Source organism: Pirellulales bacterium (assembly GCA_036267355.1).
Classification (GTDB): Bacteria; Planctomycetota; Planctomycetia; order Pirellulales; family DATAWG01; genus DATAWG01.
Window position 1 is genome coordinate 1 of record DATAWG010000122.1, and the last position, 57388, is coordinate 57388.

Here is a 57388-nt window from a genome sequence, read left to right on the forward strand (position 1 = left end):
CGGACGGACACGATCTTATAAAAGCCCTCGACTTCCGCCCGGCGGTCCGTTAGACTTTGGGGCTTGTCGCATTTTCCTAATCCTAGCCCCTAACCCTAACCCCTCGCCATGTACGCGATCATTTCCGACGGCGGACGACAATATAAGGTCGAAGAAGGCCAAACGCTTCATCTCGATTATCGCAGCCTGTCGGCCGGCGCCGAGGTAAAGTTCGACAAGGTGCTGGCTTATAGCGACGGGTCGAAAACGACGCTAGGCAGCCCGCTCGTGGGCGGGGCAACCGTCACCGGCGAAGTCGTCGGGCTGGCCCAGGGGCCGAAACTGGTCGTGCAACGCTTCCGTCGCCGCAAGAATTCCCGCCGCCACAACGGCCATCGCCAATTGCATACGACCGTGAAAATCTCAAAGATTTCAGTCGGCTAATCCCTGCCTTCGACCGCGGCCTGAAAGGCCGCTTCTGTCAGCCCGAGCCTTCGGGCGTTCAACCGCGGCGGGCGTCGATGTTTAGCGAGCGCATTTGCCCGACGTACCATGCGCGCCACGCCTTTTGGTCGAATTGGAAATTCACGTGGGTGAGATTCATCAGTGCGCCGAGCACCTGCTGATTGTCGAGCGTTTCGACGGTTTCTTTCGTCTGGCCGCCCACCGACATGCCGCCGGAGCGGTTGTTGCCGGGGCCGCTGGCAAACGTGGTCGACACTTGGCCGGGCGTTCCCTGCTGCTCGATGTGGTGGTGGGTCGTTCGCAACACATCGATCAGCGGACTGATCGCCGATTTATCGCCCAGCGCCCCCAAGCAGAGCGCTGCCTGGTTGATGCGGGCATTGTCGGTGCTTCTGAGAGCGGCGATATAGAATGGCACGACTTCCGGATGATTCGCCGCCACGAGCCGATCGAGGGCCGTTAGGCGAACTTCTTCGTCCGGATCGTCCATCGTCCGCGATACGACCACGTTCATGGCCGAGCCGTTGCCGATGTGCAGCAATTCTTCGATCAACAAGATTTTCACATTTCGAGTGCGTTCGTTGACGACCATTTGCGTCAAACCGGGAACGGCGGCCGGGTCGTCGATCTTCATCAACTCGTCGTGGAGTTGGTCGTATCGCTCGGGATGCTTGTCGAGCGTGCGCCGCCAGCGGTTCAATTTTGCGGTGCAATCGCTTTCCGCCTGGACCTCCTTGCGGTTTGCCTCCAGTAGCTCGACTTCCTGCGGCAGTCGCCACGCGCCCTTATATTTCACGAAACCTTGCTGGCGTTTCAAATCATCGGGGTGAACCCAGCGGCCGTCGATCTGGGCGAAATCAAGCGCGGCGCGGGCCGGCTTGTGATTCGGATCGAGCGCAATGATCCTCTCGAGATGGGCCTGCCGCTGCTTCGGCAAGCTGTGGATGCGGCACCATTCGGCCAACCGCCATTGATCCTCGACCGTGTCGGCGTAGGTCGGCGCGATGCGCTCATATTCGGCTTCGGCCGGGGGTTGTGGAATGATCTGCTTGATCTGGCTTTTATCGAGCGTTATCTGGCCGCCGGAAATGGTGCGGATAACCGTCTGACTGGCCGGTGTGCCGGGCACCTTGATCTCTTCGCCCTGAACCTGCCCGTCGTTGGTGAGAACGAAGATTTCCGCGCGGACCGTGGTGGGGAAAAATGCAATCAAAGCAACGCCAATTGCCGCCGTAACGTAGCAGGCACACTCCGTGTGCCGTCTGCCAACCAAGTGACCTACTACCCTACGGCAGGCTCGAATCAAAGCCATAGCGAGCGACGGCACACGGAATGTGCCTGCTACCGGCGACGGCACACGGAGTGTGCCTGCCGCAGAGGCCGGCCGTCTCAGCCACGATAAGCAGTCAGTACGTAGCATCGCGTTTCTCCTGCCTACTCGAACAATCATCGGCATCGTATCCAGCGGAATCGATCGTGGTTGGGAGGCGCGGTCCCTCGTTTGCGATTCGGGCGAGTGTAGTTTGGCCCCCGGGATTGCCACCCGAGCGGCGGCAGCCTACGATCAAATCCGCTGGGCGGCGGCCTTTTACAGTATACCGAAGCCGCTTTGGGCCGGGCAATTGAAAACCGCCACCGGTTCGGCGCCGTGACGCCCGGATCCGTGCAGAAATCAATCATTCCGATTTTTCCGGAGAATTCGGCATGAGCCGATCGGTCGACGAGCATCGCGCCGAAGCGCCGCCGGTTGTGCGGTGTGCGGTGATCACGATCAGCGATACGCGAACGCTCGAAACCGATCGTGGCGGACAAACGATCGTCGATCGGCTCACGGCGGCGGGACACACGATTGCCGATCGGCAAATCACTTCCGACGACCCGGCACAAATCGGCCGCATCCTGACCGCCCTGAATGAGCGGACCGACATCGATGCCATACTGCTGACTGGGGGCACCGGCATCGGCAGCCGCGATCAGACATTCGAAACCGTCGGCAGTCTGCTTTCAAAGCCGCTACCGGGCTACGGCGAGCTATTCCGCATGTTGAGCTATGAACAGGTCGGAGCGGCGGCAATGCTCAGCCGGGCGATCGGCGCCCTGATGGGCCGCAAAGTGCTGCTGACGATGCCCGGCTCGGTCGCCGCTGTCGAATTGGCGATGGATAAGCTCATCCTGCCGGAATTAGGCCACTTGGTCCGCGAAGCTCGGCGATAAGCCATAGCCGCGGCGAAGCCGGGCGGAAAGTAGCAGGCACACTCCGCGTGCCGTCGGCCCCGCAAACGCGGCCCCGACCACCAGCCACGGAAAAGCGCTTTTATGCGCCGCCCGCGCCCGTTTGTGTGTGCCGCCCGCCGCGTGGCGCTGACGGCACACGGAGTGTGCCTGCTACAATTCGAGCCATTTTCTCGCACCGTGGGGCAATACCGATGTGCGAGCTCGCGAATTGACCTGGAGCGACGGGGCGGGGACGGCTATTCTAGGCCGCCCAAATTGCCGGAATGATTTGCTCGATCGGCTGGGTTGCCCGCGCTCAGAGGTTTGCTCGATTACGGGCGACGGCATGCTCGCAAGGAGGCGCTGCGGATGAAAAGGTTCGTCGTCGTTTTATGCTTGGCCGCGGCGGGCGGCAGTTGGCTTTTCTTTCAGAAATTCAGTCTCGACGGGCTCGAGAAAATTGCCGTCCGGCCTCGGGCCGTCGCGCCCGTTTCACCGCCCGGCGATCAAATGGCCGCGGCTGATGGCATGGTGCCGTTTGCTCGGCAGGGCAACACGATTCGCATTGCTTCGTATGATATTCAAGCGTTCGGGCCGGCAAAGTTCGGCCAGCCGCTGGCGATGAAGGTGATTGTCGAATTGTTGCGGCGGTTTGATGTGATCGCGCTCGAGGAGGTTCGCTCGCCGCGCGACGACCAAATGCCACGGCTCGTCGAATTGTTGAATGCCACGGGCAGGCACTACGACTTCGTGATCGGTCCGCGGCAGGGAGCCGAGGAAGCTCCGGAGCAATTTGCCATCGTGTTCGACGCGGCCAGCGTTGAAGTAGATCGAAGCACGGTCTACACGGTCGACGATCCCGGCCGGCGGATGGCGCACGATCCCTTGGTGGCCAGCTTTCAAGTTCGCGGACCGGCCAATGACGAAGCATTTACGTTTACGCTCGTCGATGTGCATGTTGCTCCGGAGCATCGTGAGGCGGAACTGACCGCCCTGGCGCAGGTATGCCGGGCCGTGCGGAGCGTCAGTATCCAGGGCCGACTGGAAGACGACATTATCCTGGCGGGAAATTTCAACGCCGACGACCAGCACCTCGGCGCCCTGGGCGAAATCCCGAACTCGACAACCGCGCTTGCGGCGATGCCGACCAACACGCGCGGCACCCGGATGTGCGACAATATCGTGTTCGACCGGCTGGCGACGACCGAGTTCACTGGCCGCGCGGGAGTCGTGGATCTGATGCACGAATTCAATCTCTCGATGAGCCAAGCCCTCGAAGTGTCCGACCATTTGCCGATCTGGGCCGAATTCAGCATCTACGAAGGGGGCCAAGTCGGGCATATGGCCGAGCGAGCGACAGGTGCGGTGCGGGAATAGTGGTTAGTGGTTAGTGGTTCGGAGCACGCCGATTTTTCCGAGTCACGAGTCACGAGTCACGGCGTGCCACCCCTCTTGTGCGGCTATTTCTCTCTTAGCCATTCCAACTCTGGCCGCGTTCGTTGCGCTCGATTATGCTGATTTAGCGCGCCAGAATGCTTTCTACCGGGGGCTCCGGACTGTTTTTTTAATCGGCCGCTCGTGAATCGATCCCTCTTGCCTGATTGGCCGACCATGCTCGGCTGGCTGTTCGCCTTTGCCGTTGCGCTCGCGGCGTTGCTGCCGGGCGCGGCCTGGGCTCAGGATCAGATTACGATTACGGCGCCCGAGCTGAGCGTGCCGGAATCGACTTCGACGCAAACCGGCTCGTTCGATGTCTCCATCGCCGCCAGCGGCTCTTCCTTGCCCGAGGTGAGCGATTTCAATGTGAATCTGCAATTGTCGGGCGGCGGCGTGCAATTCACCGGCGGAACGGCGACGACCGACATTCCGTACATCTTTGCGGGGCAAACATCTGGCCCGACAGTGCCTCCGCCAACCGGCGGCGGCACGATGATCGATGCCACCGACTATGCAAGCAGTCCGCCGACGCTTGTGAACGGCGACGGCTTGGTGAGCGTCGATTATTCGGTTCCGGCAAACACTAGCGGCACATTCGCGATTACCTTCATTACTTCGAACTCGAGTGGCTCGGCAACGGCGCTCGACAATCAATACGCGCAGGCAATTCCCTTCACGGTGCAAAACGGCACATTGACCGTTGTTCCCTCGACCGTGTATTGGTATGGCAACACGGATTCGAACTGGAACACGCTCTCAGGCTCCAACTACATCACCAATTGGAGCACCAGCTCGACCGGCTTCACCGATGCCCATGCGCTTCCGGGCGCGACAACCGACGTTTATTTCAACGGCCACGGATCGAATCTGAACACCACGCTCGGCGCGAATCTTTCAATCAAGGGGCTGACATTCACTTCGGCGGCGACAAGCCCGGTCTCGATCAGCGGAGACACGCTATCGATCGGCGCCGATGGCCTGAATTTGAACACCGGGGCGGCCGCCATCACGATCAATAGCGGCGTCATGCTTTCCGCGAGCCAGACCTGGGCGATCGCCAGTTCGAACCCGCTGACACTCGGCGGCACACTGTCGCTGGCCGGCCAGACGCTAACCAAAACGGGCAGCGGAACCGTGCGCATCACCGCCGCGCCCTCGCTCGCCAGTGGAAGCGTTTTGGCCGTCACTGCCGGCACCGTGCAACTCGATGTCAGCAGCGGCACGGCCAGCGTCGGCTCGAATGCAACGGCCACGGTGGCCGCTGCCGCCACGCTGCAATTGGCCGGCTCGGTGTCGGCCCTATCCGACGGTTCGGCGATCGACCCCGCCGACGGAAATTTGGTGAACATCACCAACGACGGCTCGACCGCCAGCGGAGGCGGGCTGCTTGTGACCGGCACGAACCAGTCGGTCGGCGTTGTCAGCGGCGCATCGACCACCACTGGCGGGGCAACCACCTATACCGGTGATACCGTGGTCGGCAACGGTTCGACCGGCGCGAGTCTGACCGTTTCGCAAGTATTGCAAAACTCGCTCTCGATCAATGCCGGCTCGACGGTGACGATTCGTCCCTCCGGATCGGCCGCGAATCAAGGCGCGGCCATTGCAAGCAGTTCAACCGCCGTTGCTGCGACGTCTGACGCGGCGATTGTCGCGGCCGTTTCGCCGACGGTCGCAGCCACCGTGCTATCCAACGCGGCATCGCCGGCAAGCGGCTCGACCAATGCGGGGAACGCTTCGGCCGTATCGCCCGCGCCAGCCAGCGCCGCTTCAGCGGCTATTTCCACGATGCCAAGCATCGCCGCTGCGCCGGCCACACCGGCTGGCGATCCATTCTTGAGCATCCAGAATGTGATCAGTTCAGGAGGAAATCCGCCGAACGTCCCGGCTCGCGTCGCCAACCTCGTGGCGACCGCAGCCTTGCCCTCCGACGCTGTGTCCCCGGACTCAGGGCCGCCCGTCGCAATGTTGGCCACTTCGACGCCAGTCGATGCGCTCGAGGCTCGACCATCAAGTTCGCTGGCCACTATTTCTGCTGGCGACCTGGTTTTGCCTTCCTCGCTCGTTGCCCTCGGCAACTCACTCACGGCGACTGCCGGTGGGAACGCGTGGAGTAGCGTCGCGTGGATGGAAGCGGGGGGCGCGGGATCGCAATTCCAGAACGAGGCGAATCTGACATTTTCCGCCACACCGCTCGGCGGAATCGCGACGTTTGCGCTCGGTTTGCCGGCAATCGGCGGCGGGAATCCGGTTCCCGAGCCGTCGACGCTGGTCCTCCTGCTGCCGTGGGTCGCGGCGTTGGTTGCCTTGGCTGCGCGTCGTCGGCGAAAGGCGTCGGCTCCTGCGATTGCTGGTGCGCCGGGCTCTTGACGCCTGAGAATCCAGGACCTATCGTGGCTCTGAGCGTCCTGGATGTTCGCGTATGAATCGGGGCGACCATCTTTGCGAGCGTGGCGGAATTGGCAGACGCACCAGCTTGAGGGGCTGGCGGTAGCAATACCGTGGAGGTTCAAATCCTCTCGCTCGCATTTCGGGGGCCACCGCCCAGTCGCTGCCCCGTTTCGGACCATGCCTCGGTAAAGCGCCCCTTCGGGGTCGCGCTTTCTTCTGCCGACCGATGTTTGCGAGGAGCCCACTCGATGCGATTCTGGATCGTTCCGGCCCTGGCGATTCTGGCGATCACCGGCCGCCTGTCGGCGGCTGAGCAGGCGCCGCATCGGCGTCCGAATATCGTATTCATCTTGACCGACGATCTCGGTTGGTGCGATCTCGGCTGCTACGGAAGCACTTTTTACGAAACGCCCCATCTCGATCGACTTGCCGCCGAGGGAATGCGGTTCACCGAGGCTTATGCGGCTTGCAATGTTTGCTCCCCCACCCGGGCAAGCATTTTGACCGGCAAATATCCGGCCCGGCTGCACCTGACGAACTTCATCGGCGGCGATCGGCGTGGAAAGCTGAACCCGGCAGCCTATCTCCACCATCTGCCGCTCGAAGAATTCACGCTTGCAAAAGCGCTGAAGGAAGGGGGCTACACGAACGGATTTTTCGGCAAATGGCACTTGGGCGGAAAACCGTTCTATCCCCAGCACCAAGGTTTTGATGTGAACGTCGGCGGTTGCGAATATGGCTCGCCGCCGACATATTTCAGCCCGTATCGGATCCCGACCTTGCCCGATGGCCCGAAGGGAGAATACCTGACCGATCGGCTCACCGACGAAGCGATCAACTTTGTCGAGAAGAATAAAGACAAGCCGTTCTTTTTGTATCTTTGCCATTATGCCGTTCACATCCCGCAGCAGGCGAAGGCCTCGATCGTGGCCAAGTATCGCGCCAAGGCGAAGCAATTGCCGCCGAGCGCGGGACATGAATTTTTGCCCGAAGGCGAAGTGCAAACGCGGCAAATTCAAAACAATCCGGTATATGCGGCAATGGTCGAAAGCGTCGACCAAAGCGTCGGCCGCATCCTGCAAACGCTCGATGATCTTCGCCTGCGCGACAACACGATCGTCGTCTTCAATTCCGACAACGGCGGCCTGTCGTCGTCGACCGAAGGGGCGCCGACCTCGAACGTGCCGCTCCGCGCCGGCAAGGGCTGGAACTACGAAGGCGGATTGCGCGAGCCGCTCATCGTCCGCTGGCCCGCCACGATCAAGCCCGGCAGCACATGCGCCACCGCCGTGATCAGCAACGACTACTACCCGACATTGATCGAGGCCGCCGGCTTGCCGCCCCGCCCGCGGCAAACCCTGGATGGGGTCAGTTTATTGTCGCTGTGGAAAGGCGGAGCGCTAGCCGAGCGGCCGTTGTTCTGGCACTATCCCCACTACTCGAATCAGGGCGGCGGGCCGAGCGGCGCTATCCGCGTCGGCGATTTCAAGCTCATCGAATGGTTCGAGACTATGCACATCGAACTCTACAACATCGAAGACGACCTCGGCGAACATCGCGATCTTTCCAAATCGATGCCCGCCAAGACGGCCGCGCTCCGCGATCAATTGCACGCCTGGCGGAAGTCGGTCGATGCGACGATGCCCACGCCGAATCCCGACTACACTCCGCTGAAAGCGCGGCGGCTCGGTATTCTCGACGGCGGCCATTTGCCGACCTCGTATGTCGTTACCCAAACCGCCGACGAAGCCGACGACTAAGATCTGGTGGAAGAAGGGGGACTGGCTCCGAGCCGGGTCGAAAAAGCCTGAATAGAAGAGTTGCCGCGAGGCGCCCGTCCCCATTCTTTCACATCCCATGACGCGATCGCCCACCATGAGCAGCCACGAGCCACGCCGGGATCGCGCGAAGCCGGCATCACTGAAAGCCGCGCGGCCCAAATTTACCGCGCTCGACGTGCGTCCGCCGCTCGCTCCGATGGAAGCGACCTTGGTCGACGAACCGCCGGTCGGCCCGCAGTGGCAATACGAGCCGAAGTGGGACGGTTTTCGCTGCGTGGCTTTTCGCGACGGCGACGAACTGTTTCTCGAATCGAAATCGGGAAAACCGCTGGCCCGCTATTTTCCCGATCTTGTCGAGTCGCTGCGAGCGATCGCCGCGAAACGCTTCGTGATCGACGGCGAAATCGTGATTCCGATCGAGGGCCGGCTGTCGTTCGACGATCTGTTGATGCGCGTGCACCCGGCGGCAAGCCGAGTGCGCAAGCTCGCGGCCGAGCATCCGGCGATGTTCATCGTGTTCGATTTGCTGCTCGACGAGCGCGGCAAATCGCTTTTGGATGCGAAGCTCCAAGAACGCCGCGAGCGGCTGGAAGCGTTTGCGGCAAGATTCTTCGCCGCCGCGAGCGATATCCGTCTGTCGCCGGCCACGAGCAAGGCGGCCGGGGCGCGGAAATGGTTCGAGGCCGTCGGCGGAAATCTCGATGGCATCGTTGCCAAACGTCTCGATTTGCCGTACCGAGCCGGCAAGCGCGACGGCATGCAAAAGATCAAGCATCAACGAACGGCCGACTGCGTCGTCGGCGGATTTCGATACGGCAGCGGCAAACGCGTCGTCGGCTCGCTCTTGCTCGGGCTCTACGACGACCATGGGCTTTTGCATCACGTCGGCTTCACTTCGAGCTTTTCCGCTGCCGAACGCAAGCGCGTCACCGAGATCGTCGAGCCGCTGCACGGAACGTCGGGCTTCACCGGCAGTGCGCCGGGCGGGCCGAGCCGATGGAGCACTCGTCGCAGCGACGAATGGGAGCCGCTCAAACTGAAGCTGGTGGTCGAGGTGCAATACGATCATTTCACCGGCGGCCGATTCCGCCACGGCACTCGATTGCTCCGTTGGCGCGCCGACAAGAAACCGGCCCAATGCACGCTCGATCAGGTCGACCGGCGCAACGCGTCGATCTTGAAGCTATTCGGTGCGGAAAAGCCCCGGCGGAACAATCGGCGAACGTAGGCGGCGCACATGCGCACGCGGCCCCATCGCGAAAAGCACGCCACCGTTGGCCCCCTCACGAACGTTTCGGCCTGGTAGTTTTGGGCCGGCACGCTAGCCCGAAGCGCTGGCGAGAAGGCCTCGCCTTCCCGCGTTGCTACTTGCAATCCGCCGCTAGGCGAGCCGGTCGAGCGTCCATGCGACCGTGTCGAGCCGGCGACTGAAGTGCAACAGCGGCGCGCGATCGGGCAGAGCGATGCCGAAAGGCGCCGTGAGCGTGTTGCGTTCGATGATCGCTTCGGCCGGCTCCAGCGGCCAAACCGGATGATCGATTTCGCTCCGAAATAGCCGCCCGCGCCGGTCGGCCGAGTAGAGGCAGAACCGCGCGGTGAGCCAGTTGGCGAGCGATTCCGGCGCGATCGATCGGCCAATGGGCAAACAGCAGATCGTGCCACGCCATGTGAACCCCCCAAGCCCGCCGAGGCACCGACCACGCGCGGCTTCGACTAGCCTTCGTGGCAAGAACTTGCTGCGGCATAGCAGTTGCTCGGAATGCTGGGTGCTTCCTTGGGACACTTAATGATTATCCGGTCCGGCGAATAAATCTTAACCGCCAAGTTGCCATGGCATTCGCATTCGAAGCCGATGAATCGGTGCAGCACGGCGTGCGGCGGATCGTCCGCGCGCAGTTGAAGAAGGCAAGCAAAGAATTGCAGGAAATAGAGAGCTCGTCCAAGTCCAGCGAAGCGGTTCATTCCGTTCGCAAGCGATTCAAACGGCTTCGCGCAATTTGCCGCTTGGTGCGCGACCGATTGGGCGAAAAAGCTTACCGGCATTTGAATTATCAGTTTCGCGATGCCGGCAAGCCGCTCACCGAAGCGCGCGATTCGGAAGTGCTTGTCGAGACTTTTGATAAGTTGATGCGGGAATCGGCCGACAAAATCAACTGCGAGGATGTGGCGCCGATTCGCCGCGGCCTCGAGCTCAATCAAACAAAGGTTCACCAGCGCGTGCTCGGGCAGAAGGATACGCTTTGCGACATTCACAAGATTGTCGAAGATGCACGCTCCGAGACCGATCCTCTACCGATCGGCTGCGGCGGATGGTCGGCAATTCGCAAGGGACTCAAGCGCGGCTACACAAGTTGCCAGCAGGCCTGCGCCGCGGCCGCTGCCGATGCCTCCAACGAAAACCTGCATGAATGGCGAAAACAAGCGAAATACTTCTGGCATGAGTTGCAGCTCATCGAATCGATCGATCCAGCGGCCATGAAACCCATGGCCAACGCGGTTCACGAGCTGACAAAGCGACTTGGCGACGACCACGATCTTGCGGTTTTGAAACAGACTGTCAACGAGCGGAGCGATAGGTACGGTGGCGAAGCGACGATCGAAAAGCTGTTGCCGCTGATCCCGCCGCGGCGGGTGCATTTGCAAAAAGAAGCGTTTGAAATGCAGCGTAAGCTCTTTGTCGAAGATGCCGACAACTTTCTCGATCGGTTGAAGGATTTTTGGAAATCGTGGCGAATGGCCGAGAAGTTCGTGCGCAGCGGCTAATCGCCATGTTGCTCCGCGGCGGCTTGAAAACGAGCATCGCGAACCCTGACGGCTCAGCCGGACGGCGCCTGGTGGTTAGGGAGGCGCGAGCGTCCGGCCGGTCGTCAAGAACCACTATTCACGAGCCACTATTCACGAGCCACGCGCCACGAATCACGAATCAAATCGCAACGCGTGTGGCACGGTAGTTGTAGCAGAGTTGGCAGACGACCGTTGTCGGTCGTCTTTATTCGAACCATCCCCTGCTTCCAAGAATCGGAGATAGATCATGAGCGCATCGTCTTGGTTTTCGAAAATGACAGGCACAGGCATGAAATTGGAGAATTTGGAAAATTTGCTCGTGCTCCAGTTGGAGGATCTCTACAGCGCCGAGGACCAGCTTATCGAAGCTCTACCGAAAATGGCCGACGCCGCTTCATCTCCCGAGTTGAAAAGCGCCTTCGAGACCCACTTGGAAGAAACCCGGCACCAAAAGCGGCGGATCGAAGAGGTTTTCCGGATGCTCGGCAAGGAGCCCAAAATGGAAACTTGCGAAGCGATGAAGGGCTTGATCGCCGAGGGAAGCGAAATCATCGATTTGGAAGGCGAGCCCGACGTGAAAGACGCGGCTCTGATCGCGGCAGCACAGCGCGTCGAGCACTATGAGATCGCCGGCTACGGCTGCGTCCGAGCGTTTGCCCGTCGGCTCGGTCGACAAAACGTCGCCCAACTGCTGCAACAGACTTTGGACGAAGAAGCCAACGCCGATAAGATTCTGTCGCACATTGCCGAAACGTCGGTAAACGTCGAAGCGTCCGCCCACCACTAGGGGCGGCCTCACCGCTAGAGCCCCAGGCCCAGGGGAAGGCCCCGTGGCGATCTTCCGTGTGAGATCGCGTGGCGGGCCTTCCCTGGGTAGCGGGGCTAATTTGCCAATCATCTTAACGGCCCAAACAATCCATTCCCGCAAGCCCTCGCCATGAAAACGAAAATCCCAAAAGCCGAACCTCGCGAGCAAACGGTTGCCGCCGCCGCTCCGAAGCCTCCCTTTCCGCCAAAGAAGCTCGACAAGCCGGGCGTTGAAGCCGATCTCGAGCCAAAGCCGAAATTCCGCGGCGAGAAATATCGCGCGGCCGGCAAGCTCGAAGGAAAAGTCGCGCTGATCACCGGTGGCGATTCGGGAATCGGCCGGGCCGTGGCGGTCTTCTTCGCACGCGAAAAGGCGGATGTTGTAATCAATCATCTGCCGGAAGAACAGGAAGACGCCGACGCGACCAAGCAGGAAATCGAGGCGCTCGGGCAGCGATGCGTGGCGATTGCAGGGGATCTCACCGATCCGAATACGTGCAGCCGGCTCATCGAGCAAACGATCGAAGAGTTTGGCCGGCTCGATATCTTGGTCAGCAATGCGGCCCACCAGAATCGCAAGCCATCGATCGACGAGATCAGCGAGGAGGAATGGGACCGGACCTTCAAGACGAATGTCTACGCTCCGTTTCACCTCATCAAGGCCGCGCTGCCACACTTGAAGGAAGGTGCGTCGATCATCATCACGTCGTCGGAAACCGGGCTCTTCGGAAACAAGCAATTGCTCGATTATTCGTCGACTAAAGGGGCTCTCAACGCCTTTGTGAAATCGTTGGCCCAGAACCTGGTCGAAAAAGGGATTCGCGTGAATGCGGTAGCGCCGGGGCCCGTATGGACGCCGCTTAATCCTGCCGACACGGGGCTGCCGGCGGAGAAGTTGAAGGAATTTGGCAAGAAAACGCCTATGGGCCGGCCTGGGCAGCCGGAAGAAATGGCGCCGGCCTATGTGTTCTTCGCCTCCGACGCCGATTCAAGCTATATCACCGGCCATGTGCTGCCGCTGCTCGGCGGCGAAGTGGCCGGCGCCTGAACGTTCGATCGCGCATCGCTAAGCCGCATTCCGCATTGTTCGTCCGTTTCTAGCCGGGGCGACAAACGGCAGCGACATGGTGCGACACAAGCAGTTCTCCAGAAAATTGGCTTCCCGCGCGACCACGTGATGAAATGTTTCGCCGTAATAGGGCGAAAAGTGGTCGCCGGCGACCGTGATGAGCGTGGCATTTTCCATGCGGCCGGCCGCCTTGCGTATCGATCGCGCCGAAATCAACTGGTCTTGCTCGGCAATCACCAGCAGCGTCGGCGCTTTCACGTGCGACGCCCGTGCAATCGGTCGGTGCAATATCGACGTGAGCAAGATTCGCGCGGGACAAGCATTCGGCCACTCCGCATCGAGCGGCACCAGCCGGCGGTAACCCTCGTCGCATCCAGGGTTGTTCATCACCGCGAAAACTTCTGGTCGTCCGACGATGGGCACCAAATGCGGCGTGCGGAAGGTGGCGGCGCGAAAAAGGTCTCGCAGGCCATGCCAAACCGCCTGCGAACAATAGCGCAAGCCGTGCTTCCCCAGCGAGGCGGGAACATCCAGCATCGGCACCTGCGCCACCACGGCCGCGACATCCGGATTGCGGCTGGCGCAATCGACCACATGTCCGCCGGAAAATGAAGTTCCCCACAACGCAATCCTGGTTGGATCGATTCCCGGCAATTGACGGGCGACATTCAACGCGGCCTGCCAATCCTCGCGCTGCCGCCGACAGCTCACAAGATTTCGCGGCGCACCACCGCTTGCGCCAAAATGCCGGTAATCGAAGAGCATCACGGCCAGTCCCCGGCGCACGAAGTGTTCGGCATAGGGAATCAGTCCGAAGCTCTTTTCAGCCGCGAAACCGTGGGCCATCAGCACCACCGGCATCGGTTGCCGGGCCGCCGGCGGCCGGATCAGCCATGCGTCGCATGCCACGCCGCCGCTCATGAACGCCAGTTGTTGCACGTCGGCCAGATTGCCAAAAGTGTCGCCACCCGGGGCAAAGCGGCCTTCCGAGCGCGAGTAGTCGTCGGGCGCGGAAAATGGCTGCGAGGAATCAACGGGCTGGCTCGTCGACTTTTGCGCCGCGGCCGGGCGGCGCTTGCGATGGCCGATGCAGTTCAACCGGTCGACCAATCCCGGCGCGATGCGCTTGAAATACCAAAGCAAATACGCCAGCGGCGTGACAAGCACCATCGCGCTATTTTTCTTGATGCCGCGAATCGCCTTGCGCGCGACTTGCTCGGGCGTGGCGCAAATCCAAGCCGGCGGCTCGGGCACGGGTTTATTCGGCCTCCCACTCACGGCCGCGCGATAAAGGTTCGTCCGCACGGCGCCGGGGCATAGCGCCGTCAGCCCGACCCCTTTTCGCACGAATTCTGAGCGCAAAGCCTCGGTGAAACCGACCAGTCCGAACTTGCTCACCTGGTAGGCCGCCGACCGTCCGCCCGCCACGAGCCCGGCAATGCTGCAAACATTCAGGATATGGGCTTCGGGACGAGCCATCAGCGGATGGATAAGTTCGCGCGTGAACTGGATCGGGGCGTGGAGATTGATTTGCAACAGCCAATCCCATTGCTCCGCGGTCATATTTTCAGTCGGGCCGTAGTAGGCGACTCCGACGTTGTTCACCAGGATATCGATCTCCGGCCAGCGCTCGAGCATTTCGCGGATGCTGGCGGTGATCTGAGCGGGCTGTGTCACATCGCAGCGCGCCGCGATGGCTTCGACGCCAAGGGCCTGGGCGGCCTGAGCCACTTCGCCCGCGCCCGCCTCATTGATGTCGAGCAGATAGACGTGCGTTTTTTCCGCGGCCAACGCCAAAACGATGGCCCGCCCGATGCCGGAGGCCGCGCCGGTGATGAGAGCTCTTTTTCCAACCAGATTTCGCATGGCAACCTCCTTGTTGCGCGAAGCACCGAATTCGCAGCCGGGGGTGGCCGGCTACGATCGCATTTCGGCGATGAGTTTTTTGAGCCTGCGGCGATAGGAAAAATGTTCGACTTCGATCCGATGCCGTGTCGAATCGACGTAGCGAATTCCGCCGCTAAGATCGGAAGATCCGCTCGACTTTTGGCGGCGAAAATAGTCCGCTCGCGGCGAGCCCGCATCCAACGCTTGAATGAACCGGGCCATCAGCTGGGCCTGGTAGTGCGACAATTCCCAAATGCCGCCGTCGGGCTGCAGCATTCCGGCGACAAACAGATGGTCGTACTGCGGATGAAACGCGTTCAGGTACAAACATGGCCGACCATCGCGCCAATTCAAATGCCCACGGTCGATGAACGGAAAGCTGATCTTGTAACCGGTGGCGAACACGACCACATCGATCGGCTCGCTCGATCCATCGATGAACCGAACGATATCGCCGTCGAACCGCGCGACGTCGGGCTTGGGGACAATATCGCCGTGGCCGACGTAATACATCATCTGGGAATTGACGATCGGATGGGATTCGAACAAGCGATGGTCGGGCGCTTTCAGTCCGTAATCTTGCGGCATGCCCATCGCGAGCTTTACCAGGCCCTTCGCGATGAGCCGGCGCAGCCAGAGGGGGACGCGCATTTTCAGCAGAAATTCGCCGCAGCGATCTGCCGGAAGGCCCAACAAAAACTTCGGGATATAGTTGTAGCCGCGCCGAGCGCTGTGCAGCGTGCGAGCGGCGCGCTGGGCCGATTCGACCGCAATGTCGCAACCCGAATTGCCGGCCCCCACGACCAACACACGCCTCCCTTCCAGCACGTCGGGCGTTTTATATTGCGAGGAATGGAGTATCCGGCCGGAAAACTGGCCTGGGTAATCGGGCCAATTGGGATCCCAATGATGGCCGTTGGCAATCACCACTCCACGGTAATGCCGAACGCGTCCGTCTTGCAAAGTGATTTCCCATCCTGGCCCGGCCAGTTCGATCCGGGCCACCGCGGTATTGAATTCAATCCGCGGGTAGAGATCGAAATGGCGGGCGTACGACTGAAAATATTGCTGCACTAACCGGTGGCCAGGATAGGCGGGCCAATCGCTGGGCATCGGAAAATCCGGATACTGGATCAACCGCTTCGACGAAATCAAGTGCGTGGATTGGTAGACACTGCTCGCCGGCTTGCCGTAATTCCAGTTGCCCCCCACATCGTCTTCGCGCTCCAAGCAATCGAAAGGAATCCGCTTTTCGGCAAAGTGTCTGGCCACCGCCAAGCCGGAAGCGCCTGCCCCGACAACGCAAAATTTTTCCGATCCGGATTCGCAATACATGAATTCGGAAATCTCCGGCGAAGGGTTTTTTGCGGGGCCAAAATAGCTTTTGGATCGAGGGCTCGCAAGTGCGAAACCGGGGTATCCGTCCGCGGTCCATTCGCTGCGGCAGCGGTGCGCCAAGGAGAACGGAACTAGTTCAAGGAACGTCGACCGTGCCGAATCCGCCGCGTCGGCAAGCTAGCAGAACCGTCGCCGTTTTGCTTCCCTGCTTTCCTGGGGGGATGCTTGACGTTGCTTTCAAAGGATGAACAATTGGAACAGTTCAACCCGGCTGGCAGCCGTCGCTGTTACCGTGGCCTGTGCGAATGGTGTCCAAGGGGAACGCCATTGAGTGAGCCGGCCCCCGCGAACAGAGTCCTTATCGCAGTGCGGCTTCCGTTGCGAAGCCTCGGGTCGATGAGGGGTCCATCTTTTGCGGGAGCGGCGATGCCGCACCTCGCAATCCAATCGAAACGGTCCGCGCGCCGGTATCGCGTTTGCGAGTTTGGTTGATTGCGTTTGCTGCCCTGCGCGGGATGGCAACCACTGATTCTTTGACGATGGTTTGATAATGAATCTAAATAATGCACCTGCCTCGGTCGAGGCGTTCAAATTACATAGCGAATATCAACGTCTGCGGGAGATGTTGCTGCAAGACCAGTTTGTCGATCGCCTCGGCCGTCCGCTTGCCTATTGGGCGCTGCCAAGCGATCGGCGTTTGCCGCTGGCCTTTCTCGGCCGGACGATTCGCGATCTCCTCGACACGTCGTTCGAGGATTTGTCGGCTACACCGGGGATCGGACAGAAAAAAATCGGCACCTTCGTCGCGCTGCTGGCCCGAGCCACGAAAAAGCATCCGCCGGCGGTTACGGCAAAGGCCAACTACGAAAAGCATTCCGGCCAGCGCACATCGCGCGACGAGAGCTGCTTCGATCCGTCCACCGTGTCCGAGGCTCTCTGGGAACTATGGCGCGAGACTGTCCGCCGGCACGACATGGATCAGGAAAAACTGGGCCGCTTGGCTTCATCGCTGCAATCGTTGCCCACCGTAATCTGGAACACGCCGCTCTCGGAATACGCGGGCTATACCGTCGCTGAAATTCGGCAAATGAAGACGCATGGCGAAAAACGAATCCGCACGATTTTACAAGTGTTTCACGCCGTGCATCAAGCGCTGGCCAATGCACCGGTCCAAGAACATCTCGCCGTGCTGTTGGCTCCGCGGCCGCTGGTCGAGGTCGACCGCTGCGTTTCCAAGTTTCTGGAGAGCAACAAGGTTCCGTCTCGCGCCGAGCTTCGCGACCGGGTCGTGGTGCCGCTGGTAAACCAGTTGCGATTGGACCTGGGCACGACGGTGGGCAAGCTCGTCGAAGGGCGGCTCGGCATTGCCGGCGACCCGCAGCCGGTACGACAACAGTCCCGCCGGATGGGCGTTACCCGGGCCCGCGTCTATCAGTTGCTCGAGAACTGCGCAATGGCGATGGACGTTCGCTGGCCGGAGGGAGGCCCTCGATTGCGCTTGCTCGAGCGTCACTTGGCGACACGGTCTGCAACGGCCGACAGAATCGAATTGCTTCGTGCTACGATCGAACTGGTTTATCCCGACCAGACCGCAACAGTACATGCCTCGAACGGCCACTCGACTGATTAGTTTCTTGCGGTTGGACTTCACCGCCAGATGCGGAGAAGTTTTGGAGTTCCGCGAGCGTGCCACTGGCTTTGCAAGTGTCTTCGCGGGCGAAGCAAGTCAACTTGCTAGCCCGGATTATTCATCGTGCCAGGAATTCGCGACACGCTGCGGAATAGTAAGCCCGAAGCGTTAGCGAGGATAAGCCTCGGTGGCTCTCTCGCGCACGCTTCGGATTAGTGCGGTGCGATGCGGATATCTCCCGGCCGAGCGACGCGCGTCGGCCGATGGGCAGCATCGACGCGAACATAAGCCGGCAGCGGCGTGCTATTGCACCGTTCGGAACGCATTTTCGCGAGCTCTTTCGCAGCCAGCAACTGTTCATGCCGAGCGCGGCAATCGCCGAGCGCGGCATACGCTGCGACGCGCCCCAGCACCTGCAAAAGTGCGGCGCCATTCGTCAGACTGCCGGCCAAATCTCGTGCAACCGAAAAGGGATGCTTGGCGATCGATGCCAGGTAGCCTGTCGATGGCAGGTTCCGCCAGAATAGCCGTTCCGACGCGAGGCCGAATCCGAAGCCGCGCGATTCCTTGCACGATCTCGCCGAGCCGAGGATTTTGCAACGCGATTCCAACACACTCTGGTAGCCCGCGTGCGTGAGGCTCAATCCCAACTCGACGGCGGCCAATTCGTTTCCCACCGTTGTCGGTAGTCCGCCGCCAAACAGGTTCAGCGCGGTTCGGCGATAGAAGGCTGCCCGGGCAAGCGGATATACGGCCGGCTCGCCCACGCCGATCGACGATTCGATCGGGAATGTTTGCGGCGGTAGTTCGGTGCGTATTTCGGCTCGGCCTCCGCCGCCGTACGAGATTCCCGCGGCGACGATTTCGTCGGAGTCGAATTGATTGCGAACGACGGGCGACACCGCCGCGACATTGGGATCCGTAAAACGCGCCAAGGCCGCTTCGGCCCAGCCGCTCGTGGCTTCCAGGCCGGCGGCAAGCAAATGCACGATTCCCGCCCGGCTGGCCTGAATTCCGAGATTCGCGCAACCGACGAATCCGGTGCGCCGCGGCGCCTCGATGAAGCGCAATTCGGTCTTTAGGTCGTAGGGATCGTCGTAGGGCGCGGAATGGACGACGACGATTTCACAGTCGTCGGGAAAATGCTCCAGGACCGAGACCAGCGTGGTCTCCAGACCATGAGCATGGCCAACCACAGGGATGATGCACGAGAGGCGGGGCACGGAAAACCTTCCTTGGTTTACCGCCGAACATTTCCACACTTGAAACGTCGCCTGCGACAGCAGTCGGGGTTCGTCAGCGGCCAACGCGCGCTGACTCGGACGAAGTCGGCTTGACGCCCGTAATCATTGATCGTAGCGGCGCGACGTGTTCGGCGATCCAGTCCGCCCGCGCCGGGAATTTCACGCCCTATGTCCAATTATTTCGACCGCTCCGCGGCAACAAGTTTACGCAAACTCTCCAGAAGGCAGGTTACGAACCCGTCGATTCGCTAAAACTTCTGCATTTCGTGCTAGCACAGTAGCCCGAAGCGTGAGCGCGGATGAACCGGGGAACGCCGCGGCTGTGTGGCACTGGCAAGCGAAGTCTTTACCGTCATCCCGCCGACCAGACTTGCACCAACTCGACAAGCACCTCCACGGCCTCGACCATCTCCTCCAAGCAGGCCCATTCCAACGGCGAATGCGGGTTGTGTTGCCCCGTGGAAAGATTCGGCGTCGGCAGGCCGAACTCGGTGAATCGCGAGCCGTCGGTCCCGCCGCGGATGATCGTCGTCCGTAGCGTTCGCCCAAGGCGCTGGTAGGCCCTTTCAACGTATTGCACGGCCCGCGGCTCTCGGGCCAACCCATCGGCCATGTTGCGATATTGCGGCTTGATTTGCACGTCGATTGCCGCGCCGGAAAACTCCGCCACCGTCTGCGCCGCCGCCGTTCGCAATAGCTCTGCTTGCGTCGCTAGCGCCGCGGTGTCGAAATCTCGCAGCAACACTCGCAGCCGCACCTCTGCGACGCCACCATCGACGTGATACGGATGCACGAACCCTTCGCGATCCGCCGTCACTTCCGGCGCCAATCGATCGCGAGGCAATCGGTCGACGAAATTGGCTGCCGCGCGAATCGCGTTGACCATCCGCCCCTTGGCCATTGATGGGTGGATATTCACGCCGCGCACGACGACCGTGGCCAGATCGGCCGAAAATGTTTCGACATCGAGCTCGCTCGCCCCCCGGCCGTCGAGCGTATAGCAAACCGTGGCCCCGAGCTTTGCCAGATCGACATGATCGACGCCCCGGCCGATTTCTTCGTCGCAGGTGAAGCAGACCTTCACGGTCGGCCGCGGCACGTCGGGATGTTCGATCAAGTGCTCGATCAATTCCATGATGACCGCCATGCCGGCCTTGTCGTCGCCGCCCAACAGCGTCGTGCCATCCGTGGTGATCACCGTTTTGCCGACCACCGCGGTCAATTCCGGATTGTCCGTAGCGACAAGCACCTGCCGAGGATCGCCCGGCAACACCAGATTGCGCCCATCGTAGTTGCGAATCACTTGCGGCCGAACATTCGCGCCGGTCGTTTCCGGCGAAGTATCGAAATGCGCGTTGAAGGCCACGACCGGCGTCGGGCCGCTTCCCGACGCACCGCTCCCCGATGCCACCCGCCGCCCGCCGGCCGGCAGTGTGGCCATCACGATCGCATGCTCATCTTGCGTGGCGTCGGCGAGCCCCATGCCCTTCAATTCGGCAACCACCATCCGTCCCAATTCCCACTGTCCCGCCGACGAAGGATAAGCATCGACGCCTTCGCGCGCCGTCGTATCGATCCGCACATACCGCAAAAATCGCTCAAGCAACCGATCCCGGTTCATAAGGCTTGCCTAGAAAAGTGCTGCAATCGGGTGTTGGCAGAAGCCCATATCTTCACGCATCGGAATCGATTTTGGTAGGCTACGCGCCCCGATCCCAACGCCAGCCCGATTCATCTGGGCCGCGATCCCCAGGCTTGAAAGCAGCTTAAAAGCCTGGAACTACCGAAAAATGCAATGTGGGTTGCCCCCGCCTCGCCGCGCGCCCGATAATCGTGCCTATCAAAAAATGTCAAACCAGCCCCCCGCTTATTTCGTCTTCGATCTCGAAAGCGTCGCCGATGGCACGCTGGTTTCGCGATTGCACTATCCGGGGGTGTTACTGGATCCGACGGCGGCGATCGAGCGGTATCGGGCTGAGTTGATGGCCAAGCATGGCAGCGATTTCATTCCCTACACGTTTCAGATTCCGACCTCCGTGGCGATCGCCAAAGTGGCCGTCGATTTTCGCTTGCTTGATCTGGTGGTGCTCGACGAGCCGCGATTTCGCCCGCACGTGATAACGGAAAATTTCTGGCGCGGCTGGGACCATTATCGCCGGCCGACGCTCGTGAGCTTCAACGGCCGCGGGTTCGATATTCCGCTTTTGGAATTGGCCGCGTTTCGCTATGGGATCAGCCTGCCGGGTTGGTTTGTGCCGCGAGCCCGATCGAACGAACAGCCGCGGAACCGCTACAACACGGCATCGCATCTCGATCTGATGGAGTTGCTCACCAATTTCGGTTCGACGCGGTTCGTGGGCGGATTGAATCTGGCCGCGAATCTGTTGGGCAAGCCCGGCAAGATGGATGTGCAGGGGCACATGGTGCAAGACCTGTTCAACGCCGGGCGGCTATCTGAGATCAACGACTATTGCCGCTGCGACGTGCTCGACACGTATTTCGTGTTTTTGCGAACGCGCGTGCTGGTAGGCGAGTTGACGCAATCGCAGGAACACGAATTGATCGCCGCGACGAAAATATGGCTCGAAGAGCGAGCCGCCGAAGTGGCCGGCTACCGCCTCTATCTCGAGCGCTGGGGCGACTGGCCGAATCCGTGGACTGAGGCGGAGGAGTAGCAAACGCGGTGCGAAAACGACTGCGTTCCGGTTCCTGCGGATGTGGCTAGCACTTGGCCGCATGGTGGGGGTCCGGATGCCGGCTAGATCGCTGAAGCTTGCTAGAACCGGCCTCACAAAACGGCCAACAAACCGCGGCCGGCTCATTCCTCGCCGCGCATCCACCCGTTCATTGCCAGCAGGGCGCCGCAGAGCAGAAGCGCAAGCGGCGCGATCACCATCGCATTCCAGAATGTTCCCGGGTTCTGCCGAATGGACATCTCCAGCGATTTGCCGTCGATAGTGATAATGTCCTTTGCGAGGCTTGCAACCGCGAATGCAACGCCCACCAGCAGAGACCCGACACCAACCCTGAAATCGGAACGGCGAAACCACGGGGGCGGCGGCTTTCGGCCGCACTTTCTCAAAATCAGATGAGCCTCGCGGATGTGTGGCTCGGCGATTTTCTTCGCCTTATTCTCCCGAGCGAGACAGCCCGCGAGATCCTTTAGATGATGCTCAAACTCACCGATGCTGAGTTTGGCCTCTTCCCGACCTTCCGGGGATAAATTCGGCGGTTCACTTGCCGCTGCTGCCCGGCGCCATCCGATTGCACAAGGATCTTAGTGTGTTGATCGACTCGATCGCGTCGTCACCCAGGCTTCCGCTTGCGTGGGCCTTTTCGAGCATGTCGCAAATCCATGCCAAGGCCGCGACGACATCCTCCCGTTTGACCTCCGCAATATTCTCTCCCCGCTTGGCGGCGAGCGTCACGGCGCGGCTCAAGATGTAATCGCCGAAATCCCCAGACAGCGCACTGACGAGGCTGTCCGCGTCGGGAGAGATCACGAATTCATGCTGCGTTTGCATTGTAGCCACGCGAGTACCGACCTCCGGTCATTTACCCCATATCGTCAACATTCTGGACCGCACCTTATCGGTTTCAAGCCAACCGGCAAAGTCCACATTTGTAGCCGAGCCTTAGTATGGCGGCGACGAAACCGAGTTGCAAGCAAAGCAGGACCCGCTCATAAATTATTAGGAACAAGGCAAATCCGCCAAACTATCCCTGCTAATACCCGAGAGAAGACCATCCCGACGAATTTGCTGAACCCGTCCTCCCGAGCCACGGGTTGCTCAGAGAGGCAGCTTGTTTCGGCGAAGTTGCATCAGCCGGCGCAGCGGCGGCAATCGAGCAATTCGGTGTTTGCCCGGCCGACGGTTTGGCCGGTGCGCAGGTCGCCTTCGTAGCGGATTGTCACCGGTACGGCGATCGCCCACAGGCGCGAGCGGCGGGTGAGCATCGTGCCGTTGAAGCCTTCCAGGAATCGTGCGGCTTCGCCGGCCGAAAGCGGCGTCGCTTCGGCGGCTTCGATGGCGACGGCGTGCGGCGGCAGTTCGTCCCAGGCGGCCGGCCGCCATTGCTCGCAGCGGACGACCCAGATGCGAAACAGCAGTCGGGTTTCCCGGTGCGTCGCGGTCATTGTTGTTTCTCCGATTCCGATGCCGCTTTCGCCCGCCGTGCTAGCTTGACGAGCCCGCCGTCATTTAATATACATTTGTACACACTCCCGTCAACACAAATGGTCCAATTTTTATCCTCCGCGAGCAGCCGATAATGCCCTCTTCGCGTTCTCCTGCCGCCAAGTCGCCACTCGCAGCAGGCACGGAACCCGGGGTCGATCATGCGCGCAATCTCCGCCGGCTGATGGCCCGGCAGGGGCTCACGCTCCGCGAACTCGCCCGGCGCAGCGGACTGAATCTGCGCACATTGAAAACCATGCTGCGCGGCAACCATCGGCCGCATGGCCGCACGTTGCAACGCTTGGCTGCCGGCTTGGGCGTGCCGGTCGACGAGCTGTTTCAGGATCCGTCGCTGTTGGTGCATCGACTCTTCGACCGGCGGACGAATCCGGTCGTCGATCAAGTAGTGGACGAAGAACGGGAACTGTTCCACGGCTGGACGGAAGCGGAGTTTGCCGATCTCTATAGCCGCTTCGGCCACGGCGGCCCGCTGACGCGCGACGGCACGATTGCCGTCGCCCATGCGATCAACCTCCGCCGAAGGGTGCAACAGCAAGTCGCGCTGCTGTTGGAAACCGGCGAAGCCGAATTGTTCGTCGACATCATCGATCTCTTCTACCGCCGAGTGCTCGTTGTTGACGCGGACGATGACCACGGATCACACCGATAGACACGGATTCGAAGCTTCTTCGTAGTAGGCACACTCCGTGTGCCGTCGGCGCTCCACGATGCGCTGCGTACAGTGGGCGGCGGACGGCGCACGGAGTGTGCCGGCTACTTTGGCCAAACGCCGCGATGTGTCATCCGTGGTTATCGATCGCTTCCCACTTGCCGAGCGGGCAGCTTTGGTCGGCCCAGGCTAATTTGTTGAAAAAGCTGCGCTGCTGGCGAATGCGGCAACCGCAATCCGCGTGGCGGCAGATCGCGCCGTCGAACAGCGGACACGCTTTGCAGATTGCCAGCCGGGCGTCGATCTGCTGTTGGGTGCATGCAGGCATTCCCATTGCGAAATGGCGGATGGCCGAGCGTGCGAAGTTCGTCGCTCGCTTGAGCGCGGAAGGTCCTCCGGCAGTCGCGCGACCGCACCGGCACATCGGCGGCCGTTTCGAGGCGTGCGCTCTTTGCCCACATACCACGCATGTCCATCCATCTTGTGTCGCTGTGAATTGGCAGTACATCAGAAAATCGGCGCGACAGTGATCGCGTCGGGCGTGCCGGTGCAGATCGTCGGGCTGCCGGAGATAAATGGGAGTGTGTAGGTCTCGGTGCAATCGAACGGCGAATCTAGCGAAATCGACCAGACGAAAAACGGCGGTTCGCCACCGTTGAAGCCGAGCGAAAATTTGATTCCGCTGCTCGAAAGCACCAAAAATCCCTGGGCAAAGATAAAGGCCGGATCGCCGGTGCAAGACACTTCACCGAAATTGAAATCATACGTACAGCCAGGGCTCAAGCTCGCGATGGCGGAAGCATCGTTCAAGAAGCCGCAGGAACATGGTTGCTCGGCAGGCGGATAGCCAACCTCGACCGAACCGTCCGTGAAGCCGTCGCCCAGCGTGACTTGATACTGCGGCGGCGTTGTCCCGGCGCATCCGCACACCGAGCCGCAGCAACAATTTGGACTGAACTTGCTGAACCCGCTCATGACGGGCAACTCGCCGCGAAGACATACCAGCGTTTGGATTGCAAGTGTTGCAGGATCATCACGGCGGTTCCGGCCGCAAGTGTGTCGCCGCTTGAAAGCAGCCAGTCGTATGCGGTGACGCTGCAGCTCGAATCCTCCGTGTCGCCGCTTGTGGAATTGATTTGCCACACCTCGACGGTCGCCGAGCCGCCCGCGGAAAGAGTCGTGCTCAATTTGCCGAAATGCCATTGCACGCCGGGCAGCGGAATTCGCTGTCCCGCCGCGGGATGCCAATACGTCAGATGCCGCTCCCCGGCCAGATAAAGCGATTGCTGCGCATCGGCGACATGTGCCAAAGCAATCGGCGTGGCGTTGCCGTCGACCGCCTCGATCCATGGATCGGCGTCGCTCGAATCGAAGCCGAACAGCGTGGCCGTCTTGTTCGTGTCGTTGGCTTCGACGGTGTCGATCAGTTCGACCAGATCGAATCCGCTATCGCCGGCAATCGCGATATTCAGGCCGAACGCGCCGGCTGTGATCTGGAGCGGATACGCCGCCGAGATCCGCATCGCACGGCGCAACTCGCTCGATACCGAATTGGCCCAGCCTGCGGTGATCGGATCGCCAGGATGCACGTGTCGGGGCGCCAACGATCAACCTCCCGTCGAACCCTAATTTCCGAATTGGAACAATTGCGACAAATCGGCCGATTGGAACGGCGCGGCGCCGGTTTGCACCGACACGATCCGTTGCCAATTGTCGTTTCCGGCGCCGGCGTCGCGGCGATAGAAATAGTTGTGGCCGTAGACGGTGTCCGGATCGAGCGTCGAGAGCACCGTCTTTACTTGGAATTTGTAATCGACGCGCCATAGTGGCGTGTTGTTCACTTGGAATTCCCGCTCCCAATTTGCCCCGATGAACAGCACCTGTTCGGTGTCGTAGCCCATGAACGACGCGTTGTTCACGCAGCCGCGCGTTTGCCGCATGCCCGACCATGGCGGCTGCGGCACCCAGCGCCACGACAAATTGATCGATTCCTCGGGAATCAAAATGCCGGGCGTGAAATCGTCTTCGACGCTGGTTCCGTCCGGCCATTTCCAGGTCCGGCCCGGCAGGCTCATATACTGAGCACCGACATCGCCGGTGGCAACAAGAAACGTTCCGTTGGGCACCGGCGGCAAACGACCGTCGGTCAAGGGAAATGGTTTGTACGTAACCGTCACCCGGGCGTAGTTGTAGTTCACTTGAAAGCCCGCCAGGCTGATCGGCGATTCGAGCGGGCTGTCCGGCTGGAAGGGATCGATTTGGATGTCGCTCGGCCACATGCCCGGCAAGCCGTAGAAGCTGGCCGTCGGCATGTAAGAAATTTGGCTGCCGACGGCGATCCAATAACCCCACAAATCACCGACAAACGCCGGCCAATCGCCCCAGTTGATCTTGAAGACGCGCACACCGGTCATATCGCGGCGCGATAGCGAAATGCGTGGCGAGCCTTCAAGTTCTTCGAAATCGACGGGCATGGGAGAAGTGGTCAGGGGACAGGGGGACAGAGATCAGAACAGGAGGACGGCGGCGGGGTGGTCGGGATGCCGATGGTTATAGACCTTCGGAGAAACGGGCGAGCGTTTGAGAGCCGATCGCCTGTCCGGTGTGCTGGGCGGTCGTGAGCAGTTCGTCGAATCGGCTTAGCAGATGACGTATCGCATCGCGGAGTTTTTCAGTCTCGGATGATGTTTCAACAAAGCATTGCGGGATGGTGGCATTGGACGCCGCAGGCGGCTCACTTGCTTGCTCATCGACGGCCGCCAGGCGGTCGGCGATATAGACCAGGCTTTCGACACCTCGATGCGGTTGCGATCTTTGTTCTTCGCTGCGGTGGCCCCGACGCTTTGCCAACTGTTCTTCGATCCAACGGTCGCGCTGGCGAATTCGATTGGCGTGGAACTCGGCCGCTTCGTTTGGGGCCAATAGAACCGACTCGCCGGCGTCGGCTGTTGGCAGCAAAAGGATCTTCAATTGCGAGGGGCAGAATCGTGCGACCGATTCGGGCCGAACGCCGGCGCGAATCAAACTGCGGAAAATAAAGTGCCAAGGAATCGGTTTGCCGCGGCCGGATGCATCGACGCCCGGCCGCGGCTCGGCAACTTTCCCGGCGGATATTCTCCACTCGATTCGGAGGCGATCGCCATTGTTTCGGAAATCTCATCTGCTCGCTTGCCAAATCGCTCTTGAATCTCGGCCAGCGTCAAGTGCGGCTGCATGCGGCGCAATCGCAGCCACAGTTCGAAGAGAACCCCTTCGTCGCTGCGGAACCAGGCAGCCAATTCTTCCCGCGAGACTCGATCGCCACGGCGCATGTCATCGAACGCTCGCTGCAGAATCTCTTTCGGCATCGGCTCCGATCGGTCCGCGACCGTTTCCCGCAAAGAGTGCAATGAACTGCGTCGCGCGCTCAACAAACGCCGCTCGATCTCGGCATAATGGCCGAGCGTCAGCGGCGCCAGCCGCAGCAACTGCCCATCGATCTCGATCGGCACCGAACCCGGAATGATTACAAAAAGCCCTTCCATGCTCATCTCCGTCTTTCCTTCGCTTCGTCGTATTTGCGTATTTCGTGTCATTCGTGGTTATCTCTTCTTCCGTGCCGTTCCGTCACGGTTCATGGCAGCGACGGTTCGGTCCAGGCCCCGTCGGTATCGAAATCGGCGACGCCGCCGATCACTTCACCCGTGTCGATATTCACTTCGACTTTGAATGTTTTTACGAGCGCGGGCACCGTGTAGAAATGCGTGGCGTCGAGATGAAGTAGTAGCGTCACCGCGCTGCCTTCCACGATCGGCGAGCCGGCCGAGAGGTCGAATTTGAATTGAATCGCCCCGCTGCCGGATTTGACGCCCGAAAGGCTGCGCTTGAAGCCGCCGGTGGCACTCGACGCATAACGGCTCGAAACGGATTCCTTGTTGAAAAGCCATTTGGTCACCTCCGCCACCGGAGCGGAGCCGATCAACACCTGCCCGTTCTTGCCGGAAATTGGTTGCGTTGACACGCTCGGATTCCTTGCTGAATCGCGTTAGGAGGAGATACCCAGGACGACGATGCTGTACGTGATCGAGTCGGGCGACGTGTTCGAGACGCGAAGAATCTTGTGCGTCGAGTCGACCGCCCAACCATCTTTTTTGCTCGACAACAACAGGGCGCTATCGGCGCCAATTTGCAGCAGCGATGCGGCGGATCCGCTGAAGGGAGCGGTGCATGCGTCGGCGACCGAGGAATCCAACTGCAGTGTGTCGCCGGAAGTTGTGGAGGTGTTGACCAAAAAAATTGCCTTGACGCTCGCCAGGTTGATCGAAAGCGTCGAGCCGAAAAGCGAATGCGTCAGATTCGTGAGATCGAGATCATCGTTCGTCCCCGCGGCAACCGTGCGTTGATCGGACCAGATCGTGTCGGCCTGATCGGCGGCCGAGCCGTTTGCCAGTTGATCGTCGTAGCTCAGTTGCGACGCGTCGCCCACCGTCGTCAGCGCCAATGGCTCTTGGAACAGCCAATTGATCGATGCCTTGATTTCGCTCGCCAATGTGCTCATCCGGAAATCCTCGCGCAAGAGTGAAAAATGCGAACATCAAAATCGCGGGCGACCATCCACACGCCGTCGTCTCCGTTTTCGCGTTCGATGTGATTGGCCGGCCGCATATCGAGCACCCGTCCGCCGGTCCACAGAAAATCGCGCCGATTGAAATAGCGTACGATCATCGCTTCGATCCGCCGTGCTTCTTCGTAACTGGAGCTATAAACCGCGAACCGCACCGCTTCGGTCGCACAGGTCGTGCCGCTCGAGCTCCGTTCGAGTTGCGATTCGCCCTGCACCGACATACAGACGTACGGAAACCGGACCGGCAATTCAGCGGCGTCGCGGATCGGCGCAAGCCCCGTGTAAAGCTGCTCGATTGGCACCAAATTCAACAGCGGCCGATAGCCAGACCAATGCTCATGAATCGCGCGTTCGGCAGACATGGTGGAGGAAGGGTGAGGGTGAGGGTTAGGTTTGTTGGATGCGTTTTTCGGTGACGCTACGCCGGCAGACTGCTTCGTTCCTCAAAGCCTCACAGTCTCACAGCCTCAAAGCCTGCGCAGCGCGTTGATCGTGAACAGGCTGGCGATCGAATCGGCGAGTTCGTAGCCGGTTACTTGGTAGATCGCGCCATCGGCGGCTTGAATGCGATTGCCGTTGTCGACCAGGATTTGCTGAGCCAAGTAGATTTTAGTGGTGACAATTCCCGATTGCCGGCCGTGCTGTTCGCTCCGGGCCGAGGTCAGCTCTTGGATTCGCGCTCGTACGGCGGATGCGAATGGAACGAAGGTCGGCTCGACGGCGCCGCTCGGCCCCTTGGCGGCCACTTCGCGGAGAATCGTGATGAACGTGTTCAATCCTCCAGCCAGCGCGAGATTGCGGGCCGTGCATTTCCAACGCGAACCGCAAGTCGCAAGCTGCGTTTCGAGAATCGTCCACGCTTCGCCGCTCGTATCGACGATCTGATCGCCGAGTTGCGGCGGGGCGTTCAATTCCGCTGCGGCAAGGTGCCAATGCACATCGCTGGTCGTATATTTTCCGTCGCTCGCGGCAGCTTCTCGAGTGTTCACCGCGCGGCGTAGCGCTCCGGCAAGCGCCGTGGCGCCGGAGCCGTCGCATCGCCGCAACGTGGCAGGCTCGAGCGCGTCGGTCACGAGCGCGAAATCGGCTTGCGGATTGAAACTGGCGGTCATCACGTGTATCCCTGCGATCGGACTTCGAATGGATCCAGACCGATCAACTTTGCATCGCACCAATCGACGGCCGCTTCCACCGAGCGGATGTAGCTTTCCCAAGAAATGGTTTGACCGTCGATGGTGTAGGTCGGCTTCGGATTGGCCCGCAATTCAACGAGTTGCGCCAGCGCCATGCTGCGGATCGTTTCGATTTGTGCTCGATCGTTTTGCATTCAGACACCTCGAGGGCCATGCATTATGGAACCAAGCTCTTGCAGCTCGGGCCGTTGTTCAGCCCTTGCTAGAAAGTTCGACGTTGCCAGCCGCGTTGGCCACCAGCTTTAGCGCGCCGTAGCTCGAGCAATAATCGGGGATCGGATAACCACCGCCGGCCGCGACGGTTTGCGTGACGGCATGCCCGTCGCCATCTTGGATGGCCACGTACGTGCCCCCCGGCTGAATGGCGCCGTAGTACGTCAGGCTGGTGATCGGTGAGCCGCCGGGCACGAGCACACAGCCGTTCGCCACTTCGGTAAGATCGATTTCGGCGGTCGTCGATAGGTTGTTGGTCAACGCAAGCGCCGCGACAAACGCATGATGGCGCCGGATGCGATTCGACATGTGGATGGCCTTGATGGATGAATCCGCTTAGAGGCGGACAATAATTCACGGCAGACGGGGAAACAGCGGGTCCACAGCGGCGGCGGGCTATGCGACCGCGCCCGGCCGCCGCGTATCTGATCATCGCGTCTCACAGCTCGGCCCTCAGGAGGCCGAGTTCTGCACGACATACCGAGGTTCGAGCGTTGCCGCGGCGCCGCGTTCGCTCGCTTTGAAGCGGATCATGATGTCTTGCGTGAACTCGGCTTCGCTGTTGAGCGGAGCCTGCGTGACGGTGATGCCCCAATTTTCCATGTAGGCAAACGCCTTGCGGAAATTGCCGAGATACCAGTTGCTCGTCGGCTCGCCGGCCAGGCTCAACCGTGCTCGCAGCAACCGGCTGGAGACGACGCGATAGCTGCCGGCCATCGGATTCGGCGCAAACGTGCGAACGGTGCTGGCGTCGGCTCGATTATCGACTTGCTCGATTTGCGTCGCGCTCACGATCCGCCGAGCGGCATGCAACAGCTCGGGGCACACGAGGATCGTGTCGGCGTTGACGATAATCGGCTCGCCGGTATTCGGATCGAGAATGTTGGCCATCACCTGCTCGGCCGCATCGACATCCGACCAATCCACGAGCGGGTTGTTCGTCTTGACGTTGATCCACGGGGCCGACGATTGATAGGTCGCGTAGCTGACTCCCTTCCAGTTGTAGCGGGCGTCGGTCGTGTTTCCGTCGATGATGCAATCGAGCAGGCGTTTCTCCTTGTTCAAGCCGAGAAACTCGCCGACTTCGCCGGCGCGCTGCAAAACGAGATGCGTGCGGTCGAAGAAGATCGCCTCCTTGGTGACCGGCACGATCATGCCGCGCTTCGTGGTGGCGGGCGTTTCGATGTAGTCTTCCGTCAGGCCGACGTGCGGGTAGACGGCCCCTTCGTCGATCGCTTCGGCCATATCGCCCATTTGCCCGATGCCGGGTATTTTTTCGCCGCTGAAACGAGTCGGAATCGTTTCGACGATCTGCGAGGCAACGAAGGCCTCGGAGGTGAATCCCTCCATGATTTTCGAGTAGATGATCTGGCCGGTGATATTGCTGAACGTGGCCGTATCGACGGCGTCGGCAGCTTCGAGCAAATCGACATTCCCGGATTTCGCGCGCGGATCGAGCAATCGCAGAAACTCGCGGCCATCGGGAATCGTGGCCTCGGCCAGATCGCGCAACGAGAAATCTTCGGGGCGAAGATGCTTTTCCGCCAGCGCATCGCGCAGATGGCGGCAAGCTTGTTGCGGCCCCATGGTTTCGTAGAGGCGTTTGAGTTCCCGGTAGTTGACGGCTCGCGTCATGAAATAAGCTCCGAATTTGTGGTTCGAATCGAAAGGCAAGGAGAATCGCTTGAAGAACAGCGCGCCGTCGGTTAGCGCAACTGATAGGCAGCCACGTAGTCGACGTTGAGTTGCTCGCCGTTGGCGCTGCCGTTTTGGATGCCCAGCAGCGGCCGCATGACCGGGGCGGACGCAAAGCTGAACACCTGCTTGACCACCAGCAAGCCATCGATGAAGAATCTCGCTTCCGCCTGCGTGGCGCTGATCGGTTCGAACTGGGCCGTGAGCGTTTGTGGATCGCCGCCCGCCGGAGTGGAAGTGACCGTGGTCAGTTGCGAACTGCCGACCGAGGTCTGGCAGCCCCAGAGGTTGGTTCCGCCCTGCTTGAAAAACGTCATGCCGGTGTAGGAGGTCGCGGGGCCGCCGTTGTTTTCCAACAGGCTGGTCGTCGGGCTGGAAGTGTCCGAAAACCCGACGAGCACATTGGCCTGGTTCGCATTGGCTTCGGTGAACTGCACCAGCGCTTCGAAAACGATCGGTTGGTTCGCCTGAAACTGGAAGACGAATCCCGTGCCGCTCAAATACATGGCATCGTTGGCGGCCGCGGCGCCGGCGCTCGGCTCGATCATCAGCAGGCCGTTCGGCTCGGCGCCGACCGTCATGCTGCCCGTGCCCGTTTCCGACGAGGCCCAGCGCTCGCCGGCGACGAAATAATCGAAATCGTCCATGTAGCCGAACGTGCGGCGATACTTCAATTGATCCAACAGGTCGACCAGCTTCGTCATGACAGGATTCCTTGATTGCTAGATAGAGTGAGCGAACGATTTGGTGGGGAAGCCGGACTCAGGCGATCAGAGAGCCGTGATCCGCTGGGCGAAGCTCTTTGGATCCCCCGGCGACCACGGCAACTCTTTCGATTCGACCGAATGCTGGTCTTTGCTGGTCGGCCGGGCGGCGCCGAACGCGCGGGCCAGTTGCAGCCGCTCGAGAATCAGCCTTTGCCGGCCGGCGGCGTCGGCGGTCGCGCGCAATTGCTGGCGGAACAATTCCGTTTCCAGCGGACCGGCCACGCCCGCGGCTGTCAGCTCCTCCGAAATCTGGTGCTCCAAGAGCGCTGCGTCGCGCTGGGCACGCAATTGCTCCAATTCGGCGCGGAGCTGTTGAAGCTGAGCTAGCGCGGCTATCTCTTGCGCGCCGGCCGCCGGGCCGCTTATCGATGCCGCGGGTTGCCGGGCGCCATGCTCCAACAACAGCGATTCGACCAGATCGGGCCGATCCGACTTCAGCCGATCCAAAGTCAACTCTCGGATCGCCGATGGCACGGCAAGATTTTCTTCCGGCGGCGTCTGTTGACGTTGCTCGTATAAACCGCGTGTCGTCGCGGGGTCGGCCACCAAGTCGACGCTCTGCACCCGGGTGATTTCTTCGACCAGCAGGCCATCGTCGCGGCGCGATGTGCGGGCCTGCACATTGTGTGAAAAGCCGACATTCTCCGGAGCGTGCTCGGCGTCCCAAGCCAACTGTTCGGCCAACACATGCTTGGGATTGAAATGCAAATCGCCAAACAGTCCTTCGTTCGGCTTCAACGCCGCGCCGCGTATCACGCCAATCCGATCTTGATAATCGCGCGGTGAGAGCGGGCTTCCCTTGGGATGGTTTACGTTCACCTTGGCGCCTTCATAGAGCGGAACCGCTTTGGCCAATGCCTCGGGCAGATATTGCCGGCCGTTGCGCGACTGGAGGCCAAGAATCTTCACGCCGCGAATTATCCCCGCCTGCCGATCGACGCGCATCGCCACGTTTCGCGAATCGCAGAATTCCTGCAAGAGTTCGTTCATGCCATTCCTTTCCGTCGCGGATGCTCATCGCATCGAGCGAGCAAAATCCAAGAAAAAAAGCCCAACTACGGCGCTACCTTGCGACCGCAGTGGGCTTGCGCTCGAAACCGGGATCAATCGGCTCGAGACAATACTGATGTTTTTTGAAGCAGGCACACTGCGTGCCGACCGCCACGGCCAGGGGATGCTATGCAGCACACGCTACGGCACACGGAGCGTGCCCGCTACTTCACTTGTCGATGCGCTCGATCAAGCGACGAATGTGTTGGATCGTGCCATCTTGAATCGCCAATTCGATCGCCGCCTTGCCGTAAAAACCGCGGCGGAGCGATTCCGACAAAATTTCCGCCATCGCCGCTTCAAGTTGATCGACCTTCGTCTTGTTCGTCGGCGTGTCGCTCAGTGTCATCATGGCATAAGTATACAAAAGTTCATTACATTTTCAAGCGCCGAATTGAGCCACTCCCAGGGCATTCGACGCGCTTGCGTCGAGCGGCAAGGCGGCGGCGTCGATCTCGATCGGCTTTTGATTTTCGCGACGGCGCGCGGCGTGGGCCGCGAGGTTGGCCTGCTCTTGGCCGTAGTCCAAGCCGAGACGCTGGCTCCACGTTTGCGGCGATAGAATGCCGGCGGCATTTTCGATCTGGAATCGCTGCGTCTCTTGCAATTGATCGCGGACGGCCAGCGTGGGCGCGACGCCCGCGATATCGATCGCGGTTTGCACTTCGCTCGGCAACCGGCCGGCCACAACCGCATTCAGCACCACGCGCCACATCACCTGCAGATCGTCGGCCACTTGTTCGGCTTGCAAGCGCTGAAACATGCGCATCGCCGGGCCTTCGGCGATCATCGTCGAGGAGTAGTTGGCGTTCGAGGCGTCGGAGCTGAGCATGAATTCCGGCATTACCAGCCGCGCGGCGATCGCCCGCAGCTCGGCTTGCAAGATGGCCACGAAGTTGGCGGCATCGATGCCGGCGGCGGGAAAGTCGTAATCGACGTCGGCCTGGGCGTCGAGGATGGTGCCGGGCCCGTAACGGCGGAAATTGGCCGATTGCCCGGTGACCGAATTCGTCACGTTCACATCGGCGCTGGCGGCGACGAATTGCTCGACCGCCCCGCGATTGCTGCGGTGATGCTTGCGAATCAGCGCGATGGCCGATTGAATCTCCGCCACCACACTCATATTGCGGAGCAGCTTTTCGGCGCGGCGAAGATTCTTGCGCACCGCGAAGTAAAGCGGCAGTCCGCGGCGAACATTGGCGTCGACATTCGCCTTGCGATGCTGGATCTGATCCGCGTCGATCGCCTGGCCGTCGACGTAGTAGGCCAGAACGGTTTCAACATCGTCGGGATCGGTGAGGACGCCGAGTCTGGCGGCCGGATTCGCTGCCTGATCGGGAGGAGTTGCGACCTGGCCCGGTTCGACGAAGCGCACGCGAGTGGCGCCGTCGGCCGAAACAAAAAACCGTAGAAACACTTCGCCATCGCGGTCGCGGCGAAGCACGATTTCTTGTTGCCGCCGCTGCCAGTTGTTGGCCTGGATGAATTCATCGAGAACGGCTTGCACGGCCGCCACCCATGCCGCCGGAACCTGCTGGCCTTTCTTGGCGGCAGCGGAATAGGTGTGGCCGGCGCCGACGATGAAGCTGATCCGGTTTTCATGCCCATTGATCGCGAATTCGTTGCCGAGGGCCAATAGCCGGCATTGATTGCGAATTTCGCGAAGCTGCGTGTCGCTCGTTGGCCCCCAACCAAACGGAGCACCGACATCGGCATCGAATCCGACCGGGAGCCACGGCAAGCCGTCGACGTCGAACATCGCATCGCGCGGATCGATGAAGCTGCTCCACAATTCTTCATAGGCCTCTTGGAGACGGCGCTCGAGCCGATTTAGAGTGGCGTCGTTACCCTTCAAATGGTTCGGCTGGGGCATGGTCACCTCCTGTTTTGAGATTGGGTTCATCTTGTGAGCAGCACGCGTGAAACCGCGAGCGAGCCTCCTCGCGGCCAGGGTATCGAAGCTCGCTTGCGGTTTCGCGTCGGCCGGTTCGAAAAAACTAAACGCTGATCGGCAGCCGGTCGCCCAAGCCATCGCCTCGGCCGCGACGGTCGAACCACTCGGCCGCGAGGCGGATTGCCATTTCGAGCGCATCGGGGCCGTCGTCGTGATCGGCCAGTGGAAATTCTTTTAGTTGCTCGACCAAGAGCCGCGTGCCGGGCGAGCCCGACTTGAATTTGATTCGCCGGTTCGACAGGTACGGGCCGAGCCGGCGGATGCGGGTCTCTTTATTCACGCGGTTTTCGACGGCCCAGGGAACGATGCCGATCAGTTTTTGCCGGGCTAATTCGGCCGCGAATTCGCCGCCCAGCAATTCTTGGAATTGATTGGCTTCGATGCCGAATATTTCGGGACGAAAACGGCGGCAGAGGTCGACGCCGTCGGAGACGATTTGCGGGGTCGGCCGGCGAACCAAATCCGCATCGACATAGAGCACGCCCAGCCGATCGACCGCCAACATCGCGAAGGCGGAATAATCGCCGCGGCCCGATTCGGTCCCCTTGCTCGGATCGAGCGCCAACACTTTTAGCTGAACCACATCGGGCCAACGGTCGAACCAGAGCCAGTCGCCAAAATACGATTCGGGCCATTCACACAGTTCTGGATTGATCGGCACATTTTGCTTCTCGCGCTCGAATGCCGTTCGCCCGCCTTCGACGCGCATGCACATCAGCGTGTATAGATCTTCTTCCTCAGGCCAAAGCAGCATGGCGCCGGCGTTCATCTCGGCCTGATGGGCCGCGTAGAAATCGAGCGCGGCTTGCCGTGCGTCGGCGCGGTCGATTTCGGCATAGATGCGTTCCCATCGGTCCCATAGATCCATATGGTCGGGCCAGCGCTCGATGGCCTGAAAGATGCGCGATGTCCAACCGGGCGTGGCGTGCAATTCCATCGCCAGCGCTTCGCGGTGCAGGGCGGTGGCAAGATTTACCACGTTGGTGCGCTTGGTGCCGGCCTTCATCAACATGCCGTGGAACCAGCGGCGCGAATGATCGCGGGCAAGGCTCGATTCGATATGCCGGTCGTCTTGAATATCGTCGCACACGATCAGCGTCGGCCGATCGGCGCGGCGGCGACGGCCGCGGATGCGCTGGCCGGTGCCGAAGGCTTCGATCGTCACTCCATTGGCCAGCCGCACAGTGTTCTCGCGCCACACTTGTCCCGGTTCGGCCGCCTTGGGGTAGGCCGCCGTGAGGCGCGGATTGTCGTGCAGCTCGCTTTTCAGATTCTCCAGATGGCTGACGGCCTGGTGCTTGGCGTCGGACACGATCCAGATATACGGCTCGCGTGCTTCCACTGCGGCGCGGAGCACGAAGGCCAGCGAGCCGATCGTCGATTTCGCTCCGCCGCGCGGCCCGACGACGTTCAATTTTTGTCCGCGGGCCGCGTGCATTTCATCAAGGTGCGCCGCCATCCACCGGTGCATTCGCGAAGGGGCCAAGCGAACATGCTCTGGCAGAAAAGCGCGGGCCCAATCGAGCAAGCCGGCTGGATGAAGACCGGTCGCCCCCGCATCGGCGGCCGCCATGCCGCGCTCGATCGATTCGCGCAGCAATCGAAAGCAGCGCTGGACCACTTCGGGCGCGGCATCGCGGCGGCTGGGTGGCAAATCGTTTCGCATGTCTATTTCTTTGCGCGGCGTTTCTTGGGCGGCCGATCGAAATCTTTGTCGGCCAGTTCGCTCAATCGAAGGAGTACCTGCTCGCGAAATCGTTTGACCGGCACTTCGCCGACAACCACCGTGCCCATCTCGCGAACGACTTCCGCGAGTTGCTCGGGCGTGATCGATTTTGGCGGCCGGCGGCCGTAACGATCGGGATACAATCGTTCCAAGGCCCAGGCCGAGGCTCGCCATTGCTTGGGGTCTTTCGAGGCTTGTTGGATGTTTCGCAGGAACGTGATTTCGGGCCCAAGCTCGGCCTTGCGAAGCTGATCGGCAAAGCCGGGTTCGCGAAGTGCCGTGTTGCGGATCGTTTCGACATGGCAGCCGACGTATTGCGCCGCCATGAGGCGAGTTCCGCCCACGGTGAGAATGGCGAAGACCTCGCGTTTCTTGGTCTCGTCTAGTTTCACTCGGCCGGCTCTCCAGGCCCACGCGGTGCCGAGGAGTTTTTCGAGCACCCGTCGGCGTTCGGCTCCGGTCGGCGATGCCCGCGCGGCGGACCGAGATATTCGAACGACACCACCGCGCGGCCGGCCGAACCGTGATAGCCCGGGGCAAATTTTCCCTTGCCGCGGGAACCGTTTTTTTGAACGTGGATCGCGCGCCACAGCGGCGACTCACGGCAATGGGCAATCAACGCCGGATGGCTTGCGGTCACGTTAAAGCGATGTCCTTGGGAGCGGTGCAAATCGCCGACCGACTCGGCCACGCGCATGCCGATGCCGATGCCTTGGTAGTCGGGGAGCGTGACGATTCGCGAAATGCGCCAATGCCGCCGCCGGCCGATCACCGGCAGCGTCGCGCAAAATGCGGCCGGCGATCCTTCCCACATCGCAAGATGGCAACGAGCCATCGGATTCAACTTTCCGCTCAAATAATGATGCTTCGCAAACAAACGCCAGACACGGCGGTGGCAACGAAAGAGGTCGAGCTGGATCGGCGGTCGCTGAAGACACCTCCGTTGAAACATGCAACTTGACATGTCGAGCACCCAGTCGGGCGCGAGCCACTCGGTGACGTCGTAATGACATGTCACCGCGACAAACCGGCATGCGATCTTGCCGCTGCGAATGGCCTTGGCGACGGCCGCGGATCCGACCTTGGCAACCGTGCGATCGACGACGCTGGTGAACTCGTCGAAAGCGAGGATTTGCGCCGCGCCGTCGCCGAGGCCAGCCGATCCATCCGCCATCGGATCGGCCGAGCCGCAGCCCGCGAGCGCATGCGCCAAATCGCAACGAAACCGCTCGCCGCCGCTGAGCACGTTGTAGGGCTTGATCCAAGACGGCGGCGAACTGAAGCCGACGGCCGTCAGCAATCCCGTGATTTCGCGGATCGATCGGTCGCCGAAGCAATCCACTACGGCCCGATCGTCGGGCCAACTGGCGTGCTCGACCAATCGCGGCCCGAACAGCCGCCGGGCGACCGTCGTCTTTCCGCTTCCCGAGGGGCCGACGATCAATCCGATTCGCCAATCGAGTTCGCCGGTTAGATCCGGCACTTCGACCGAAAAGCGTTGCGACACCTTTTCCGCGAGCGGCACATCGAACATCCCGGCCACCTGCTGAACGCGAAAGGAATTGAACACCGGACATTGGACGACGATGTCGAGAGGCGTGGGCATGAAGCGCGAGAGATCAGGGGTCAGAGGGCAGGCCAGGTACGCAAGCGACGCGGAACGCGCGAAGCCGCAAGCGAGGGTCATTCGGCGTTTGGCATGGAGGCTCGCTTGCGGTTTCGCGATTCGACTAGCGGTGCGTCACACTTGGGATCGTGGGTCGGTCGGGGGCGGCGAATCGTCCGGGAAATCGCTTTGGCCATCCCAAAATTCAGCGTTGACGCAACACTAGCCCGAAGCGTAAGCGAGGATGCGCTCCGTTGCGGGTCGCTGTCACGAACGCAGTCATCCAATGTGCGCGCGGCTTTGCCGCCGCGGTGAGACGATGCCGCCGTTGCGGGGCTCCCTCGCTAACGCTTCGGGTTAGTGTTGCGTCCCACTCGGGATCGTGGATCGGTAGTGGGGCGGCGAATCCTCGGGCGAATCGCTTTGACCATCCCAAAACCCAGCGTTGACGCAACACTAGCCCGAAGCGTAAGCGAGGCCGGAAGCCAGGACGGATGACACCTCGCAAGATTGCGACGCACGGCGACACTAGCCCGAAGCGTAAGCGAGGATGCGCTCGGTTGCGGGTCGCCGTCACGAACGCAGTCATCCAATGTGCGCGCGGCTTTGCCGCCTGCAGTGAGACGATGCCGCCGTTGCAGGGCTCCCTCGCTAACACTTCGGGTTAGTGTTGTGAAGATGTTGGATCGTGGGTCGGAGGGCGGCGAATCGCTTTGACGATCCCAAAATTTAGCGTTGACGCAACACTAGACTAGCGTTATCGGCTATAAAACTGCAAAAAAAGTCGCGGATTTTTCATGTCCAATAGTGTACAAGCAGGCTGCTTTGTACAGTGAAAACCGGAGCCCGCTACGCTCTGCTAGAATGCCCCTATGCCCATCAGACCAACAGGCCTGAACCAAGGACCACTACAGGCCAGCAACGCACTTTTCACCGACTACCTGCCGGCACACGAGAAGGGACCACCACCCGGCGGCAGCGGTGACAGACACCGCTGGCGGAAAACGGTATACTGCCGGTCAATGCCCGTTCGCTTCGAGCGGGTTCGATCGCCGTCCGCCGAATCCGATATTCTGAGAGCTCGGGAGCCACTCTTGCGCGAGCCGATCTTGCAAGCTGCTGCCGAGACAATCGCAGACGTCGTGGTCTCTCCGGAGGCGGATCGCGAGCTGCGGCCGCAGCGCATGCGCGATATGGTCGGGCAGCGCGAGGTTTACGCGCGGTTGGAAATCGCCGTCGACGCCGCGCAAAAGCGCGGCGAAACGCTGGGGCACATTCTGTTCGACGGACCGCCGGGTCTCGGAAAGACCACGTTCGCGATGTGCATCCCGCGCGACTTGGGCGTTAGCTTTCAGATCGCCAGCGGGGCCGCGCTCGCCGCCCCCAAGGATCTGATTCCCTATCTGACCAATGCCGAAGAGCGGTCGATATTGTTTATCGATGAGATCCACCGTTTGCCAAAACCGGTCGAAGAGTTTCTCTATCCGGCGATGGAGGACTTTCGGATCGACATCCTGCTGGGCGAAGGGGTCAACGCACGCACGATCAACATGCCCTTGCGGCCGTTTACGTTGATCGGCGCGACGACGCGGGCCGGCATGATTTCGGCGCCGCTTCGCGATCGGTTCCATTTGCGCGAGCATCTCGATTTTTACACCGTGGCCGAGCTGGCCGAGATCGTGGGCCGCAGCGCGGCGAAGCTGCAAGTGCCGATCGACGCGGCCAGTGCGGAGGAAATCGCCGGCCGCAGCCGGGGCACGCCGCGGCTGGCGAACAACCGCCTGCGCTGGGTTCGCGATTATGTCACCAGCAAGGCCGACGGCCGGATCAATCTCGAGTTGGCCCGCGCCGCCCTGGCGATGCAGGGAATCGACACGCTGGGCCTCGACGGCCAAGATCGCAAATATCTGGAGACAATTATCCGCGTTTTTCATGGCGGCCCGGTGGGCGTCGAAGCGATTGCCCACACTCTGAACACCGCGACCGACACGCTTTCCGACGAAGTCGAGCCGTTTCTGTTGCGGTCGGCGCTGGTGGTCCGCACGCCCCGCGGCCGCAAAGTGACGTCGGCCGGCTATGTGCATCTCGGCCTGGCGGTGCCCGACGAAGCAGCCGCCGAGGATCAACAGCGACGATTGTTCGGTTAAGCATGGGGTATACTTGCAAGCCGGGGGAGCGGCTGCGGATGCGCCGCGCGCCGTCAGACGCTGGCGCGCGAAACCGCAAGCGAGCTTCGAGGCCCGAGGGCGGTGGAAGCTCGCTTGCGGTTTCGCGCGTGGCAGCCCCGCCCCCCAAGCCGCCGCAATTCTCGGACATCCGAAACAATGACCAACGGTCTCAGCCGCCGCCAACTGGTGTGGTTCTACGCGGCGACGACATTCGTCAGCGCGTTTCTGCTGTTTCAGGTGCAGCCGATCATCAGCAAGGCCATCTTGCCTTGGTTTGGCGGAAGTCCGGCCGTTTGGACGACGGCGATGCTGTTTTTTCAGACGTTGCTCTTCGCCGGGTATGCCTACGCCCATTTCACGCAGGCGCTGCGGCCGCGGGCCCAAGCGGTGATCCACGTCGCGCTTTTATTGCTGGCGGTCGCTGTGTATCCGATTCTGCCGGGGCCGAGTTGGAAGCCGCCGGATGGCTCCGACCCCGCCGGGCGGATCTTGCTATTGCTTGCGGTGTGCGTCGGCCTGCCGTATTTCGTCCTTTCGGCAACCGGCCCATTGGTGCAGGCATGGTTTGCCCGCGATTATCCAGGCCGCTCTCCGTATCGGCTTTATTCGCTGTCGAATGTTGGTTCGCTGTTGGCGCTGTTGACGTATCCGTTTCTTATCGAGCCCGCATTTGCGCTCGGCTTGCAAGCCGCATATTGGGAAATTGGCTTTGTCGTGTTTGGCTTGTTGTGCGGATTTCTCGCGGTGCGGGCGGGAATCGTCGGTGGGCCGTCAACCGCATGGCCGGCGGAACAAACGCTCGACGAGGCGGCTCGCGTGCAGGCCGAGGCCGGGGGCCTCGTTGTGGCGGCGCCGCCAGCGCCGGATGCGGGCAACCCTTATCGGTCGCCGGATGCCGCGGCAATCGCAAATCAAAACGCGAGTGAATCCGCCGCGGGGGGCGAGCGGTCGCCCGGGTGGGGCCGTCGGCTGCTGTGGCTCGTGCTGCCGGCGTTTGCCTCGTTGACGTTTTTGGCGACGACAAACCATGTCTGCCAGGATGTGGCGGTGATCCCCTTCCTGTGGATCGCGCCGCTCAGTTTGTATTTGCTGTCGTTCATCATCTGCTTCGATCACGCGCGTTGGTACATGCCGCGGCTCTACGCAGTAATGACATTGCTGATGTTTCTCGCCGGCGGGTTTTGGACGACGCGCGCGCTCTGGATGCCGAAAGTCAGGCTGGATCCCGGCAATTTCGACAAAATCCAAATCGACGCGGGCTTGAGCTTCGCCGGCATGTTCTTGATTTGCATGCTTTGCCACGGCCAACTGGTTCGCCTTCGCCCCCATCCGCGGCATCTGACGATGTTCTACTTGTTGATCGCGGCCGGCGGCGCCGTCGGCGGCCTGTTGGTCAGTCTCGTCGCGCCGATCGTGTTTCAAACCGGCTACACGGAATGGACGATCGCCTTGTTGGGAGGCTGCGTTTTGGCGGTCGCCATTATGTTCGGCACGGAACAGAACGGGTTCGTGCGCCGCTATCCCTGGCTGTTCGGCCCGGGCCTGGTGCTGTTCGCGGTGGCACTTTATATCGCGACGCTCGAGGGCATGTCTGCCAATAGCGGCGTGGTCGATGCGCGGAGAAACTTTTACGGCGTGGTCAGCGTTACCGCAGGATCGCTGGAGGTCGACGACGAATTCGAGCCGGTTCGATATTTGCTCAACGGCCGCATCAAGCACGGAATGCAGTTTCAAAACGAAACGCTTCGCGACGAACCGACGACCTATTACGGCCGCGATAGCGGCGTCGGCAGGGCCATCGAATATTTCGGCACGCGTGGGACCGTTCGTCTCGGAGCGATCGGCCTGGGCACCGGCACGCTTGCCGCCTATGCCGCCAAGAACGATCGCTTCACGTTCTACGAAATCAATCCGCAGGTGCCGCTGGTGGCCGACAAATATTTCACCTATCTCGGCGATGCCCGAGAGCGAATGCTCCACGGCAGCGGCCAACTTGAAATCGTGATGGGCGATGCCCGGCTGTCGCTGGAACGAGAATTGACCAGCGAGCCGTCGCGCGGGTTTCAAGTGTTAGTCGTCGATGCCTTCAGCGGCGACGCGATCCCGACGCATCTAATCACCGGCGAGGCCGGCGAAATTTATCGCCGGCAACTCGATCCAGATGGCGTGTTGGCGATCCACATTTCGAATCGCTATTTGGATCTCGATCCGGTCGTGCGCGGGCTGGCCGATCATCTTCAATTCAAGGTGGTGCGAATCGACAGCCAAGGAGACGACGATCTTGGCACCTCGACCGCCGACTGGATGCTGCTGACGCGCAACGCCGAGCTGCTGAAAACGCTCGGCAATTTCGCGGCAAAACCGCCGGCGCGCGCACGTTCGCTGTTGTGGACCGACGAGTATAGCGATCTGTTCGATATTCTGAAGTAGACGCAAACTGCTGGTGTGCCACTGGCAAGCGCAGTCTGCCGGTGTCCGAGTTGACGCCGTCCTTGGCGGTTGATTTTCCCCCGGTCACTCACCTTCCGCGATGATGCGGCGGAAAAATCCTTCCGCCGCCCAATCGTGAAACCACGTTCGCAGATCGCGGGCCAGACTGTCGATATCGAGTCGGGGCAATTCCATCATGCGCGCGATCGCCGCGCCGATCGATTGCCCTTCGATGATTGCCGAGAGCAACACGAATTGCGGCTCCGAAATCTCGTGCCGCCGGACAACGTAATCGCGGCGCGTCACCGCCAGCCAACTCGCCGCGGCGGCCGGAATCGACGGCTCTTCACCGCGCCGCATGGCCGTGTAATACGCGTTTACCGGAAATCGAAACGCCAGCAGCTTCAAACAAGGCACCGTCTCCAAGCGAGCGTCGGGCCAACGATCCATTCCGATCGTGCGTAATTCCGTCGCTTCCAAGAGCGGCTCGCGTTCGACGCCCGGTCCGTCGAACACCTGGCTAAACGTCCATTCGAGCGTCGCCAAGTCGATCATGAAGTCGGGCCAATCGGGCGACAGCGGCTCGGACGAATCGGCCGTGGCATCGTCGGTTGCGTCGCCGTCGGGCGCCACAATCTCAAGCGCCTCAGCGGATTCGGCCGGCTCGGAACCGGTCGGCCGGGTTTCCGCGAGAAACGCCGCGAAATTGGCCCCCAATCGATTGAGCGTGTAGCTGCGCGACGGATAGTTTTGCAGATAGGCGAAAGCAAACGCCTCGAACGTCTCGTCGCCGAGCGTCTGCTTCAATACCGGGAATTCCTCGCCGAGGCATTCCAGCAGCCGGGCGTAATACGCATTGGCGTAAATCGACAGCCGCTCGACGCTCGACAATGCCGCCGACCGCGAAATCACCTGCTCGACTTGCTCCGGCGGCACGTCGATATGGTTCCGTGCGGCGATCGAATCCAAACCCGCCTCGACGCCCTCCGGATGCATGATCACTGCCTGCATCCAGCGCTGCACTTTGGCCAAAGGTGATTCCGGTTCGCTCATCGTTCGATCATTCGTTTCTGGAGCCCGCGGCGCCAGCAAGAGAGACATCGCCGTATCGTCGCATCCAATGTAGCAGGCACACTCCGTGTGCCGTCTGCCTCTTGGTGTGTGTCATGCACAGAGCAGCGCCGACGGCACACGGAGTGTGCCTCCTACAATAACGACATGCCGCCCCCTCACTCGACTTCCATCGGCACATACGCGAGCGGGTGCGGCACGCTTGAACCGGAATCGACATATTCGGCCGCACCGCCAGCGCTGGGCGCGACGGATTCATCGGCCGCCGATGCGCTCGGTGGCGAAAGCTCCGCCGCCATGTATTGCTTCGCCTTCAACACTTCCGCATGCACTACTGGAAACGCCGGTATGCGGGCATCCCATTCCAAGAGCGTCGACACGCCGCCGGTGAATTGATGGGCGAGCCGGTAGAGCTCCCAAACCGGATCGATCACATGGTTGTCGTGCGTGTCGATCAAATGTGTGCGGCAATTGCTGTGGCCGGCGAGATGAATTTGCACGATCCGCTCGTGCGGCACGGAGCGGACATATTCGAACGGATCGAAATCGTGGTTGATGCTCGACACGTAAACGTTGTTCACATCGAGCAGCAATCCGCAACCGGTTTGCTCCGCCATGCGGGAAAGAAATTCCCATTCGCTCATCGTCGAGCCGGCGAAGGTCACGTAGCTGCTCGGATTCTCGAGCACCAGCGGCCGCTCGAGAAAATCTTGCACCTGCCGTACCCGCGACACCACGTGCGAAAGCGTTTGCTCGTTGAGCGGGATCGGCAGCAAGTCGTGGGCATTCAAACTTTGCACGCCGGTCCAGCAGAGATGATCGGAAACCCACAGCGGATTCACCGCCGCAGCCAACCGCTTCAGCTTACTGAGATATTCGAAATTGAGCGGATCGGTGCTGCCGATCGAGAGCGACACGCCGTGCATCACGATCGGATAGCGCTCGGCGATTTGATCGAGCACGTAGCGCGGCCGGCCGCCGGAATCCATGTAGTTTTCCGAAATGATTTCGAACCAATCCACCTCGGGATTGTGTTCGAGAATATGCGGAAAATGGATCGACCTTAGGCCGACCCCAAGCCCGAGATTCGGAAGCCCCAAGCGTGGCGACGGCATGGAAAAACCCGTGGGGGAAGGCGACAGGCTACAGGCGACAGGCTACAGAAGGCGCGGGCGCCATGCCCACTGCCTTGAGTGGGCATGTGTATCGCTGTGGGCGAACGTGCCCACGCAAAGCCGTGGGCAGGCACAAGGCAGCGACCGGCCTAAATTATCGCCGTGTGCCACTGGCTTTGCCAGTGCGAATCCCCGAACGGATTCGATCCACCAGCGGAGCCAATGGCACACGGCTACAGAACTGCGACGCGGCCGTTCGTTCGTTCGGCCGTGGTTGACACTACTTGGCCGGCGCTGCGCCGTACGTTTTTCCGGCGGCTTTCATCAATTGCTCGAAGCGTTTGCGAGCCTTGGGCCAGGTTTGGGCAGTCAACGGCACATTGCACGAGCCTTTGGCTTTGCACGAATTTTCGCCCGGATGAGCGCCGCAGCCGCCTTGGCCCTTGCAGGCGTTTTCGCCGTTGCAGGTGTGCCTTTCGGCAGTCGCGCACGCGCCTTGGCCGGCGCAGGCGTTGCTCTTGCCGGCCCCTTTGCCTTTGCAAGTGTTCAAGCCACGGCAAACGTGCGGGTCGCCCAACAGCGGACTGGTCGGCTCAGCGGCCGAAGCGGCCGATTGCATTCCGACGCCGATCACTGCGCCGCCGAAGGCGGCAGCCGTCAGCCGCTGAAAATCGCGGCGACTCATCTCCGATCGCTCCATGGTTAGCTCGCTTTCTCTCTCAAGGATGTGAAACTCAGCAATAACAAAACGAAAGAATTCAACTGGGCTGTCAGTTCATCTATCGCAGTGCCGACGAATCGATTACTTCGCCTCCGGCGATCGTAAATGCCGCTTTGAGCACCGAGGGATCGATATCGTTGGGAATCAGGGTCGTATGGCAGTCGCCAAAAACCGCAAAAAAACCGTTGGACCGAACGTGCCCCAGGCCGATCAACGGCTTGGCCAAGTCTACGTCCAAATCTTCGGGTTTGGTCCAAATTAGCGCATTATCGGCTTCAACGGCCATAATGGTCCGGCTGGTTCCGTCGGTGATGCTAGCAATTGTCGTGCCCTTATCGCCGTCGAACATGAGGCCTTTGCCGACCGGAGCGGCGAAATGCGTCAAACCACTGGCGGGATCATCTTCCGGTTCCGCGAAAACCGCCGGCATGCGAGCGATGAGCGGCTTGTTGTGCGGGCTATCCCACGGCTCGTCTAAATGGAATTCCCGATACAAGCGGGTTTCGTCCACATACGGCAAGATTTGCACCCGCCAACTCAAGAGCGGCTTCCCATCTTTGCTGAAGATCGCTCGAGCCGGAAATCGCCGGTATGCAGATTCGTGGTTCAAAAGCGCCAAGCCGATCTCCTTCAACCTAGCAACTGTCTGATTGCGCTGGGCCGCCGCGCGAGCCGCCTGCACTGCGGGAAGCAAAAGCGCCACCAGCACTCCGATCACTGCGACACTTACCACCGGCCCGCCCGAGCTCTTTACTGCCCAACGCACGTCGGCTCCGTCCCGCGTCGGTTTCAGGCTGTCGAACGTTCGGCCGGTCATGCGGATCATATATTTCTGCATCGCTTGTTGCACCGGGTCATCGGCTCGCGGCTGCTGCTGCGCGAGATCGACGAGCGCCATTTGCCGGCCCATGGCCAAGCCGCGCTCGATCAGGTCTTGAAGTTCCTCGGCGGATTTCGCGTCGGCGGTGTGCAGCGTCGCCGAAAATTCGCTCGGCTGGCGAACATCGAGCTTGATGACGCCCGACGAAATCAGCTTCGGGATTTTCAGGAAATCGGCAAATTGCGGCGGCAGCGGCGGCGCGTGGGCCAGCGCTTGATCGATCAGGCCGCGCACGGCGTCGAGCGAGAAAACGGCGGTCGCCGTGCCCGAACAATCGGTCGCTCGCAATAATTGCGTCAACTTGCTGTCGACATTCTTGGCGGCCATCATTGCCTGCAAGAAGCCGTCGGTGCCGACGACGAGCGTGCGGTCGTCGGGCATGAACAGGCCGATCGGCATCGGGCCGCGGAGCATGGCGAATTTCTTGCCGTCGAGCTCCTGAATCGCCGGATTCATTGGCTTCATTTTGGCAAACACATCGCGCCGCGAATACGCTTGCGAAAAATGCAGAATCGCGCCGACGCTTGGCGCGTTTTCGCGCGGGCCAGCCGCTGGCCGTTCGGTCGGGCCGGACGGCGCCAATTCCGCTGGAGCGGCCATCTCCGGCGGCGCTGCCACGACAATCGCCTCCTGAATCTGCGCCGGATCAAAGCCGACCTTTTGCAGCCCGGCGGCAGTGACCACCTCGACCGGCAATAGGTCCGCAGCTTCGCCGGCAAGAATTTGTTGCGGATGCAGCACCAAGGCCGCCACGGCCGATGCGGGCACAAAGCTCAGATCGACCGCCGCGGCCTTTGATCCCGCTGAATCGGTTTGGGCCGCAGGCGCAGCAATGGCCGCAGGCGCAGCGATGGCCGCAGGCGCAGCGATTGCCGGCGGCTCATCGCCAAAGCATGGCTGCAGGCACGGGGTCATCACCATTGCAAAGCAGGCCAACGCCGCGAGCGACCATTGAACATCGCGCATCGTTCCACCCCCAATCGATTTTGTCGGCCAATGAAAGGCCCACGGCGGCAATTCCGAGGGCGAAACCACCGATTTTGCCTTTCCAGGCTAATCGTGGCCAGTAGGAGTGTCAACAATCGGCGGCATTGGTGCGGCCTGCTCCGTGCTCGTGCCTCGGAGGCGCATTTCGGCGGTCTTCGTCTCTACCCACTACCCACTACCCACTAACACTAACCACTACCACCACCCACTACCCACTAACCACTAACCACTAACCACTAACCACTAACCACTGATTTTTTTCGCTTGATTGACATTCGCTCGAACGAATTTGTACGATGATCGACGGTCTGGGAATCACCCGTCTTCATGAGGGAGGCTCGAACCATGCATGTTCTCACGCTCACTCGCGACAAATGGAAGACTTTCAAAGAGAAGAACAATCTTTCCAAGTCGAGTTTCTTCAGCAAGGCCGACGTCGGGCCGCACATCGACAGCTTTCAAAAAGCCCTCGAAGATTGCAAGAAGAGCCCGGGCCAAAAAAGCCTGATGGCCGCGTTCAGCAAAGGCGAAACGTTGAACAAGGCCTTCGAAAAATTCATCGGCCTGAAAGAGGCCAAAGACGAACTGAAGCCCGACGCAAAGAAACAACTCGAAACGTGGCGCGGCGAACTTTCGGCGATGGTGCAAGGCTTGGCAAAACTTTACAAATCGTCGGAAAAAGATTTGCAAGCCGGCGACACCAAGAATCTCAACTCGCAACTCGATCAGTTCGTGTTCAAATAGGGCCGCTACACTGAATTGGCGCGCCTGAAACGAAAAACGCCTTCTCGCTGGCCGCGGCACGTTGCCCCGCGTTGCCGGCCCGGTTTCCGGCTGGGTCAGTTCACCGATCAATCGACCGTGGAGATCCGGAGCCAGTTTGGCGAGTCGGTTCCCTTCGTCAAGAAGCCCGACAGGAACTCAGACGGGAAGCCCTCGTTGTTCGAAGTCGTTTCGGGCGAACATGCGGTTTACAAACGGATCGCGGCAGGCTTCGCTTTGCCGACGAACCGCCAACCCATACGGGCCGGCCCATTTTGCGCCGCACGCAACGGAGTCAGGCTGGAAAGCCTGACCTACGGCCGGCAGCGCTGTTATCAATGCTTCGCCTTCGAATTGGCGAGCGAGATCAGGCAGTAGGCGGTGACCAGATTTGGGTTGCCTTCCAGCCAGCGGTGGCTGGAATTGACCCACGAGCCGTCGGGCTTTTGGCGCTTGGCGATGGCTTCGAGCAGCTCGTGGCGCCAATTGTGGGAGCGGCCTTCGGCGTCGACGATTTCGTCTTGGCCCAACGCGGCAAGCGCTTTCGAGAACGTGTTGTAGTAGTAGAACAATCCGGCTTCGCGTTCGGGCATGCCGGGGTTGGCATCGAGCGTGTAGTTTTTCTTCACCCAGCCGACCGCCGCCTTGACGCGCGGATCGTCGGCCTTCACGCCGGCGTAGATCATGCTCTTCAGGCCGGTGTAGGTCATCGAGCCGTAGCTGCGCAGGCCGCCATCCGCGGTGGTTCCGGCTTCGCTGCCCCCTTCGACCGTCGGGGTGTAGTAAAAGCCGCCGTCGGGATTCTTGGCGGCGTAGGGCGTGGTGTTGGCCGGCGATTCGAAATTCTGGCAGCGCGACACGAACACCAAAGCCCGCTTGACGGCTTCGTCGTTCGGGCCGTTGCCCGCCGCCTTCAGGGCATCCATGAAGAAGCCGGTGTTCGAGAGGTCGGGCCGTTTGTGCTTGCCGTAGCCGGCGCCGCCGTATTTCACATCCGATTCTTCACCGCCCCATTGAATGCCGTTCAAAAACTTGTCGGCGTTCTTCAAGAGCGTCGTGTAGCGGCCGTCGCCGTTGGCGTCGGTGAACGCCAGCACGGCCAGCGATGTTTCATAATTCTTGACCGGCGAGTCGGGCGAATAGATGCCGCCATCCGAATGAACGAACGTTTTGATCCATTTTAGGCTCTTGGCCACGGCCGGATCGTCGGGCGAGCGTCCTTGCCGCAGCAAGGCATCGGTGCAAATCGAGGCCATGCCGGGGCCAAGATCCTTGCCGTAGGAACCATCTTCTTGCACGCCCTTGGTAATGAGATATTCGACGCCCCGATCGACGGTTTGCTGATAGAGCTTTGCGTCCGACTCGGCCGGCGCGGCGGTATCTGCGGCGTGAGCCAAGCCTCCGACGGTTGCGCTCAAAGTGAAAATGCCCAAGGCGGCCAATAGCTTGCGGCGGACCATGTTTCAAACTCCTTCAATTCGAGTGCTGCGGGCGAGTTCGGCGGGATCGAAAACTCGCGGACGTTGCAATAAATATGCCGTTGCTGATTACCGCGTGGCCGTGAAGAAATCCACAAGCTCTTCGGGAAACGGGTGGCAATGCAATCGAGCAAATGCCGAAAAATTCGCCGCGCGTGGCCAAAAAACCGCCGGGGCGGCGATTCTGGCGGCTCCGGAATTGCCCGGACAGGGAACTAAAGACCGCGCCCAATTCTACGTCAGCCTGGGGCGGCGTCAATCGAACGGTTCGAAAGGCCCGCATGACGTAAAGTCGCGATTTCAGCCGAGTTACCTTGCCCGCAGCAGTGCCATGACGGCGAGGCACACGAGCCAAAAGACGAATGCGGCAAAGCTGATGGCGAACAGCATTTTTTGCCGCCGAGTCGGCGGCGACGGCGGCGATTCGGTCGGTAGCGGTTCGTCGGCAGAAGGCTTCGCCGCCGGCGAATTGCGAACTGTGTTTCGCGGCGGATTACGGGTCGAGGCAGTTTCGCGGCCCGGGTCGTCCGGATCATTTTTCCGGGGCGCAGGCCGCGGCTTTCGTTGCTTCGGCCTAGCCATTCTCCTCCTCCGATGAGTCGGGCCGAAAATGGAACGATTTGCGGAAGGCGGTGTCGAAATCGTAGACGTCGTCAAAATCTTCGAGCCGATCTTCGCGCGTCTTTTTCATCCGCTTGATTTCGATCAGGTTGAACACGATGTTGCCGAAATCGCGAGTCGTGTAAATGCCCCAGCTATTCAGCACTGATTTCGCCAGATAGCCGAATTCCTCGACGGCATATTGGCGAATTGCTTCGCATAGCTCCTGGCCGGTCAAATGCCGCTCGGCCTGGCCACCCTCTTCCGGCGTCGGGATTGGGGGCTGATCCTCTTCGTCGGAAAGCTTGTGCCGGCCCATTCCCAGCGCTTCGTGTGCATAGCCCAGCGCTTCTTCCACGAACGCATAGGCATCGAGCCGATAGCGGCGGTCGCGATTCAAGAGCTGGGCCAGCGGATGGGTGGGGTCGAGCATCGACATCGTTTAGCAAGCCGCCGTTTGTTTGGGATTGGCTGGGCGACAAACAGTATTTAATTCGACGCGCGAAACCGCAAGCGAGCCGCAAGCCTCGGTCGCCGAAGGAACCCCTCAGCCTGCCCTCTCCCGCAAGGGGAGAGGGGTTCTGTGGAGAAGTTATTTTTCGGCCGAGCCTTAACCACCGTGCTCGACGGCGCCGCGGTTCAACACCGTCAACACATCGGCAGCGGGGATCAACACGCGCCGATGATCTTCCGTCTCCACGAGCAATTGCCGGGCAAGAATCTCATGGGCCAGCACCCGGCTCCGGCCGGTTTGCGTCAACACGTCCGAGCCGACCGGCGGCAAATCCTTCTGCAATTGCTCATAGGTATCGTATTCGTATCGCAGGCAACATTTCAACCGCCCGCACCGGCCGGAAATTTTTGTCGGATCGAGCGTCGCCTTCTGCAATTTCGCCATTTTCATCGAAACAGGGGGCATTTCGTTGAGATGCGTGTTGCAGCACACCGGCTTGCCGCAGTCGCCGTAGTCGGCCAACAGCTTCGCTTCATCGCGGACGCCGATTTGCCGCATTTCAATGCGTGTCTGAAATTCGGCCGCCAGCAGCCGGACCAACTCACGAAAATCGACCCGATTCTCGGCCAGGTAATAAATGACGATCCGCTCGCCGCCGAAAATGTGCTCGATGTCCACCAGCTGCATCGGCAGGGTCAATTGCTCGATCAGCCGCAGACACGATTCGTATTCGGCACGCTGTTGGGCGATGATCCGCGATTGCTCGAGCACGTCGGCCGGGGTCATCGCTCGGAGCACTTGGCCCGAGGTCGGATTGGTGAGCTGCTTGACGGCCTCGGGCGTCGCCTCGCAAAGCACGATGCCCGTCTCGAGGCCGCGATCGGTGCGGGCGACAACCTGCGTGCCGCGGCTAGACGGGGCGTCGTCTCGGGCATTCATCACACCCAAATTCCGCATTGCCCCGTATCGAACAACGTATTTCGGCATCGAGGAAGGGCGGGGTGAGGGGCGAGGGGCGAGGGGCGAGTAAGACGGTCAAGCGCTTCTGTAAAGTTTTAGGTAGGTCGATCGCACGAGTATAGAGGAAAAACGGTGCATTCGGCCAGTGGCCGCCATGCTCTGCCTTTCCTCGCCCCGCGCCCCGCGCCCCTCGCCCCGCGCCCCGCGCCCCTCTATATTGTTTCCGCATGGACGCAGCCGCTACACAACTCGATCGCCCGCAGTTGCCGCCGGTGCTGACGGTTTCGGCTCTCACGCTTTTGATCAAGGAGGTCGTCGAAGGGAGTTTTCCGCTGGTCTGGGTCAGCGGCGAAATTTCCAATTTCTCGCGCCCGCAATCCGGACACTGCTATCTCACGCTCAAAGACGATCAGGCCCAGATCCGGGCCGTCATTTGGCGCGGCACTGCCGCCACGATCCGCTGCGATTTGCACGATGGGCTCGAAGTGATCTGCCGCGGGCATTTGGACCTCTATGCCCCCCGCGGCAGCTACCAGCTTGTCGTCGACGAGCTGCAGCCGAAGGGGCTCGGAGCACTGGAGCAGGCGCTGCGCCGGCTGCGAGAAAAGCTGGCGGCAGAAGGGCTTTTTGAGCGGGGCCGAAAGCGGCCAATTCCCGCCTTTCCACGCCGCATCGCCGTTGTCACTAGCCCCACCGGCGCCGCGATCCGCGATTTTCTGCAAGTGCTCGGCCGCCGCTGGCGAGGCTGCGATGTGCTGGTCGTGCCCGTGCGCGTGCAAGGAGTCGGATCGGCCGACGAAATCGCGCGGGCGATCGCGACCGTGAATCGGCTGCTGACGCCCATCGACGTGCTCGTCGTGGCTCGCGGCGGCGGGAGTTTGGAAGACCTGTGGGCGTTTAACGAAGAAGCGGTGGTGCGGGCGATCGCTGGCTCGCGGATTCCGGTCGTGTCGGGCGTGGGGCATGAAATCGATGTCACCTTGGCCGATTTGGTGGCCGACCTGCGGGCGCTGACGCCCAGTGAGGCCGCCGAGCGCGTCGTGCCGGCGATCGACGACATTCGGGCCAAGCTTCGCTCTCGGCAACAGCAAATGGTCGCCGCGCTGCGCAATCGCGTCGGCAATGAGCGCCGGCGGCTCGAATCGCTCGCCGATCGGCGTGTCGTGCGGAAGCCGTTTGACCGCTTGCACGAATTGGGGCAACAATTGGACCAGTGGTCGGCGCGGTCCGAACGAGCCATCCGGCAGCGTTTGGCACAAGCCCGGCAATGCGCGACGGGAATGTCGGCGCGGCTGGAATCGCTCAGTCCACTTGGAGTGTTATCGCGCGGTTACACATTGACGACGCGGCTCGATGGCCGGCTGATCGCCGCCAGCGAGGAATTGTCGGTGGGGGATCAAATTCAGACTCGTTTCGCCCGCGGGCAGGTGATCAGCCGGGTCGAAAGCGTCGGAAATGCGGACGGCGCGGGCGCCGCAACGGCGGATTCGCAAGATTGGCAAAATAGCAAGAGTTGAACATGACAACTGACGACGAACAGCTTGCCGCAACAGCGGCCCCGCCAACCGCTCCGCCCGATTTTGAGAGCGCCCTCGCTCGGATGGAGGCGATCGTTTACGAATTGGAAGAGGGCCGGGTTGGATTGGCCGAAGCACTCGCCCGCTATGAAGAGGGGGTAGGTCTGTTGCGACAGTGCTTTGCACTCCTGGAAACGGCCGAACGGCGGATCGAACTGCTTACGGGCGTCGATGCGGCCGGTAATCCCGTGGTCGAGCCCTACGACGACACGGCGTCGGCCGATCAAGCCGAGCAAGGCACTCGCCGCAGCCGGCAGCGCAGCGCCGGATCGTCAAAGCCGGCCAAGGCTTCGCGGGCTCCGGCGCAGCAGGCCGCAGCCTCGCAGGCCATCGAAACACCTTCGGCAACGGATTCATCGATTCCACCCGAGCAATCGTCCCGCAGCGCGTGCGATCCCGACGCGCCGCCCGGCCCCAGCAAGATAGACTCGCCCGGCCGGCTGTTTTAGAATGGAAAATACGATTGGATGCCCAACCTATTTCATTACACAGATAGGCGCGGCTGGAATGGGATCCGGGCTCACTCGGCGTGGCGATTCCGGGCGAGCCAACCGAGGGCATCCTGGTGCCCATGCGGCGCGTGTTTTACGGGGATCGAACCGAGCGCGGCAAACCTACGAACATTAGCCATGCGGATTCGTGTGCCGAAGTCCAAGCTGCGTTATGTGTTTTGGTTCGTTGGAACCGAGGGACTAGCACCTGTCGAAAATCGCCGCGGGCGCGACAACCAATGCTACTACAGCCCAACGGATTATTCGGTTTCGGGGGAGCGGCAGTGGCGCACCGGCACTTTTGCCGAGTTGCAAGGAGACTTTGGATGATTGGCGGAATCGACCTAGAGCTACCGACATGGGCTGGCGATTCTACGCTTGAACGCGCTGTTGAAGCCACCCGGCAGCTTTGGCCAGATGCCGTATTCCAGGAGGTGCTGACGGGTGATCGTTACGACACGTTCGACCAGATGCCATTTGGCGGGAAGAGACAAATTTTCGTTTACAGAGACGTGAAGGCGGCTGATCGATGGGAGGCGATGGGTGCGGTCCCATCCTTATATAATACGATGGTTCATTTAATTACCGACCCTGGATTCATAACGATTGTCGTCGACGAGGAAAATGAGTTCACGCGGCAAATGATCAATGCGATCTCCACTGCTCTTCGCGACGACCTTTTTTGCGCAGTTGCGCTCGCGGAGGCAGCATGAACGCGCCGACCGCACTCACGCTGGAAGACGCCATCCGAAGGTCAGGCGAGGGCTGGATCATCGACTCGTTTGCCCCGAAAGGGTCCGGCTACAACTACGTTCTTGGGACGCTACAAAGGGTTAGCGAGCTTGCGACTTCACGATTGGGGACGTCCGCGCCCGATCTCTCGCCGCAGGCAGTCGTTGATGAATTCGAGCGTAATCCTTCCCGGGTGCGTGGGTTCTTCCAGATTCTCGGCGGCTCCAGAACTCCCAAAATGCTACTCATGGTTTGGCGAGTCATGCAAGGCATGGAGATCGACGAAGTCGAATTGAATTATCGACGGCAGAAGCAATTTCACGTGCGAATTGTGCTGGTGTCGCCCCACGGGGAGGAAGACGTGCCCTATGAATCGTCCGACATCAATGACTTCGCGATTTTTTGGCACATCGGCACATTGCAAATCAACAATCGACCTGTCTTCGACGGTTTCTATCCCTTGCGGGTGTCTTAACGAGCGGGTGGAGCGTTTTCTCGATGGAAGGTCGGCGGCGAGAGGGGGCGTTGTTTGAAGTTTTCCACAGCGCAATCCACCGCTCTCTCGCTCCCGTTCGCGCTCGCTGAATCGCGGCGGCGGATCGATGCGGCTCTCGATCAATATAGCCGGTTCGATGCCGGCTGCCCCGAACGGCTTGGCGAAGCGATCCGCTATTGTCTGTTGGCTCCCGGCAAGCGGCTGCGGCCGACGCTCGTGTTATGGGCGGCAGAGGCTTGCGGTTGCAGTGTGGAGGCAGCACTGCCGGCCGCGTGCGCGGTGGAAATGGTTCACACCTATTCGCTCGTGCACGACGATTTGCCGGCCATGGACGACGACGATCTCCGTCGAGGACGTGCCACATGCCACAAAGTCTACGGCGAGGCCAACGCGATTCTGGTCGGCGACGCGCTACAAGCCCTGGCGTTCGAAGTGCTCGCGGCGGGCATTCGCCCCGCGGAGAAGGCCGTCGCTTGCATCGCGACGTTGGCCCATGCCGCCGGGGCCACCGCCCTGGTCGGCGGGCAGGCCGACGATCTGGCCCGGCAAACGGCGGAAAACGATCTGCCGCCGCGAGATCGGCCGCAGCGAGATCGGCCCTCGCTCGATCTGGCCGCGCTGGAATCGATCCACGAGCGGAAAACCGGCGCGATGTTTCACGCCTCGCTGCGATTGGGCGGATTGATCGCCGCGGCCGATCCGCGGCGGCAGGCAGCCCTGGAAGCATTCGGCCGGAAGCTCGGCCTGGCCTTTCAAATCATCGACGATCTTCTCGACGTCGAAGGGGAAGAAGCGGCGGTGGGCAAGCGGCTCGGCAAAGACTCGAACCGCGGAAAGCTGACATTTCCGGCCGTGTTGGGCCTCGACGAAAGCCGGCGCTACGCCCGGCAGACGATCGACGAAGCGGTCGCCGCTCTCGCGCCGCTCGCGCCGGCCGACGAGCGATTGGCAAGCATGGCACGATTCGTCCTGGAAAGGAATCAATGATCATGGCGGACGAGTTGCTTGCGACGATTCAATCTCCCGCCGATTTGCAGCGGCTTTCGCTTGCACAATTGCAGCAATTGGCCGCGGAAATGCGCGAGGCGCTTTGCAAGGTGGTCGCCGATCGGACCGCTCATTTCGCATCGAATCTGGGCGTCGTCGAGCTTTGCCTGGCCTTGCACACGACGTTCGATTTCCGCCGCGACCGCCTGATCTGGGATACCGGGCATCAAATTTATCCGCACAAACTGATCACCGGCCGCTATTCCCATTTCGCCACCATTCGCACGCGCGGCGGACTGATGGGCTATCCCAATCCGCACGAGAGCCCCTACGACCTGTTTATGACCGGCCACGCCGGTTGCAGTGTGTCGACCGTGCTCGGGCTGCATAGCGGCGACGAATTGCTCGGCGAGGCCGACCGGCACGCCGTTGCCGTCATTGGCGACGGTGCGTTGCCGAGCGGAATCGTGTTCGAAGCGTTGAACAACGCCGGGGGCAAGAAGCCCGCCAAGCTGTTGGTCGTGTTGAACGACAACAAGATGTCGATCTGCCCGCGCGTCGGCGGCCTGGCCGATTATCTCGATCGCTTGCGGATGAATCGCTTTTACACCGGCTTGAAACACGAAGTGGCCGGGTTACTCGATCGCTTGCCGTTGATCGGCGACAGAATCGAACGCTTGCTGTCGCTCATCAAAGACTCGATCAAGGCCGGGATGCATGGCGGAATGCACGGCGGGATGTTGTTCGAAGAATTGAATTTCCGCTATGTCGGACCGGTCGACGGCCATAGCATTCCGC

57 protein-coding genes and 1 tRNA gene (1 of these 58 cut by a window edge) are annotated in these 57388 nt (G+C 60.9%); 22 read left to right on the forward strand and 36 right to left on the reverse strand.

Going from position 1 to position 57388, the window contains the following annotated elements; genetic code table 11:
* Positions 1-108 precede the first annotated feature (108 nt).
* Entirely contained in the window at positions 109-423 is a 315-nt protein-coding gene (gene rplU / locus VHX65_18845; protein HEX4000614.1) for a 50S ribosomal protein L21, read from the forward strand.
* Between the two features lie 58 nt (positions 424-481).
* Here the strand turns inward: rplU and VHX65_18850 are convergent, their stop codons facing one another.
* Entirely contained in the window at positions 482-1657 is a 1176-nt protein-coding gene (locus VHX65_18850; GenBank protein HEX4000615.1) for a HEAT repeat domain-containing protein, read from the reverse strand.
* A gap of 491 nt (positions 1658-2148) precedes the next feature.
* Between VHX65_18850 and VHX65_18855 the strand changes: the two genes are divergently transcribed.
* From VHX65_18855 to VHX65_18880, 6 genes are all read left to right on the forward strand, one after another.
* A complete protein-coding gene (locus VHX65_18855; protein ID HEX4000616.1) occupies positions 2149-2658 on the forward strand; it encodes a molybdenum cofactor biosynthesis protein B in 510 nt (169 codons plus the stop codon).
* A gap of 369 nt (positions 2659-3027) precedes the next feature.
* Entirely contained in the window at positions 3028-4035 is a 1008-nt protein-coding gene (locus VHX65_18860; protein ID HEX4000617.1) for an endonuclease/exonuclease/phosphatase, read from the forward strand.
* A 201-nt stretch (positions 4036-4236) separates the two neighbouring features.
* Positions 4237-6465, forward strand: coding sequence for a hypothetical protein (locus VHX65_18865; GenBank protein ID HEX4000618.1), 2229 nt, complete (start codon positions 4237-4239; stop codon positions 6463-6465).
* Positions 6466-6539: 74 nt separating this feature from the next.
* Positions 6540-6623 (forward strand) — tRNA-Leu (locus VHX65_18870).
* A gap of 111 nt (positions 6624-6734) precedes the next feature.
* Positions 6735-8246, forward strand: a complete 1512-nt coding sequence (locus VHX65_18875) for a sulfatase (GenBank protein ID HEX4000619.1) — start codon at positions 6735-6737, stop codon at positions 8244-8246.
* Positions 8247-8343: 97 nt separating this feature from the next.
* Positions 8344-9495 carry an ATP-dependent DNA ligase gene (locus VHX65_18880; GenBank protein HEX4000620.1) on the forward strand — a complete coding sequence of 384 codons (1152 nt, stop codon included), beginning with the start codon at positions 8344-8346 and terminating at the stop codon, positions 9493-9495.
* Positions 9496-9648: 153 nt separating this feature from the next.
* On the opposite strand, the gene VHX65_18885 is transcribed toward VHX65_18880, so the two are convergent.
* Entirely contained in the window at positions 9649-9912 is a 264-nt protein-coding gene (locus VHX65_18885; protein HEX4000621.1) for a DUF2071 domain-containing protein, read from the reverse strand.
* A 185-nt stretch (positions 9913-10097) separates the two neighbouring features.
* Between VHX65_18885 and VHX65_18890 the strand changes: the two genes are divergently transcribed.
* From VHX65_18890 to VHX65_18900, 3 genes are all read left to right on the forward strand, one after another.
* Positions 10098-11030, forward strand: coding sequence for a CHAD domain-containing protein (locus VHX65_18890; GenBank protein ID HEX4000622.1), 933 nt, complete (start codon positions 10098-10100; stop codon positions 11028-11030).
* Positions 11031-11298: 268 nt separating this feature from the next.
* Complete coding sequence (locus tag VHX65_18895; protein HEX4000623.1) at positions 11299-11838, forward strand: ferritin-like domain-containing protein; 540 nt, start codon at positions 11299-11301, stop codon at positions 11836-11838.
* 150 nt (positions 11839-11988) lie between these two features.
* Positions 11989-12906: an SDR family oxidoreductase gene (locus tag VHX65_18900; protein HEX4000624.1), complete on the forward strand. Its 918-nt coding sequence runs from the start codon at positions 11989-11991 to the stop codon at positions 12904-12906.
* Between the two features lie 18 nt (positions 12907-12924).
* On the opposite strand, the gene VHX65_18905 is transcribed toward VHX65_18900, so the two are convergent.
* Together VHX65_18905 and VHX65_18910 are read right to left on the reverse strand one after the other, a co-directional pair.
* Positions 12925-14793 (reverse strand): SDR family NAD(P)-dependent oxidoreductase, encoded by a 1869-nt coding sequence (locus VHX65_18905; GenBank protein HEX4000625.1) that lies wholly within the window; start codon positions 14791-14793, stop codon positions 12925-12927.
* A gap of 51 nt (positions 14794-14844) precedes the next feature.
* On the reverse strand, positions 14845-16149 hold the full coding sequence (locus VHX65_18910; protein ID HEX4000626.1) for an NAD(P)-binding domain-containing protein: 1305 nt from the start codon (positions 16147-16149) through the stop codon (positions 14845-14847).
* Positions 16150-16702: 553 nt separating this feature from the next.
* Here VHX65_18910 and VHX65_18915 point away from each other — a divergent pair.
* The gene (locus VHX65_18915) at positions 16703-17782 is read left to right on the forward strand and encodes a hypothetical protein (protein ID HEX4000627.1); all 1080 of its coding nucleotides are present in this window, start codon (positions 16703-16705) and stop codon (positions 17780-17782) included.
* A 212-nt stretch (positions 17783-17994) separates the two neighbouring features.
* Here VHX65_18915 and VHX65_18920 read toward each other — a convergent pair whose 3' ends face one another.
* Complete coding sequence (locus VHX65_18920) at positions 17995-19005, reverse strand: glycosyltransferase family A protein (protein HEX4000628.1); 1011 nt, start codon at positions 19003-19005, stop codon at positions 17995-17997.
* Positions 19006-19378: 373 nt separating this feature from the next.
* Positions 19379-20647, reverse strand: a complete 1269-nt coding sequence (gene pepT / locus VHX65_18925; protein HEX4000629.1) for a peptidase T — start codon at positions 20645-20647, stop codon at positions 19379-19381.
* Positions 20648-20873: 226 nt separating this feature from the next.
* On the opposite strand from pepT, the gene VHX65_18930 reads away from it, so the two are divergent.
* Complete coding sequence (locus VHX65_18930) at positions 20874-21701, forward strand: 3'-5' exonuclease (GenBank protein ID HEX4000630.1); 828 nt, start codon at positions 20874-20876, stop codon at positions 21699-21701.
* Between the two features lie 143 nt (positions 21702-21844).
* Here the strand turns inward: VHX65_18930 and VHX65_18935 are convergent, their stop codons facing one another.
* The 3 genes from VHX65_18935 to VHX65_18945 form a co-directional block, all read right to left on the reverse strand.
* On the reverse strand, positions 21845-22030 hold the full coding sequence (locus tag VHX65_18935; GenBank protein HEX4000631.1) for a hypothetical protein: 186 nt from the start codon (positions 22028-22030) through the stop codon (positions 21845-21847).
* 229 nt (positions 22031-22259) lie between these two features.
* A complete protein-coding gene (locus VHX65_18940; protein ID HEX4000632.1) occupies positions 22260-22559 on the reverse strand; it encodes a hypothetical protein in 300 nt (99 codons plus the stop codon).
* 290 nt (positions 22560-22849) lie between these two features.
* Positions 22850-23164, reverse strand: coding sequence for a hypothetical protein (locus tag VHX65_18945; protein ID HEX4000633.1), 315 nt, complete (start codon positions 23162-23164; stop codon positions 22850-22852).
* Positions 23165-23298: 134 nt separating this feature from the next.
* On the opposite strand from VHX65_18945, the gene VHX65_18950 reads away from it, so the two are divergent.
* Complete coding sequence (locus VHX65_18950) at positions 23299-23874, forward strand: helix-turn-helix transcriptional regulator (protein HEX4000634.1); 576 nt, start codon at positions 23299-23301, stop codon at positions 23872-23874.
* A 130-nt stretch (positions 23875-24004) separates the two neighbouring features.
* Here VHX65_18950 and VHX65_18955 read toward each other — a convergent pair whose 3' ends face one another.
* From VHX65_18955 to VHX65_19050, 20 genes are all read right to left on the reverse strand, one after another.
* Positions 24005-24202 (reverse strand): hypothetical protein, encoded by a 198-nt coding sequence (locus tag VHX65_18955; protein HEX4000635.1) that lies wholly within the window; start codon positions 24200-24202, stop codon positions 24005-24007.
* A gap of 179 nt (positions 24203-24381) precedes the next feature.
* Positions 24382-24849: a hypothetical protein gene (locus VHX65_18960; GenBank protein ID HEX4000636.1), complete on the reverse strand. Its 468-nt coding sequence runs from the start codon at positions 24847-24849 to the stop codon at positions 24382-24384.
* Positions 24846-25478: a hypothetical protein gene (locus VHX65_18965; protein ID HEX4000637.1), complete on the reverse strand. Its 633-nt coding sequence runs from the start codon at positions 25476-25478 to the stop codon at positions 24846-24848. The genes VHX65_18960 and VHX65_18965 overlap by 4 nt, the downstream gene beginning before the upstream one ends.
* A gap of 21 nt (positions 25479-25499) precedes the next feature.
* On the reverse strand, positions 25500-26348 hold the full coding sequence (locus tag VHX65_18970; protein HEX4000638.1) for a hypothetical protein: 849 nt from the start codon (positions 26346-26348) through the stop codon (positions 25500-25502).
* A 76-nt stretch (positions 26349-26424) separates the two neighbouring features.
* Entirely contained in the window at positions 26425-26898 is a 474-nt protein-coding gene (locus VHX65_18975) for a hypothetical protein (protein ID HEX4000639.1), read from the reverse strand.
* Positions 26895-27398, reverse strand: a complete 504-nt coding sequence (locus tag VHX65_18980) for a hypothetical protein (GenBank protein HEX4000640.1) — start codon at positions 27396-27398, stop codon at positions 26895-26897. Before VHX65_18980 ends, VHX65_18975 begins: the two co-directional genes overlap by 4 nt.
* Positions 27399-27487: 89 nt before the next feature.
* The gene (locus tag VHX65_18985) at positions 27488-27874 is read right to left on the reverse strand and encodes a hypothetical protein (GenBank protein HEX4000641.1); all 387 of its coding nucleotides are present in this window, start codon (positions 27872-27874) and stop codon (positions 27488-27490) included.
* A 24-nt stretch (positions 27875-27898) separates the two neighbouring features.
* Positions 27899-28411: a hypothetical protein gene (locus VHX65_18990; GenBank protein HEX4000642.1), complete on the reverse strand. Its 513-nt coding sequence runs from the start codon at positions 28409-28411 to the stop codon at positions 27899-27901.
* The gene (locus VHX65_18995; protein HEX4000643.1) at positions 28408-28839 is read right to left on the reverse strand and encodes a hypothetical protein; all 432 of its coding nucleotides are present in this window, start codon (positions 28837-28839) and stop codon (positions 28408-28410) included. Before VHX65_18995 ends, VHX65_18990 begins: the two co-directional genes overlap by 4 nt.
* Before the next feature lie 105 nt (positions 28840-28944).
* On the reverse strand, positions 28945-29589 hold the full coding sequence (locus tag VHX65_19000) for a head-tail adaptor protein (GenBank protein ID HEX4000644.1): 645 nt from the start codon (positions 29587-29589) through the stop codon (positions 28945-28947).
* The gene (locus tag VHX65_19005; GenBank protein HEX4000645.1) at positions 29589-29804 is read right to left on the reverse strand and encodes a hypothetical protein; all 216 of its coding nucleotides are present in this window, start codon (positions 29802-29804) and stop codon (positions 29589-29591) included. The genes VHX65_19000 and VHX65_19005 overlap by 1 nt, the downstream gene beginning before the upstream one ends.
* Before the next feature lie 58 nt (positions 29805-29862).
* Positions 29863-30192: a hypothetical protein gene (locus tag VHX65_19010; GenBank protein ID HEX4000646.1), complete on the reverse strand. Its 330-nt coding sequence runs from the start codon at positions 30190-30192 to the stop codon at positions 29863-29865.
* A gap of 144 nt (positions 30193-30336) precedes the next feature.
* A complete protein-coding gene (locus tag VHX65_19015; protein HEX4000647.1) occupies positions 30337-31518 on the reverse strand; it encodes a hypothetical protein in 1182 nt (393 codons plus the stop codon).
* A 71-nt stretch (positions 31519-31589) separates the two neighbouring features.
* Positions 31590-32282 carry a hypothetical protein gene (locus tag VHX65_19020; GenBank protein HEX4000648.1) on the reverse strand — a complete coding sequence of 231 codons (693 nt, stop codon included), beginning with the start codon at positions 32280-32282 and terminating at the stop codon, positions 31590-31592.
* A 66-nt stretch (positions 32283-32348) separates the two neighbouring features.
* Positions 32349-33335, reverse strand: a complete 987-nt coding sequence (locus VHX65_19025; protein HEX4000649.1) for a hypothetical protein — start codon at positions 33333-33335, stop codon at positions 32349-32351.
* Between the two features lie 229 nt (positions 33336-33564).
* A complete protein-coding gene (locus tag VHX65_19030; protein ID HEX4000650.1) occupies positions 33565-33747 on the reverse strand; it encodes a hypothetical protein in 183 nt (60 codons plus the stop codon).
* Between the two features lie 30 nt (positions 33748-33777).
* Positions 33778-35268: a phage portal protein gene (locus tag VHX65_19035; protein HEX4000651.1), complete on the reverse strand. Its 1491-nt coding sequence runs from the start codon at positions 35266-35268 to the stop codon at positions 33778-33780.
* Between the two features lie 124 nt (positions 35269-35392).
* Positions 35393-37015 (reverse strand): phage terminase large subunit, encoded by a 1623-nt coding sequence (terL, locus tag VHX65_19040; protein HEX4000652.1) that lies wholly within the window; start codon positions 37013-37015, stop codon positions 35393-35395.
* A gap of 2 nt (positions 37016-37017) precedes the next feature.
* A complete protein-coding gene (locus VHX65_19045; protein HEX4000653.1) occupies positions 37018-37467 on the reverse strand; it encodes a hypothetical protein in 450 nt (149 codons plus the stop codon).
* Positions 37464-38681, reverse strand: coding sequence for a hypothetical protein (locus VHX65_19050; GenBank protein ID HEX4000654.1), 1218 nt, complete (start codon positions 38679-38681; stop codon positions 37464-37466). Before VHX65_19050 ends, VHX65_19045 begins: the two co-directional genes overlap by 4 nt.
* A gap of 1094 nt (positions 38682-39775) precedes the next feature.
* On the opposite strand from VHX65_19050, the gene ruvB reads away from it, so the two are divergent.
* A complete protein-coding gene (gene ruvB, locus VHX65_19055) occupies positions 39776-40828 on the forward strand; it encodes a Holliday junction branch migration DNA helicase RuvB (protein HEX4000655.1) in 1053 nt (350 codons plus the stop codon).
* Positions 40829-41005: 177 nt separating this feature from the next.
* The gene (locus tag VHX65_19060) at positions 41006-43279 is read left to right on the forward strand and encodes a fused MFS/spermidine synthase (GenBank protein ID HEX4000656.1); all 2274 of its coding nucleotides are present in this window, start codon (positions 41006-41008) and stop codon (positions 43277-43279) included.
* Positions 43280-43363: 84 nt separating this feature from the next.
* On the opposite strand, the gene VHX65_19065 is transcribed toward VHX65_19060, so the two are convergent.
* The 4 genes from VHX65_19065 to VHX65_19080 form a co-directional block, all read right to left on the reverse strand.
* Positions 43364-44332 carry a DNA-binding domain-containing protein gene (locus VHX65_19065; GenBank protein ID HEX4000657.1) on the reverse strand — a complete coding sequence of 323 codons (969 nt, stop codon included), beginning with the start codon at positions 44330-44332 and terminating at the stop codon, positions 43364-43366.
* Between the two features lie 176 nt (positions 44333-44508).
* Positions 44509-45465 carry a DUF692 domain-containing protein gene (locus VHX65_19070; protein ID HEX4000658.1) on the reverse strand — a complete coding sequence of 319 codons (957 nt, stop codon included), beginning with the start codon at positions 45463-45465 and terminating at the stop codon, positions 44509-44511.
* Between the two features lie 280 nt (positions 45466-45745).
* Positions 45746-46150, reverse strand: coding sequence for a hypothetical protein (locus VHX65_19075; GenBank protein HEX4000659.1), 405 nt, complete (start codon positions 46148-46150; stop codon positions 45746-45748).
* 94 nt (positions 46151-46244) lie between these two features.
* A complete protein-coding gene (locus tag VHX65_19080; protein HEX4000660.1) occupies positions 46245-48032 on the reverse strand; it encodes a DUF1559 domain-containing protein in 1788 nt (595 codons plus the stop codon).
* Between the two features lie 366 nt (positions 48033-48398).
* On the opposite strand from VHX65_19080, the gene VHX65_19085 reads away from it, so the two are divergent.
* On the forward strand, positions 48399-48797 hold the full coding sequence (locus VHX65_19085; GenBank protein HEX4000661.1) for a hypothetical protein: 399 nt from the start codon (positions 48399-48401) through the stop codon (positions 48795-48797).
* 353 nt (positions 48798-49150) lie between these two features.
* Here VHX65_19085 and VHX65_19090 read toward each other — a convergent pair whose 3' ends face one another.
* From VHX65_19090 to ricT, 3 genes are all read right to left on the reverse strand, one after another.
* Positions 49151-50275 (reverse strand): prenyltransferase/squalene oxidase repeat-containing protein, encoded by a 1125-nt coding sequence (locus tag VHX65_19090; protein HEX4000662.1) that lies wholly within the window; start codon positions 50273-50275, stop codon positions 49151-49153.
* Positions 50276-50867: 592 nt separating this feature from the next.
* On the reverse strand, positions 50868-51326 hold the full coding sequence (locus VHX65_19095; protein HEX4000663.1) for a Minf_1886 family protein: 459 nt from the start codon (positions 51324-51326) through the stop codon (positions 50868-50870).
* Positions 51327-51503: 177 nt separating this feature from the next.
* Positions 51504-52334 (reverse strand): regulatory iron-sulfur-containing complex subunit RicT, encoded by an 831-nt coding sequence (gene ricT, locus VHX65_19100; GenBank protein HEX4000664.1) that lies wholly within the window; start codon positions 52332-52334, stop codon positions 51504-51506.
* Between the two features lie 200 nt (positions 52335-52534).
* Between ricT and xseA the strand changes: the two genes are divergently transcribed.
* The 6 genes from xseA to dxs form a co-directional block, all read left to right on the forward strand.
* Positions 52535-53824 (forward strand): exodeoxyribonuclease VII large subunit, encoded by a 1290-nt coding sequence (gene xseA / locus VHX65_19105; GenBank protein ID HEX4000665.1) that lies wholly within the window; start codon positions 52535-52537, stop codon positions 53822-53824.
* 2 nt (positions 53825-53826) lie between these two features.
* Complete coding sequence (xseB, locus tag VHX65_19110; GenBank protein ID HEX4000666.1) at positions 53827-54333, forward strand: exodeoxyribonuclease VII small subunit; 507 nt, start codon at positions 53827-53829, stop codon at positions 54331-54333.
* Positions 54334-54701: 368 nt separating this feature from the next.
* On the forward strand, positions 54702-55088 hold the full coding sequence (locus VHX65_19115; GenBank protein ID HEX4000667.1) for a hypothetical protein: 387 nt from the start codon (positions 54702-54704) through the stop codon (positions 55086-55088).
* Positions 55085-55582, forward strand: coding sequence for a hypothetical protein (locus VHX65_19120; GenBank protein ID HEX4000668.1), 498 nt, complete (start codon positions 55085-55087; stop codon positions 55580-55582). Before VHX65_19115 ends, VHX65_19120 begins: the two co-directional genes overlap by 4 nt.
* A gap of 54 nt (positions 55583-55636) precedes the next feature.
* Positions 55637-56590 carry a farnesyl diphosphate synthase gene (locus VHX65_19125; GenBank protein HEX4000669.1) on the forward strand — a complete coding sequence of 318 codons (954 nt, stop codon included), beginning with the start codon at positions 55637-55639 and terminating at the stop codon, positions 56588-56590.
* 2 nt (positions 56591-56592) lie between these two features.
* Positions 56593-57388: the 5' portion of a 1-deoxy-D-xylulose-5-phosphate synthase gene (dxs, locus tag VHX65_19130; protein ID HEX4000670.1), read on the forward strand. 1139 nt of this gene lie beyond the right edge of the window; 796 of the gene's 1935 nt are visible here — the first part of the coding sequence; the start codon lies at positions 56593-56595; its stop codon lies beyond the right edge, outside the window.

Bases quoted from the DNA above. Each gene is read 5' to 3' on its own strand.
- VHX65_19020 (HEX4000648.1), bottom strand. From the start codon at position 32,282: ATGACGAAGCTGGTCGACCTGTTGGATCAATTGAAGTATCGCCGCACG.
- VHX65_18900 (HEX4000624.1), top strand. From the start codon at position 11,989: ATGAAAACGAAAATCCCAAAAGCCGAACCTCGCGAGCAAACGGTTGCC.
- VHX65_19080 (HEX4000660.1), bottom strand. From the start codon at position 48,032: ATGCGCGATGTTCAATGGTCGCTCGCGGCGTTGGCCTGCTTTGCAATG.
- VHX65_18915 (HEX4000627.1), top strand. From the start codon at position 16,703: ATGAATCTAAATAATGCACCTGCCTCGGTCGAGGCGTTCAAATTACAT.
- VHX65_19025 (HEX4000649.1), bottom strand. From the start codon at position 33,335: ATGAACGAACTCTTGCAGGAATTCTGCGATTCGCGAAACGTGGCGATG.
- VHX65_18945 (HEX4000633.1), bottom strand. From the start codon at position 23,164: ATGACCGCGACGCACCGGGAAACCCGACTGCTGTTTCGCATCTGGGTC.
- VHX65_18995 (HEX4000643.1), bottom strand. From the start codon at position 28,839: ATGTCTGCCGAACGCGCGATTCATGAGCATTGGTCTGGCTATCGGCCG.
- rplU (HEX4000614.1), top strand. From the start codon at position 109: ATGTACGCGATCATTTCCGACGGCGGACGACAATATAAGGTCGAAGAA.
- VHX65_19085 (HEX4000661.1), top strand. From the start codon at position 48,399: ATGCATGTTCTCACGCTCACTCGCGACAAATGGAAGACTTTCAAAGAG.
- VHX65_18860 (HEX4000617.1), top strand. From the start codon at position 3,028: ATGAAAAGGTTCGTCGTCGTTTTATGCTTGGCCGCGGCGGGCGGCAGT.
- ricT (HEX4000664.1), bottom strand. From the start codon at position 52,334: ATGCCGAAATACGTTGTTCGATACGGGGCAATGCGGAATTTGGGTGTG.
- VHX65_19070 (HEX4000658.1), bottom strand. From the start codon at position 45,465: ATGCCGTCGCCACGCTTGGGGCTTCCGAATCTCGGGCTTGGGGTCGGC.
- VHX65_19035 (HEX4000651.1), bottom strand. From the start codon at position 35,268: ATGCCCCAGCCGAACCATTTGAAGGGTAACGACGCCACTCTAAATCGG.
- VHX65_18980 (HEX4000640.1), bottom strand. From the start codon at position 27,398: ATGGAAGGGCTTTTTGTAATCATTCCGGGTTCGGTGCCGATCGAGATC.
- VHX65_18855 (HEX4000616.1), top strand. From the start codon at position 2,149: ATGAGCCGATCGGTCGACGAGCATCGCGCCGAAGCGCCGCCGGTTGTG.
- VHX65_18955 (HEX4000635.1), bottom strand. From the start codon at position 24,202: ATGCCTGCATGCACCCAACAGCAGATCGACGCCCGGCTGGCAATCTGC.
- VHX65_19075 (HEX4000659.1), bottom strand. From the start codon at position 46,150: ATGAGTCGCCGCGATTTTCAGCGGCTGACGGCTGCCGCCTTCGGCGGC.
- VHX65_18910 (HEX4000626.1), bottom strand. From the start codon at position 16,149: ATGTATTGCGAATCCGGATCGGAAAAATTTTGCGTTGTCGGGGCAGGC.
- xseB (HEX4000666.1), top strand. From the start codon at position 53,827: ATGACAACTGACGACGAACAGCTTGCCGCAACAGCGGCCCCGCCAACC.
- VHX65_19060 (HEX4000656.1), top strand. From the start codon at position 41,006: ATGACCAACGGTCTCAGCCGCCGCCAACTGGTGTGGTTCTACGCGGCG.
- VHX65_18950 (HEX4000634.1), top strand. From the start codon at position 23,299: ATGCCCTCTTCGCGTTCTCCTGCCGCCAAGTCGCCACTCGCAGCAGGC.
- VHX65_18970 (HEX4000638.1), bottom strand. From the start codon at position 26,348: ATGCCCGTCGATTTCGAAGAACTTGAAGGCTCGCCACGCATTTCGCTA.
- VHX65_19000 (HEX4000644.1), bottom strand. From the start codon at position 29,589: ATGACCGCCAGTTTCAATCCGCAAGCCGATTTCGCGCTCGTGACCGAC.
- VHX65_18875 (HEX4000619.1), top strand. From the start codon at position 6,735: ATGCGATTCTGGATCGTTCCGGCCCTGGCGATTCTGGCGATCACCGGC.
- VHX65_18880 (HEX4000620.1), top strand. From the start codon at position 8,344: ATGACGCGATCGCCCACCATGAGCAGCCACGAGCCACGCCGGGATCGC.
- VHX65_19005 (HEX4000645.1), bottom strand. From the start codon at position 29,804: ATGCAAAACGATCGAGCACAAATCGAAACGATCCGCAGCATGGCGCTG.
- VHX65_19015 (HEX4000647.1), bottom strand. From the start codon at position 31,518: ATGACGCGAGCCGTCAACTACCGGGAACTCAAACGCCTCTACGAAACC.
- VHX65_18990 (HEX4000642.1), bottom strand. From the start codon at position 28,411: ATGAGCACATTGGCGAGCGAAATCAAGGCATCGATCAATTGGCTGTTC.
- VHX65_18960 (HEX4000636.1), bottom strand. From the start codon at position 24,849: ATGAGCGGGTTCAGCAAGTTCAGTCCAAATTGTTGCTGCGGCTCGGTG.
- VHX65_19120 (HEX4000668.1), top strand. From the start codon at position 55,085: ATGAACGCGCCGACCGCACTCACGCTGGAAGACGCCATCCGAAGGTCA.
- VHX65_18905 (HEX4000625.1), bottom strand. From the start codon at position 14,793: ATGCGAAATCTGGTTGGAAAAAGAGCTCTCATCACCGGCGCGGCCTCC.
- VHX65_19115 (HEX4000667.1), top strand. From the start codon at position 54,702: ATGATTGGCGGAATCGACCTAGAGCTACCGACATGGGCTGGCGATTCT.
- terL (HEX4000652.1), bottom strand. From the start codon at position 37,015: ATGCGAAACGATTTGCCACCCAGCCGCCGCGATGCCGCGCCCGAAGTG.
- VHX65_18890 (HEX4000622.1), top strand. From the start codon at position 10,098: ATGGCATTCGCATTCGAAGCCGATGAATCGGTGCAGCACGGCGTGCGG.
- VHX65_18930 (HEX4000630.1), top strand. From the start codon at position 20,874: ATGTCAAACCAGCCCCCCGCTTATTTCGTCTTCGATCTCGAAAGCGTC.
- VHX65_19050 (HEX4000654.1), bottom strand. From the start codon at position 38,681: ATGCCCACGCCTCTCGACATCGTCGTCCAATGTCCGGTGTTCAATTCC.
- VHX65_19090 (HEX4000662.1), bottom strand. From the start codon at position 50,275: ATGGTCCGCCGCAAGCTATTGGCCGCCTTGGGCATTTTCACTTTGAGC.
- VHX65_19095 (HEX4000663.1), bottom strand. From the start codon at position 51,326: ATGCTCGACCCCACCCATCCGCTGGCCCAGCTCTTGAATCGCGACCGC.
- pepT (HEX4000629.1), bottom strand. From the start codon at position 20,647: ATGAACCGGGATCGGTTGCTTGAGCGATTTTTGCGGTATGTGCGGATC.
- VHX65_18895 (HEX4000623.1), top strand. From the start codon at position 11,299: ATGAGCGCATCGTCTTGGTTTTCGAAAATGACAGGCACAGGCATGAAA.
- VHX65_19030 (HEX4000650.1), bottom strand. From the start codon at position 33,747: ATGATGACACTGAGCGACACGCCGACGAACAAGACGAAGGTCGATCAA.
- xseA (HEX4000665.1), top strand. From the start codon at position 52,535: ATGGACGCAGCCGCTACACAACTCGATCGCCCGCAGTTGCCGCCGGTG.
- VHX65_19065 (HEX4000657.1), bottom strand. From the start codon at position 44,332: ATGAGCGAACCGGAATCACCTTTGGCCAAAGTGCAGCGCTGGATGCAG.
- VHX65_19010 (HEX4000646.1), bottom strand. From the start codon at position 30,192: ATGTCGAATCGCATCCGGCGCCATCATGCGTTTGTCGCGGCGCTTGCG.